The sequence below is a fragment of the Dysgonomonas sp. ZJ279 genome (assembly GCF_011039205.1).
Taxonomy (GTDB): Bacteria; Bacteroidota; Bacteroidia; order Bacteroidales; family Dysgonomonadaceae; genus Dysgonomonas.
Genome location: NZ_JAAKEL010000003.1, coordinates 288,358 through 346,028 on the forward strand (window position 1 = coordinate 288,358; position 57,671 = coordinate 346,028).

Genomic DNA, 57,671 nt, shown 5'->3' on the forward strand with positions numbered 1-57,671 from the left:
TGTATCAAAATAGAATTTCATACCTATGATCATTACCAAATTAATAGCATCAGCTCTGGATATAAAAGAAACTCAGATTAATAAAACAATAGAGTTGTTAGTATCTGGTGCTACGATTCCTTTTATCAGCCGTTACAGAAAAGAAGTAACCGGAGGATTAGACGAGGTTCAGATTGGAGCAATCAAAGAGCAGTACGATAAATTGAATGAATTACAGAAGCGTAAGGAAACAATTTTAAAGACAATTGAGGAACAAGAAAAGCTAACTCCCGAATTACAATCTCGGATACAGGATTGCTGGAATACTTCCGAATTGGAGGATATATATTTACCATATAAGCCGAAACGTCAAACTCGGGCGGAAATTGCACGTAAAAAAGGACTTGAAGGATTAGCGAAGCAAATAATGGCACAGCAAAATATAGATGTTGAGTCTAAAGCATTAAGCTATGTGAAAGGGGATGTGCAAAACCCTGAAGAAGCTATTACCGGAGGTTGTGATATTATAGCCGAGTGGATAAATGAAGATGAATATGCGCGTAATGCAATTCGTAATCTATTTCAGCGAGAAGCGGTAATTACCGCTAAACTCGTAAAAGGGAAAGAGAACGAAGGTGATAAATACCGCGATTATTTCGATTTTTCAGAACGTTTGAGCAAATGCTCTTCTCATAGGCTTTTGGCTATACGTAGAGGTGAGTCGGAAGGTTTCTTACGTGTAAATATAGGTCCTGAAGAAGATGTTGCTGTCGAGCGTTTGGAAAAACGTTTTATAAAGGGAGATAATGAAGCAGCCGATTATGTCGCAGTAGCAGTGAAAGATGCTTATAAACGTTTGCTGAAACCATCTATTGAGACAGAATTTGGCGCTCTGTCTAAAGACAAGGCTGATGAAGAAGCTATCCGTGTTTTTATAGAAAATCTGCGTCAATTATTACTTGCAGCACCATTAGGGCAGAAGCGGGTATTGGGTATAGATCCCGGTTATCGTACAGGTTGTAAACTGGTATGTCTCGATGCAGAGGGCAATTTATTGCATAACGAAACTATTTATCCGCATCCACCTCAAAACGAATCTTTCAAAGCAGGAAATAAAATTGTCAAGATGGTGACGACATACAATATTGATGCAATAGCCATTGGTAATGGGACAGCTAGCCGCGAAACAGAACGATTTATTACGAATCTACGTTATGAGAAAGCAGTGCAGGTATTTGTTGTGAGCGAAAATGGGGCATCGATATATTCAGCTTCGAAAATAGCACGGGATGAATTTCCTAATTATGATGTTACTGTCAGAGGTGCTGTTTCTATCGGTCGTCGTTTGATGGATCCTTTGGCGGAACTGGTGAAGATTGATCCCAAATCGATAGGGGTAGGCCAATATCAGCATGATGTGGATCAAACAAAATTGAAGAAATCGTTAGATTTGACAGTTGAGAGTTGTGTAAATCTTGTTGGTGTGAATGTTAATACTGCAAGTAAACATTTGCTTACTTATGTTTCGGGATTAGGACCAACTTTGGCTCAGAATATTGTTGATTACCGAGCTGAAAACGGAGCCTTCGCTTCCCGTAAAGAACTATTGAAAGTTCCTCGCATGGGAGAGAAAGCATTCGAGCAATGTGCCGGTTTTTTGCGTATCTCCGATAGTGTAAATCCATTAGATAATTCGGCTGTGCATCCCGAAAGTTATCATGTGGTGGAAACAATGGCAAAAGATTTGAAATGTAGTGTGAAAGAATTAATTGATAAAAAGGAATTAAAGAAGTCACTGCAATTAGAAAAATATATATCTGATATAATTGGCTTACCTACTCTCAATGATATAATTGAGGAACTTGATAAACCGGGTAGAGATCCACGTCAGGCAATAAAGGTTTTCGAGTTCGACCCTAATATAAGAACTATTGCTGATCTAAGAGAAGGCATGACGCTTCCGGGAATAGTTACCAATGTCACTAATTTCGGATGTTTCGTAGATGTTGGTATAAAAGAAAATGGATTAGTTCATATATCAGAATTGGCAGATAAGTTTGTATCCGATCCGGCAGAAATAGTATCATTGCATCAGCATGTCGAAGTACGTGTCTTATCTGTAGATCTGGAACGGAAAAGAGTACAGTTGACAATGAAGAAATAATAAAGAGAGCCAAATTCAAAAATGAATTTGGCTCTCACGCTATTAGAGTAGTTCAGGTCAGTTTCTCAATTGGAAGGTAATAGGTAAAGTGAAATAAACTTGTACCGGGTTCCCGTTTTGTTTGCCGGCGATCCATCGAGGCATACTCTTCACTACACGAACAGCTTCTTTATCGCACGAAGGGTCAAATCCTCTCAATACTGTAACATCGCTGATTTCGCCATTCTTGCCAACTACAAAGCGAATGATAACTTTCCCTTGGGTGTTGGTTTCTTGTGCTATAACCGGATATTTAAGCGTTTGATTAATATATTTGTACATCTCGTTTGCTCCTCCGGGAAATTGTGGCATAATCTCAGCGAAATCAATAGGCCCACCGGTATTAACCTCCGGCTTTTCCGTAATAGCTCTGCGCGAAGCTTCTTCCAGTTTGGCAACAGCATTTCTATCTACAAGATCGCCTTCGTTATCAAATGCAGCGATAACCCCTTTTGATTTAGTGATTTCTTCCATAGACTTCAATGAATTTTCATCAGTTACCAAGTTATCTTCTACAATAACAGGAGGAGTTACTTTCATTGTCGCTAATTCTTTAGGAGGTTCCGGTATTGCCATATCCGGAATAACCGGGTCGACAGGCGCTTTTGTATCAACTTCTATTAATGTATATGTGTCTTTTACTCCTTCGCCGGGAGTAGCTGTTGCAGCCTTAACACTGCTTATCAGTGACGGTAAAAATGCCACAAAAGCCACAATAAGTAAGGTGATACCAAATGCTATTATATGTCTTTTAGTTGAGGTTTGACGCATTGCGTAGGCTCCATATGATTTATTCTTTCCTTCGAAAACGATATCACACCATTCAGATGAGTTAAGATTGATAGAATTTTTCATGACTGTAAGTTTTATTTGTTAAACAATTTGTATCTTTTACTTACTAGATACATCTGGATGTTTAATTCCATAAATCGAGCTACGTTTTTTTTAGTAATAATTGGAGAAGCTATATATTAGGCCATAATTGTCTTCATTTTAAGAAGAAATTTGAACTGTATTTTGCAATGAAAGATATTCTAAAGTGTCTGATAATAGGATTCTATGAAATTTGTGAAGTTTGATCGTTATTAAATGCGAAAATAAGTCAGTTCCTCTTTTACTTTTCATTTTTTAGGCATTATTTTTTATTTTTCAGCGTATAATATGCTACATTTGAGCAAAAATATAAAGATGTCAGATTCGCTAGTTATTATACCTACATACAACGAGAAGGAAAATATAGAAGCTATTATTAATGCAGTTTTTAAGTTGCCCCGTGTGTTTGATATCTTAATTATCGATGATGGCTCACCCGATGGTACGGCTGCAATAGTAAAACAACTTCAGTCTGATTATTCTGATAAACTCTTTCTTATAGAACGTTCCGGAAAATTGGGCTTGGGTACAGCCTATATTACCGGATTCAAATGGGCATTAGATCATAATTATGATTATGTATTCGAAATGGATGCCGATTTTTCGCATAACCCTGATGATTTACCCCGGCTTTATGATACATGTGCAATAGATGGAGCTGATATGGCAATCGGTTCGAGATATAGTACAGGCGTTAATGTTGTAAACTGGCCTATGGGACGTGTTTTGATGTCATATTTTGCTTCAAAGTATGTTTGGGTCATTACAGGAATGAAAATTTGTGATGCTACAGCCGGATTTGTATGCTACAAGAGGAATGTACTCGAAACAATTGATTTAGATAATATTCGCTTTAAAGGTTATGCCTTTCAGGTCGAAATGAAATATACGGCTTATTGCTTAGACTTCAATGTGAAAGAAGTTTCTATCGTATTTGTTAACAGGGTTTTCGGTGTTTCGAAAATGAATTCAGGAATATTCAGAGAGGGTGTTTTTGGTGTAATAGGTATGAGGTTTAGACAATTGTTCGGTGGTATAAAGAAAAAGAAATAAAATTTGTATCTTTGTGATTATTTTTGTTAATAGACTACTATAAATAGAAGTTAAGCATGAAGATTATCTGTGTCGGATTAAACTATCAATCACATAATAAAGAAATGAATAGGGCATTATCGAGCAAAGACGATGATCCCGTACTTTTCATGAAACCCGATACAGCTTTATTATCAAACGATAAGAATCAATTTTTCATTCCGGATTTCTCTTCCGATGTTCATTACGAAACCGAATTAGTAGTGAAAATAAATAAATTGGGGAAGAATATTTCTGAACGTTTTGCTCATCGATATTACAATGAAATTACACTTGGTATTGATTTCACGGCACGTGATATACAGGCTGAGTTGAAGAAGAGAAGCTTGCCATGGGAGATATCGAAAGGATTTGATAACTCTGCTGTGGTAGGAGTATTTGTTGCTAAAGATAAATTTGAAAAAGAAATAGACAATCTCAATTTTCAGCTTATAAAAAATGATCTGGTTGTACAGTCGGCTAATACATCGGAAATGATCCATTCTGTAGACAAAATAATCGCTTATGCCAGCCGTTTTTTTACACTAAAGACAGGAGATCTTATATTCACAGGTACCCCTGCCGGTGTAGGGAAAGTTAATATAGGAGATCGATTGCAAGGTTGTTTGGAAGATTGCGAACTATTTGACTTGCAAATTTGTTAGTATATTATACTAATGTTAAATATTTGTTAGGAAATAATAAATACTCTAAAAATGAGTTATTGATATAATGTGTTTATTGTTCGAAGATTTAAGATATTATATTTACAAAACTCAATTGATTTAAAAAAATAACATAGATGAAAAGTATTTTCAAGAAAGTCTTATTTGCAAATATGTTTGCATTGGCTTCATTCAGCGTATATGCACAAGATATAAACCCTATCATTACGGCAGTACCTTCACTGTCAATTGCTCCCGATGCTAGAGCCGGTGGTATGGGGGACGCAGGGGTTGCAACGGCTCCTGATGTTTATTCGCAACATTGGAATCCTGCAAAGTATGCGTTCGCTCAGAGTAAAGCAGGTTTCGGATTATCATATACTCCATGGTTGAGAAAAATAGTAAACGATATTGCCTTGCTGTATGCAGTCGGTTATTACAAATTAGGAAATGAAGATAATCAGGCATTGAGTGCTTCGGTTCGCTATTTTACTATTGGCGATGTAAATATTACAGATGCACATGGTATTTTAGGTAATACTATAGCTCCATACGAAATGGCTTTCGATTTAGGTTACTCCCGTAAATTATCAGAAACATTCTCAGGATCGGTGACTGTACGTTATATACGTGCCGACTATTCGGGTGCTGATGAAGAAGGAGCTCCCGGTAGTACATTTGCTGCGGATATAGCCGGATACAACGAGTCTTATATAAATATAGGGCAATCGGAAAGCTTACTTAGTTTCGGTTTTAATATTTCTAATATCGGAGGTAAAATTTCGAGTAATGAAGGAATAACAAACAATTTTATTCCTACCAATCTGCGAATAGGTACATCGTTGATGTATCCTATGAATGAGGTTAGTACCTTGTCTCTAAGTCTTGATTTGAATAAACTACTGGTGCCTACACCTCCGGTTAAAGGAGATATGACTACGGAAGAATTTGAAGCGGCACGTCGGGAATACTTTGATAGAAGTCCTATTTCCGGTATTTTCAGATCGTTTGGAGACGCTCCCGGTGGATTTTCCGAAGAACTTAAAGAAATAATGTGGTCGATAGGTGCTGAATATGACTATGATAGTAAGTTTAGAGTACGTACAGGGTACTTCCACGAAAACGAAATGAAAGGTAATCGTAGATATATGACTTTTGGGGTGGGATTCAAAATGAGTGCCTTCCAACTAGATGCTGCTTATCTTGCATCAACAGCAAAAGCAAGTCCATTGGATCAAACACTTCGTTTCTCTCTTGCATTTGATATCGATGCAATGCAAGGCTTATTTAAATAATTAATCTGAATAATGAAAATACGTGTTGGGTTTGGCTATGATGTACATCGCCTTGCAGATAATCGTGATTTATGGTTAGGTGGTATTAAGATTGATCACCCACAAGGTCTGATAGGGCATTCTGATGCCGATGTGCTTATTCATGCAATATGCGATGCATTGTTAGGTGCAGCCAACTTGAGAGATATAGGCTTTCACTTTCCTGATAATGCAGGGGAGTACAAAGATATCGATAGCAAGATATTACTGAAAAGAACATTAGAGGTTATCACCGAGAAAGGATACAAAATAGGTAATATTGATGCTACAATTTGTGCCGAAAGACCTAAGATTAATCCTCATATTCCCGATATGCAAAAAGTAATGGCTGATATACTCCAAATATCGGTCGACGATCTTTCAATAAAAGCAACCACATCCGAAAAAATGGGATTTGTTGGGCGTGAAGAAGGATTTTCGGCTTATGCCGTGGCTTTAATTGAGTCGAAATAATATAACAAATATAAATAAAATGAGTGTGAAACGCCAGATAGAGCTTACAGCCGATGGTTCTCACACTCTTTTTGTACCAGAACTCGACGAACACTATCATTCTGTAAATGGTGCGATACAAGAGTCTAAGCATGTCTTTATAGATACAGGTTTACATCATTGTCAAAAGAATGATGTTCATGTTTTCGAAGTAGGATTTGGCACAGGGCTGAATGCATTTCTTACACTGTTAGATAGTCAGAAGTCTGGGAAGACAATTCATTATACTGCGATAGAAGCTTATCCATTATCTCTTTCTATCATCAATCAATTAAATTATGCACAATCTCATTCTTTATCCGATCGGATGAGTTATGAAAAGATGCATTCCATCGATTGGGGGCTAGAAGCACAAATAGTACCAAATTATTATCTGAAGAAGATAGAGGCTGATTTCACTCAATTTGATTTCACCCAGATAAATAAAATTGATCTGATATATTTCGATGCATTTGCACCCGACAAGCAAGCCGATATGTGGACGCAGCATTTATTCGATAAACTTTATGGAATCTTGAACAATGACGGTATTTTAGTGACTTACTGTGCTAAAGGAATTGTCAGACGGATGATGCAACAAGCCGGATTTACGACCGAGCGCTTACCCGGACCACCCGGAAAGAGAGAGATGTTGCGTGCTACCAAACATCTGTAAATTGACGAAGATTGTCTATCTTTGTATCTCTTTTTTAGAAACAAACTCTCAATGAAAATAGGTAATATAGAATTTTGCGATAATCCCGTATTTCTGGCACCGATGGAAGATGTCACCGATTTGGGATTTCGACTTATGTGTAAACAATTTGGGGTAGACATGGTCTATACTGAATTTGTATCGAGCGATGCTCTTATACGTCGTGTAAACAAAACAGAAGCAAAGCTTGCTATCAGCGACAAAGAACGACCTGTGGCTATTCAGATATATGGTCGGGAAGTAGATGCTATGGTCGAAGCAGCAAAGATTTGCGAAGAATATAACCCCAATATACTAGATATAAACTTTGGCTGCCCTGTGAAGAAGGTGGCAGGTAAAGGCGCAGGTTCGGGAATGATGAAAACTCCTGATTTGATGGTCGATATAGTTCGGGAAGTAGTTAAGGCTGTAAACTTGCCTGTTACTGTAAAAACCCGCTTGGGTTGGGATAACGATTCCAGAATAATTGTTGATCTGGCAGAAGAACTGCAAGATGTAGGTATTCAAGCGTTGACTATTCACGGTCGTACACGTGCACAGATGTATACAGGTCAGGCTGACTGGACGCTTATAGGGGCAGTAAAGAATAATCCACGTATGCATATTCCTATAATAGGTAATGGTGATGTAACCACACCCGAAATCTGTAAGCAGCGTTTCGATGAAACAGGAGTTGATGCAGTAATGATAGGGCGTGGGAGTATTGGTAGTCCATGGATTTTTGAAGAAGTAAAGCACTTTCTAAAGACCGGTGAACATCTGCCTAAAAAAACTTTTACAGCCTATGTAGAAGTTTTGAAACAACTTATTCGTGAAAACGTAGCTCATTCGGGCGAGCGAGGTGGTATATTGCATAGTCGTCGTCATTTAGCCATCAGTTCTATATTCAGAGGAATACCCGATTTCAAAAAAATACGTGTTGCTATGCTCAGAGCAGATAGTGTAGAAGAAATATTTTCGATAATGGATGATATTCCTAACCAGTTCGACGTATAATTTTCTTATTTTTGTATTCTTATAATAACGACTTTTAAAACATGGATCAGAAGCTAGCTATCTACAACACATTAACTCGTCAAAAAGAAGTTTTCGAACCACTTCATGCTCCTCACGTGGGGATGTATGTTTGTGGGCCTACTGTATATAGTGATTCACATCTTGGGCACGCTCGTCATGGGGTGACTTTCGATTTGTTATTCAGATATTTGAAGCATATCGGCTATAAAGTGAGATATGTAAGAAATATAACAGATGTTGGTCATTTGGAAAATGAAGCTGGTAGCGGAGAAGATAAGATAGCCAAGAAAGCCCGTTTGGAGCAGTTAGAGCCAATGGAAGTCGTACAATATTATAGTAACAGGTATCACAAAGTGATGGCTGCATTGAATACATTGTCTCCTTCTATCGAACCTCATGCTTCGGGACATATAATAGAACAGATAGCAACTATTAACCGAATATTGGAAAATGGTTATGCTTATGAAAGCAATGGTTCTGTTTATTTTGATGTAGAAAAATATAATAAAGATTATAATTATGGTATTTTGTCGCATCGCAATATAGAGGAGATGCTGAATACCACGCGCGAATTGGACGGACAGGATGAGAAGCGCAGCAAAGTAGATTTTGCACTTTGGAAAAAAGCTGCACCCGAACATATCATGCGTTGGCCATCACCGTGGAGCGAAGGATTTCCGGGCTGGCATCTCGAATGCTCTACTATGAGTATAAAATATCTGGGTAAAGAGTTCGATATACATGGTGGTGGTTTAGACCTTATGTTTCCGCATCATGAATGTGAGATTGCTCAAAATACGGCATCAGAAAAGCATCAGGTAGTGAAGTACTGGATGCATAACAATATGATTACGATAAAAGGTCAGAAAATGGCTCGTTCGTTAGGGAATTTTATAACCTTGGAACAGCTTTTTGCGGGTGACCATGAATTGCTGGAAAAGGCTTATTCGCCGATGGCGGTTCGTTTCTTTATATTGCAAGCACATTACCGCAGTACTGTCGATTTCAGTAATGAAGCATTGCAAGCTTCCGAAAAAGCATTAAGCAGATTGTTGGATGCTTATTCTAAGATAGATAAAATAGAAGCATCTGCTACTTCAACAGCAGAGGTGAATGGATTGCGTGATAAATGTTATCAGGCAATGAATGACGATTTAAATTCGGCAGTTGTAATTTCACACTTGTTCGAAGCAGCCACAATAATAAATTCAGCCTTTGATAGTAAAGTTTCTTTGACGCAAGACGATCTAAATGAATTGAAATCTATTTTCGATTTGTTCCTATTTGATATTCTGGGTATCATAGATGAAGCAAAATCGGGAGTGGGTGATAATTATGAATCTTTCTCTAAAGCTATCGATCTATTGCTTGATATTCGTGCTAAAGCTAAGGCGAATAAAGACTGGGCTACCTCAGATCAGATCAGAGACGAATTGGCTAAGATCGGTTTTGAGATTAAGGATGGTAAAGATGGAGCGGAGTGGAAGCTAAAATAATGATATAGCTAAAGAGATATTATTTATCCCCATCTTATTTTACGATCTATGACAGCGAAAGAAATACAAAAGCAACTCGAATCTTATTCCACACCCGAAAAGAGAGATTTCCTTCCTTACTTTTTCAAAACAGGAAAAGGGCAGTATGGCGAGGGGGATAAATTTATTGGTGTTGTAGTGCCCGATTCACGAAAAGTGGCTAAAGTAAATAGAGACATTTCTTTTGATGAGCTGACAAAGCTTTTGAATAATGAATATCACGAATGTCGTCTTTGCGCATTATTGATTCTTGTCGAACGATTTAAGAAAGCTAAAGAAGAAGAGCGTAAGGTGATTTTTGATTTTTACCTTTCTCATACGCACCGTATTAATAATTGGGATTTGGTTGATCTTAGTGCTCAATATATTGTAGGCGAATATTTAGTGGGTAAAGATCACTCGGTTTTATATAAACTGGCAGATAGTGATTTGCTTTGGGATCAGCGAATTGCCGTACTGTCTACATTTGCTTTTATCGGGCAAAACGATTTTGAAGATATTTTGGCTTTGTCCGAAAAACTTTTACAACATCCGCACGACCTTATGCATAAGGCAACAGGATGGTTGCTTCGTGAAGCAGGAAAGAGAGATAAGCAAGTACTTTGCTCTTTTTTAGATAAGCATCATAAAGTAATGCCACGCACAATGTTGCGTTACTCGATAGAGAAACTTACGCCCGAAGAAAGGGCACACTACATGAAAAAATGATAAATTACCATTCACATATATTATCTAATGGATTGCGGATTGTACATAAACCAATGGAAGGAAATGTTTCCTATTGCGGTTTTATTGTAAATGCCGGAACACGTGATGAAGAAAGCGACGAATACGGCATGGCTCACTTTGTTGAGCACATGCTGTTTAAAGGGACAAAGAAAAGGCGTTCGCATCACATTATCAATCGCATGGAGCATGTGGGTGGTGAACTAAACGCATATACCAACAAAGAAGAAACGGTAATCTATTCTATCTTTTTAGAAGAACATTTCGGACGTGCATCTGAATTGCTGTCTGACTTGGTTTTCCATTCTGAATTTCCTCAAAGTGAGATAGAAAAAGAAGTTGAGGTGATTATAGATGAGATTCACTCTTACGAAGACAGTCCTTCGGAACTGATCTTCGATGAGTTTGAAGACCTTGTGTTCAAAGATTCAGATATAGGTCATAACATACTCGGAGATCCAGACCAATTGATCGGTTTTGATACAACAAAAGCCAAATCGTTTGTAAATAAACACTATATTCCGTCGAATGTTGTTTTCTTCTCTATGGGAAAAACAGACTTTAAAAAGATTATTTATTGGGCAGAAAAATACTTGTCAGATCTTACCCCTAGTGAGTATGGTGGTCATCGTTTGACTCCGAAAATAATCTCACCCATAAATAAAGCTGATAATAAGGATACATCGCAAGTACATGCTCTTATCGGAGGACGTTCTTACCCTATTCTTGATCCTAAGCGCAGAACTTTGCATCTGTTGAATAATATTTTGGGTGGACCCGGTATGAATAGCCGATTAAACATAAGCCTTCGCGAAAAGAGAGGTTATGTTTATAATGTTGATTCATCTGCTACGGCCTATTCTGATACAGGTATACTTTCTATTTATTTTGGCTGCGATAAGAAAAATGCAAACAAATGTATCGATCTTATACATCGTGAACTGAAAAAACTGAGGGATACCAAACTGACGACATCGCAATTAGCAATAGCTAAAAAGCAATTAATCGGACAGATAGGAGTGTCAAGCGATAATCATGAAAATTTAGCATTAACTTTGGGTAAAAGTTTTTTGTACTATAATCATATTAATACACTAGAGGAAACTTTTTCCAGGATAGAAGCTATAACATCTTCTCAGCTACAAGAAGTTGCGAACGAAATATTCGATGAAAATCGCCTCTTTAGCTTGATATATAATTAATTATTCTAACTTTGCAATTACTATATTGGCCTTATGAAAATAAAATATAAGATACTCTTGTTTATGTGCATCTTATTCAGCTACACAAGCCTGAATGCCCAAGGAATAAAAACCCGAAAACTTCGGGGCGATTTTAGATTTGGATTAAATTTTGCTGAAATGGACATACAAGGTGGTAATATGTATAAACAGCCTAAGATTGGAGTTCAGTTTGGTGGAACTGTGAGCTATAAGGTTCTTGGCGATTTTCAGTTGCAAACAGGTTTTTTTATAACCAAAAAAGGATTGAAACAGCATGAAAACTCGTATAGTGTAGATCGGAATAGTGGCATAACAACATTAGTCGATCGAAGAACGTGGGTTGATGCCAATTATGTACAGGTACCCTTTAATGTCGGACTCGAGCATTACTTCACAAATAATTTTGCTTTGAATATTAATGGTGGTATATATGTTGCATATGGTTTTAAAGGTCTTAGTAATGTTACAGGAACGATAACAACTATAGCTGGAACACAAACGAATGTAAGTGATGTAAATTCCGGCGATCAGCAGACTTTCCATTTAACAAGTTTAGGTCAATTAAAAAGGTTCGATTATGGTGCAGGGCTTAGTGTCGGAGCTATATATGATATATATGGAATAACAATGGGCTATGAGTATGGTCTTCATAATATATCTGCTATAGCCGGAGATGTCCGTAGAAATCGTAACTTTTATATTGGGTTAGGTTTTAGATTCTGATATGTATACATTTAATATATTTTAAGCGGGGACTGTATTACAGTTCCCGTTTTATTTTGCAAATTTGTTTCGGGTTGTATATGTGTGCAATGTGAAATAATAGAATGGTATGGAAAATATTATAAATAAACTGCAAAATGAAGCAGGATTGACAAAAGATCAAGCTGTTAAAGCTATATCTGTCTTCAAAGATTATCTTGATGGAGAAGGTCTTGATGTTGCATGGAATAAACTATCAAAGGAGAAGCAGGAGAATGTAGTTCAACAAGTAAAAGGATTTTATAATAATGTCTCGGAGCAAACACAGAACTATACGGATAAAATAACTGATAAGGTTGATAGCTTTGCTGTTAAAGCGAAGAAAGGTGTGGAGAATTTGGGTAAAATGGCCACAGAACTATTTGAGGAAAAATAAAGAATTATCTGATTATACAAAAAGGGTCGGTTTGATATCAAACCGACCCTTTTTGTATAATAAAGTATTTTATTTCTTCAGAGCCTCAAGTATAATAGTATCGTACCCATACACATCGTCAGCATAGTAGAGATCATCTTCATTAGGCTGTGTGTATATAGTCTGGTAGTCGATAAATAAAGATATCTTCACTTTAGGATTAATTATATCTCCAATCTTTTTTAGCTTATCTTCTTTTTTTAATTTTTTGCCTTCTTTGCTCATCGGTTCTCTATCGATACTGAAAAGAAGCTGGTCTTTATACATCTCTGACGATGGCGATGTGCAGAAGAAAGCAAGGTCTACGGGGCGCTGTACTCTTACGCATCCATGGCTTATTGCTCTATTCCTTCTGCCGAAAGCCTTTTGGTTAGGAGTGTCGTGCAAATATACCGAGAAAGAATTGTTGAACATGAACTTAATACGGCCAAGTGAATTGCTATAGCCCGACCCTTGTTTTATAGTATATCCGAATTTGCTGGGATTCACTTTGTCCCAATCTATACTAGAAGCATCCACTTCTTTACCGTCCTTATATAACTTCATATTGTTACGCGAAAGATATGTACGGTCTTTTTTCTGAGCGACACTAATCTCTTTACGTGCAATACTTGTCGGTACGTTCCACACCGGATTGAGGTTCATGTATGCAATGTCGCTTTGAAGTGTGGGAGTTTTATTGCCAATGCTGCCAACACAAACTCTCATAATTAGTGGTACACTATCAGTCTGAACCGCTATTAACTTAAATGCTGCAATATTTACTTCTATATGCTTATCTTCATTCTTCTTTGCTCTTTTCCATCTATAGCGCTCCATGTTGGCCTGAATGGTGTTCTGGTAGTATTCGAAGGGTCTGTTTAGCGCCTCTATGGTTAAGCTGCCAATCTCATTATCTTCAGGATAAGAATGTTTTTTTCTGAATGTATTTATTGCGGCAAGAAGCTCGTTGTCCAGTACCTGATGTAAACTATCACTGCTTGTCGAATCTGCACTATATTCTCCTGTTATCAGCAAACGTTGTGCTATTGCTGATATGTTTTTACTCCGATCCCCAATCCTATAACCTATGTTATCGCCCTTATTCTCAATTTTATCAAACTTTATATCCTTTTTATTTTCGTAGTCTTTATAAGCAGCTTGCATTTTAAGGTATATTTCATCTGTTGGCTGCGACTTTTCCATTGTGGCAATCGGATCTTTAATGATATCGGTATATAATTGAGTATTAAAAGTAGAATCAGCTTGAAGTATTGTTATGCTATAATCATCTTTTCCAAAAAGTTTCTTAGGGTTAAGAAATCCGTATGTCATACCTCTGGTATATTTTACAGCAGCTTTAGTAGTCATTTCTTCCAATTCAGCCATTTTTACATATAGTAAATCCAGATTGTCAGAAAATACTCCGGAATCAATAGAGTCGGTTATTGAAAGAATACTATTTGTTGGGAATAAGTTTTCAGGAATCCCATGTTCATCGATATTGCTTAGTATCGCTATGATACTCTGTACCTTTGTCGTGTTCAAAGTGTCATTTATCCAAAGCGGCTTGTAATCATTATTGGAGTATAGCAATGATAATATTGAATCTGATTGCACATGCTCTTGAAACATCTCATGAAATTCCTGAGGGTTGAAATCCGGATAATTTCTTGCGAACTTTGATCTGACAACTTCCTTTTTGCCGGACTCACTAATTTTGACATTTTCATTGTTTTTGCAAGCCGATATTTCGAAGAATAAGAAAAGTAAAAGTATAAGATGTGTTATTTGTCTCATATGTGTATCAAAGCTACTTTGCTTTATGTAGAATTGTTTGTATTTTTTTCGCTGACAAAAGTAGTAAAACTTTGCCAATAGACAACACACCATGATAGCTAACAGTTATATTTGTAAGATTGGTCATTCAATTCTATAACATTGTTTGGTATAAATAGTTCTGTTACTTTATTTTTATGATCAATCTGCGGGTATAGTTTTCTATTTGCAACGAAAACTTTTGTACTTTTGTTGTCAATTAATTATAATGGAATGCATAAATCAGGATTTGTAAATATAGTAGGTAACCCTAATGTCGGTAAGTCGACATTAATGAATATATTGGTCGGAGAGAAGATTTCTATCATTACTTCCAAGGCTCAGACTACACGACACCGTATATTGGGTATCGTTAATACTGACGAATATCAGATTGTATATTCTGACACTCCGGGAGTACTTCGTCCTAATTATAAGTTACAGGAGTCGATGCTCAATTTCTCAGAATCGGCTTTAAGTGATGCGGATGTATTGCTTTATATGACAGATGTGATAGAAAAGACTGATAAAAATGAAGCTTTTCTTCAAAAAGTTCAGCGTACTGATGTACCTGTTTTACTGTTAATAAACAAAATAGATAAGAGTAACCAACAGGAATTGGAAACTTTGGTTGCCGCATGGAAAGAATTGTTGCCCAAAGCTGAGATATACCCTATATCTGCAATAAGTAAGTTTAATGTAGATGTAGTGAAGAATAGAATATTACAGTTAATACCCGAGTCTCCTCCTTATTTCGAAAAAGATGCTTTAACCGATCGTCCGGCTCGCTTTTTTGTGACTGAGATTATCCGCGAAAAGATACTTTTGTATTATCAAAAAGAGGTTCCTTATGCTGTCGAGGTTGTAGTAGAAGAATTTAAAGACGAACGCGAAATTATAAATATTCGAGCACTGATCATTGTGGAACGTGATACCCAAAAAGGTATTATTATTGGTCACAAGGGTGCAGCCTTGAAGAAAGTTGGTACTATGGCTCGTAAAGATATGGAGCGATTCTTCGATAAGAAAATATTCTTGGAAATGTATGTCAAAGTAGAGAAGGATTGGCGAAGCCGCGATAATATACTCCGATCTTTTGGTTATCGTATGGACTAAATATATTATATAAAATAAAAAACGCATGGGTGTTAAAGCCGATGCGTTTTTTTATTTTGTTTCAAAGTATTACAATTAACTATATTACTTTGAAAATCATAAGAAGTTAAATGGTTTTACATACCGATTTGACTCTTGATAAAATCACGGGCTTCATCTTTTGTTTTAAAATACATAATCCCTTTAATTTTAGCAGGAAGTCTATCCAAATTAAGTTCTAATTTGCTAGAGGTACATTCCATTGAGAAATTCTCATACGTTGTGGTGGTATCTTCTACATTAATCTGGCTAATATTGAATGAGCTGATAGATAATCTTTCAGGATCTACCTTGTAGACGATGCTTCCACTCTTTTTTAAAGTGTCATCTGTTTTCATAATAAATAACTTTAATTAGGGTTGGACATCTTACCTCTTTTAAGATAAGGAATAAAACTCAAAAAAGTTTTACCTAAACGTTAAATTAACTAATTATTAACATGTATTTAACTTAATTATGGGCAGATATGTTTGTTTTCAACTGCTTTGCAGAATATTTATTTTTTGAGTCGTTATTTAATTTTATTGAAAAGTATGTGGTTTATAGTGAATCTCCGTATTATAAGATTGTTGCACAGTTCTTCGAAAAGTGTGCAATAGTATGTGTTTTTTTTATTGTATAAATTTCGTTGTCTTATAATTTAGTAGTACTTTTGTCAAAACTAAATAATAACATTTTATTTTTAATAAATCATGGATATTTCACACATCGAGCATTTAGGTATTGCCGTAAAAAGTATCGAAGAACAACTACCTTATTACGAAGGAGTGTTAGGTTTGAAATGCTATAGCATTGAGGTTGTTGAAGACCAAAAAGTAAAAACCGCATTCTTCAAAGTAGGACAAACTAAAATTGAATTATTAGAGCCAACAAGTCCTGAAAGTACAATCGCCAAATTTATCGAAAAAAGAGGTGAAGGTATACATCACATCGCATGGTGCGTTCAGGATGGAGTTGCTAACGCTCTTGCTGAAGTGGAAGCAAAAGGTGTTCAGTTAATTGATAAAGCACCACGTCGCGGAGCAGAAGGTTTGGATATAGCTTTCCTTCATCCAAAATCGACAGGTAGCGTGTTGACCGAGCTTTGTGAAACACCAAAGAAATAAGAAATTAATAAATGGCTTTACACATAGACTATCTGTTGTAAAGTCATTTTCTATTAGAATAAAATCATATTGAATTATAAAATATAAAAACATGAGCCAACTTGAAAAAGTAAAAGAGCTAATTGAACTTCGAGCAAAAGCTCGTCTTGGCGGTGGTGAGAAAAGAATAGAAGCTCAACACGCAAAAGGTAAATACACAGCACGCGAACGCGTAGCGATTCTACTCGACGAAGGAAGCTTCGAAGAGTTTGATATGTTTGTAGAGCACCGTTGTACAAACTTTGGAATGGAGAAAACTAAGTTCCTAGGTGATGGTGTTGTAACCGGTTGTGGAACTATCGAAGGTCGTCTGGTTTACGTCTTTGCTCAGGATTTCACTGTAATTGCAGGATCTTTATCTGAAACTCTAGCTATGAAAATCTGTAAAGTGATGGATATGGCTATGAAAGTAGGTGCTCCTGTTATTGGCATTAACGATTCGGGTGGCGCACGTATTCAAGAAGGTATTAATGCTCTTGCTGGTTATGCTGAAATTTTCCAACGTAACATTTTAGCTTCGGGTGTTATCCCTCAGATTTCCGGTATCTTCGGTCCATGTGCCGGTGGTGCTGTTTATTCTCCGGCTCTTACCGACTTTACTTTAATGACAGAGGGCATGTCTTACATGTTCCTTACAGGACCTAAAGTAGTGAAAACCGTAACAGGTGAAGATGTAACTCAAGAGGAATTAGGTGGTGCAAGTGTACATACAACTAAATCGGGTGTTGCTCATTTTTCTGTTGGCAACGAAGATGATGGTTTAGCACTAATCCGTCAACTATTTGGATTCCTTCCTTCTAACAACATGGAAGAAGCTCCAAGACGCGAATGCAAAGATCCTATCGCAAGAATGGATGATTTGTTGAACGAAATTATCCCTGAAAATCCGAACAAACCATACGATATGTATGAAGTGATCGGTGCTGTTGTTGATAACGGCGAATTCTTGGAAGTTCATTCGGCATATGCTAAAAATATTATTGTAGGTTTCGCTCGCTTCAACGGACAATCTGTTGGTATCGTAGCTAACCAACCTAAATATATGGCTGGTGTACTAGATATTAATGCTTCACGTAAAGCGGCTCGTTTTGTGCGTTTCTGTGATGCGTTCAATATTCCAATAGTAACATTGGTTGACGTTCCCGGATTCCTTCCAGGTACAGGTCAGGAGTACGGTGGTGTTATTACTCATGGTGCAAAATTACTTTATGCTTACGGTGAGGCTACTGTGCCTAAGGTTACTGTAACACTTCGTAAATCGTACGGTGGTTCTCATATCGTAATGAGTTGTAAACAACTTCGCGGAGATATCAACTATGCATGGCCGACTGCCGAAATTGCAGTTATGGGTGCTGACGGTGCTGTTGAAGTACTATATGCTAAGGAAATCAAAGCAGAGACTGATCCTGTTAAACAAGCAGAAGTTGCTGCGGCTAAGAAAGACGAATACAACAAACTGTTCTGTAATCCTTACAACGCTGCCCGCTATGGTTATATCGATGATATTATTGAACCACGTAACACACGTTTCCGTGTAATCCGTGCATTAGAACAATTGAGAACTAAAAAGCAAACTAATCCTGCTAAAAAGCATGATAACTTGCCTCTATAATCTCTAAAAGAATATAATTATGAGTGAAAATAATATACCGGCAGACGTATTAGCAGCTATTGCGATGGCAATATATGAAATGCAAGATCAGGTACATGATGTAGAAAGCAATGTGCTTACGTTCAAAAGACCTGCACAGGATTTCTTGCCATGGAGCGCTAAAGAAAATGGTATGTTGGTAATGCCAAGTAGAAAATAAAACTTGAATAATTAGTTGTATGAAAACATTTAAATATAAAATCAACGGTAAAGAATACGCAGTTGCCGTTAATAAAATGGAAGATACTCTAGCCGAAGTGGAAGTAAACGGTACTTCTTACAAAGTAGAGTTAGAGAAAAAAGAAGAAGAGGTGGCTGCACCTAGAATTCAGCGACCAGTTGTAGCTTCTTCCCCAGCAGCAGGCAAGCCTGCAGGTACGGGTGCTGGTGCGATTAAGTCTCCACTTCCGGGAATCGTTATTGATATAATGGTAAATGTAGGTGACCAAGTTAAAAAAGGTCAGACAGTTGCTATGCTTGAAGCCATGAAAATGGAAAATGCGATCAACTCGCCTTTGGATGGAAAAGTAGCTTCAATCTCAGTAAGTACAGGTGATTCTGTACTCGAAGGAGTCGTTATTCTTACTATCGAATAATAAAAAATCCGATCAATATAGAGGCTGTATGAATCATTTCATACAGCCTTTTTTGTTTTAAATTAATATAAAAAATAAAGACTGGTTTTAGCCTTTAGCTTTCTATACTTACCTTTGTGGAATTGGAGAAAAACAATTTCACACATCAAATGTTAATCTATAGGATGTATTCCTGTAAATTTCAATATATATGAAGAATATTAAAACAAACCTCTCATTACTCTCTGTCTGTATTTTTATTTTCTTATTCAGTGCTTGTAAAAAGACAACAGTAGAACCTCCTGTTGTAGAAGTAGAACCGGCTACAGTAGATAATATTGAAATTTATGGCGATTATGTCGGGCTTATCCGTGCTTCGCGCAATGTAGAGATCCGTGCACGTGTGGAAGGCTTTTTAGAAAAAATGACTTTCAATGAAGGTAAAAAAGTAGAGGTGAACGAGCCTCTGTTTTATATTAATAACGCACCTTATAAAGCCCGTGTAGAAAAGGCAAAGGCTCAACTAAAAAAGGATGAAGCTCAACAAGCAAAAGCACAGCGTGATGCAGAGCGTTTGCGTCCTCTCTACCAACAAAATGCGGCCAGTCAGTTAGATTTAGATAATGCGGAAGCAGCATTGGATATGACGAAGGCAAACGTGTCGATGAGTAAAGCCGATCTGGAACAAGCCGAATTAGAACTTAGTTATACTGTTGTGAGATCACCCTTATCGGGTTATATAAGTGAACGATATGTCGACATAGGGACTTTGGTAGGCAATAATGCTAAATCATTATTAGCTACGGTTGTTAAGCGTGATACTGTACTAGTCGATTTCAAATTGACGTCTCTCGATTATCTGAGGAGCCAGCGCAGAAATGTGCATTTAGGTGAATTAGATACAACACGCTCATGGCAACCGACAGTAACTGTTACATTAGCCGACAATTCGGTATATGGAGCAAAAGGTATCGTCGATTTTGCATCTCCGTTGGTAGATCCCAAAACGGGAACTTTTGGGGTACGTGCTGAGTTGCCTAATCCGAACCAAGTGCTACTCCCCGGACAGTTTACACGTGTAAAATTACTTCTCGATGTATTGGAGAATGTAGTGGTTGTTCCGCGAAAAGCTATTATCATAGAAAAGGGTGGTGCATTTATATTTGTTATACGCCCCGATAGTATTGCTGAAAAAAGATATATAGAAACAGGTCCTGAACAGAATAATAAAATTGTTGTTACTCGCGGGCTATCTGCTAATGAAAACATTGTAGTAGAAGGATATCAGAAATTGACACATGGGCAATTGGTTATACCGCGTACTCGTAACGAAGAAGAGGCAATAGAAGCTACGGTCAGAGAGCAACAAGCTAAGAAGGAGGGAAAAGAATGAAACCTGGATTTTTTATCGACCGCCCCATTTTATCTACAGTCCTGTCATTACTGATAGTTATTACGGGTATTATAGGTTTGGCTCTTCTTCCTATTGAACAATATCCCCAAATAACGCCTCCTATGGTTAAGATCAGTGCATCTTATCCCGGAGCAAGTGCAACCACTGTTTCGCAGGCAGTAGCAACACCCATCGAGCAAGAATTGAACGGTACTCCCGGCATGATATATATGGAATCCAGTAGTTCCAATTCGGGAGGATTATCTATAACTGTTACTTTCGATGTCAGCACAAATGTAGACCTAGCTGCTGTGGAAGTACAGAATAGAGTAAAACTAGCGGAGTCCCGTTTGCCGGCCGAAGTTTTGCAGAACGGTATTTCTGTAGAGAAACAAGCAGCCAGCCAATTATTGACAATAGCCTTAGTATCTGAGGATCCTAAGTTTGATGAAATATACTTAAGCAACTACGCAACTATTAATATTCTCGATGTAATCAGACGTATACCCGGTGTTGGTCGTGTATCGAATGTCGGTAGTCGCTATTATGGTATGCAGATATGGGTATATCCCGATCGTTTAGCCAGTTTTGGGTTGACAGTAAAAGATTTACAGGATGCGCTCAAAGATCAGAATCGTGAATCGGCAGCAGGAGAGTTAGGTAAGCAACCTATTATTAATGTTGATGTTGCAATGCCGATCACTGCGCAAGGTCGATTGTCGACAGTCAGCGAATTTGAAGACATTGTAGTAAGAGCAGGTAGCGACGGATCATTTATTCGTATGCGCGATGTTGCCCGTGTGTCGCTGGAGGCTTCATCATACAGTACCGAAAGTGGATTGAATGGGAAATATGCAACAATGCTAAGTATTTATATGCTTCCTGGGGCTAATGCAATGGAGGTTGCTAATGAGGTGAAAATGGCGATGACGCAGATCCAGAAGGATTTTCCCGAAGGTCTCGATTATTTGATCCCTTTCGATATGACAGAATATATTTCGGAGTCAATTCACGAAGTATATAAAACACTATTCGAAGCGCTGTTTCTTGTAATTGTTGTTGTGTTCTTATCATTACAGAACTGGAGAGCATCATTAATCCCTATTGTAGCAGTACCAATTTCGTTAATAGGAACTTTTGGGTTTATGCTTTTGATGGGATTCTCTTTAAACATGCTGACTCTTTTAGGTTTAGTTCTCGCCATAGGTATAGTTGTTGATGATGCTATTGTCGTTGTCGAAAATGTCGAGCGCATAATGGAGGAAAAGGGGCTTAATGCTCGTGAGGCAACTCATCAGGCAATGAAAGAGTTGGCAGGAGCACTTATTGCTACCTCATTGGTATTAGCTGCCGTATTTGTGCCAGTAAGCTTTCTGGATGGAATTACCGGTTCGCTATACAGACAGTTCTCTGTAACAATTGTAGTATCTGTTTTGATATCGGCAGTAGTAGCTTTAACGCTCAGTCCGGCTATGTGTGCCCTCATATTGCGACCATCGCAAAAGAAGAAGAACTTTGTTTTCCGCAAGATAAATATATGGCTGAATCAAGGAAATAAAAAATACGCAAGTATCTTGCTAAAGGTTATCAATAATCCTCGCCGCATTATGGCAGGTTTTGGGATGATAATGGTTTTTATATTCGTACTCAATAAAATAGTTCCTACAAGTTTTATACCGCAGGAAGATCAGGGATATTTTACTGTTGAATTGGAAATGCCTGAAGGTGCGACGTTAGAACGTACAAGAGTTGTTACGGACAGAGCCGTGGCATATCTTGACCATCACGAAGCAGTAGACCATGTGCAGAATGTGACAGGATCTAGTCCTCGTGTGGGAACAAATCAAGGTCGTGCAACGTTGACAGTTATCCTTAAATCGTGGAAGGAACGAAGTGTAGGAGTCGATGATGTTATACGCGATGCTCAAAAAGAATTTTATAATTATCCCGAGATTAGAGCCTTTGTGAGCAGACCGGCAGCTATACCCGGATTGGGTTCAGCCGGTGGAGTGGAAATGAAATTACAGGCTCGTTCTGATGCAACATGGGATGATTTGGTGGCAGCGACTGATACATTTATGCATTATGCAGGGCAATCTAAAGAACTAGCTAATATCTCATCTTCGTTGCAATCTGAGATACCTCAGTTGTATTTTGATGTAGATAGGGATCAGGCTAAATTATTAGGTGTTCCTATATCTGATATTTTTTCTACGATGAAGGCTTATCTGGGTTCGGTTTATGTGAACGATTTTAATATGTTCAACCGCATATATAAAGTGTATATTCAGGCTGATCAATCGTATAGAGCAACTCCCGATGACATAAATCTTTTCTTTGTAAAAGCAGCGAATGGATCTATGATACCTCTTACCGCATTAGGTACAACAAGTTATACAACAGGTCCGGGTAATATCAGCCGCTTTAATATGTATACATCGGCTTCGATGCAGGTTACCCCAGCGAAAGGATATAGTTCGGGACAGGCTATGAATGTAATACAGGATATAGCTGACGAGCATTTGCCCGAAAATATTGGTGTTGCATGGAGTGGACTATCCTTTCAGGAGCAAAAAGCTAGTGGACAGACCGGGATAGTAATGGCGTTGGTCTTCTTATTTGTTTTCTTGTTTTTAGCTGCCTTGTATGAAAGCTGGACAGTGCCGATAGCTGTTTTATTATCTTTGCCCGTGGCAGCATTAGGCGCATTTCTTGGTATTTGGGCGGTAGGATTAGATAATGATATATATTTTCAGATAGGATTAGTAACACTGATTGGTCTTGCGACGAAAAATGCAATATTGATAGTCGAATTTGCAAAGATACAGGTCGATAAAGGAATGCAACCAATCTATGCAGCAATGCAAGCAGCTAAATTACGGTTTCGTCCTATTCTAATGACTTCGTTAGCTTTTGTATTGGGTATGTTGCCGATGGTGTTAGCATCGGGTCCGGGATCGGCTAGTCGCCACTCGATAGGTACAGGAGTTTTCTTCGGTATGATTGTTGCGATTACATTTGGTATTATACTGGTGCCTTTCTTCTTCGTGATGGTTTATAAGGCTAAAAATAAATTTAAGATACCTGAATTGAAGTTTCCTAGATTTATGAAAAGAAATAAACAGAATAAGTATGAGTAAAATCAAATATATAATAACCACTTTAATTTGTATTACTGCTATTTTCTCATGTAAAATAGGGCAAAAATATGAACCTGTCGAAATGGTTGATATGCCTGACACTTTTGATACAAGAGGAATGGGAGAGGGTAGTACAGCCGATATTGGTTGGAGTACGCTTTATTCAGATACTATTTTGTTGGAATTGATATCTAAAACTCTCGAACATAACCAAGATGTTCTTATTGCTACTGCGAGAATTAACGAAATGGCGGCGAATAATCGTATTAGTTTTGCTAACCTGTTTCCACATCTGGGTGGTGAAGTTGCAGGGCAAAAAGAATATTTAAATTATGGGGGAGATAGTAGAAAATATTCGCCCGAACTACGAGCCAATTTAAATGTGTCGTGGGAAGTCGATATCTGGGGGAAACTCCGTTGGGCGAATGATGCTGCTATTGCCGCTTATATGCAATCGGTGGATGCCCGACAAGCATTGCAATTGACATTAATATCGCAAGTTGCACAAAATTATTTTGAACTAAAAGCCTTGGATCGTGAATTCGAAATCGTGAAACAAACGGTGGAAGCTCGCCGCGAAGGCGTTCGTTTTGCAAAGCTTCGTTACGAGGGTGGACTTACATCGGAGATACCTTATCGTCAGAGTTTAGTGGAGTTGGCACGTACCGAAACACTTATTCCTCGCTTGGAGAATGAACTGAAATTAAAGGAGAATGATTTGTTCGTTCTAGCAGGCGAATTTCCTTCCGGTACTATAAAGAGGGGAGAGGGATTCGATCCGAAGAAGTTGCCTTTGGGTTTACCTATCGATCTGCCATCATCTTTATTGAAGCGCCGTCCCGATATGTTACAGGCAGAGCAGAAATTAATTCAGGCTAATGCAAATGTCGGTATTGCTTATACAGATATGTTTCCTTCGTTGAATCTTATTGGTCGTTTAGGTGGAGAGAATACCGAACTGGCAAACTTCTTGAGTAGTCCGACATGGTTTGTATCCGGTATATTAACCGGGCCTATATTTAATATGGGTAAAAATAAAGCTAAACATAATGCGGCGAAAGCTGCTTATGAACAAGAGGTATATAGCTACGAAAAAGCTGTTCTAGGGGTATTTAAAGAAGTAAATAATGCCATAATAACTTTTCAGAAAATGCGTGAAGTACGCCAGACAAACGAAGCTCTTTACACATCGGCAAGATCTTACCACGAACTGGCTAAATTGCAATATATAAATGGTCTGGTTAGTTATTTGGATGTGCTCGATGCAGAGCGTCAATTATTTGATGCTGAAATAGCTCTTAATAAAGCAAACTTGGAGGACCTTACGTCGCTTGTTACTTTATATAAGGCACTGGGTGGTGGAATTATTAAGTAATATGTAAAAACAGAATAGCCTTGATGTAATTCAAGGCTATTCTGTTTCTATATGATAAGATGAAAATCAGCGTAACTTATTTATGATAGTAAATGCTTCTTTGCACATATCTGTGATTTTAGACCATTCTTTAGCAGCTATCACTTCCTTAGGAAACAGGTTAGACCCCATACCAACGCACGCAACTCCAGCCTCGAACCATTTTGTCAGATTTTCCTCAGTAGGCTCTACACCACCTGTTACCATTAGGTTAGACCATGGCATAGGAGCTTTTACATTCTTCACGAAAGATGGTCCGCCAACATTGCTTGCGGGAAATACTTTGATAATCTCAGCACCTAATTCTTGAGCATAACCTATTTCACTCACAGAACCACATCCCGGTACATATGCCACCTGACGGCGATTACATACTTTAAAAATATCAGGATTGAGTAGCGGTCCTACAACAAAGTTTGCTCCCAATTGTAAGAATAGTGATGCAGTGCCGGCATCTATAATGGAGCCAATGCCTAGTATCATATCAGGACATTCTTTAGCTGCCCATTTATTTAGTTCTCCAAATATTTCATGTGCATAGTCACCTCTGTTCGTAAATTCAAAAGCTCTGACCCCTCCCAGGTAGCAGGCTTTTAGAACCTGCTTGCTGACTTCTAAATCCGAATGATAAAATACAGGAATCATTCCTGTTTGTTGTATGGTCTGACATACTTGTATTCGTGCGAATCGTGCCATTATATTGTTGTTTTTTCGTTTTTATCTGGATACCCTTCCTGAACCGTCGCCTTTCATCAGATTCTCTACTTCGGCAACAGCAACAAGATTGAAATCGCCATAGATTGTATGTTTCAGACAGGAAGTTGCCACTGCAAATTCCAATGCTTTCTGATCGTCACTTGGATAGGTTATCAATCCATATATGAGTCCGCCCATAAAAGAATCACCACCGCCAACACGATCTACAATATGAGTAATATCATAACGTTTCGATTCGTATAATTTGTCAGAATAAAGGCAACCGCCCCATGTATTGTGATTGGCATTAATAGAACCTCTCAATGTGATTATAACTTTCTTTGCTCGGGGAAATCGTTTCTGTAATTGGGTACATACCGATTCAAATTCAGCAGCATTCACTTCTCCTCCTGTATGTGCTACATCGAAACCTTCGGGCTTGATTCCAAATACTTTTTCGGCATCCTCTTCATTTCCTAAAATTACATCGCAGCCTTCCACAAGAGTAGGCATAACTTCATTAGCTGTTTTCCCATATTTCCAAAGATTCTTGCGATAGTTCAGATCAGTCGAAACAGTAATGCCCATTTCATTGGCTACTTTAATTGCTTCGAGGCAAGCATCTGCTGCTCCTTGCGAAAGGGCAGGGGTAATTCCCGTCCAGTGAAACCATTGTGCATCTTTAAATACTTCTTTCCAGTCTATCATGCCCGGTTTTATATCGGCAATAGCAGAATTGGCTCTGTCGTACACAACCTTCGATGCACGGGCTACTGCTCCGGTTTCTAAGAAGTAGATGCCTACACGATCACCACCTCTGAGTATATTGTTAACACCTACACTATATTTCCTCAAATCAGAAATGCACCATTCGGCTATATCATTTTGAGGCAGGCGTGTTATAAATTCAGTTGGAATACCATAATTAGCCAGCGATACGGCTACATTGGCTTCTCCTCCGCCAAAGGTAGCATTCAAATTATTGGATTGTATAAACCGCTGATATCCGGGTGTCGCCAGACGCAGCATAATTTCTCCAAAAGTAACTACTTTTTTCATTATCTGTTTTCTATGTATTAATCTCTTTTATAGAGCGTTTCTCATGAATCTGATCCAGTTACCACTTGCAATATTTTCTATATCGGTATCGCTGTAACCTCTGTTTTTCAAAATTACAGGAATTTTTTGAATATCAGCTATTGTTTCAAGATCATAAGGGCATTGTTCTGTCCCGAAAGCACCATCTAAGTCGCTGCCGATAGCAGCATGCTTGGTGTTACCTGCCAATTGACATACGTGATCAATATTGTTAGCCATGATCTCTAAACTACAATTCATACCTTTAGGTGTGGAAACACCTCTTACCCAATTAGGAACCATCATCCATGCATCTAGTGCTATACCGATAACAGCATCACGTGCAATCAAAGCCTTAATCATATCGTCGCTGAATTGGCGATTATGATCTACGAACTTCCGACAGTTATTGTGACTTGCCCACATGTTTCCTTTATATAATTTCATCGCATCCCAAAATGCATCGTCGCATAGATGTGTAACATCAAGAATCATATTCAAACGATCCATTTCGCTAAGTAATTCTATACCCATCTGATTGAGATGTCCTGTCGAATCTGTGCCGTTAGCATATCTTCCCGGTCCGTAATGTGCAGGACCTACAGCTCTAAGACCATAGTTATATGCTCTTTCAAGATGTTTTACTGTTATGAACGAATCAGCTCCTTCGAGGCTTAAAACGTAACCGATTGGTTTATTGTTGTTTGGTTCGCCGTTATTCCATAGTGCCAGATGAGCATCTAATTCGGCTTTGTTTGTTATCATAGCCATTTGCCCTTCTTCTTCCATGGCTTTGTACCATGCTAGCTGACCTTGGGTTTGTGCCCAAGCCTGTTCGGGCGAGGCCCATCCGGGAAGAGGATTATCTGGTGCAACATAACGACCGATTTGTGTAGCGACTACCAGTCCGATGTTTCCTTTTCGTAATTCGGGAAGAGTAGTAGTGGCTTTTGCTCTATCGGGTTTGTCGGTCATACCGATCTCCCTTCTGTTAATTTCTTGAACTGATACGCGCAGATCTCTGTTCCATTCCAAAGCATTCATACTTAAGTCAAGATGTGCATCTACAATAAATGGTTTAGACATATTTTAAAGGTTTTAATATTGTATATAGCGGTTTCTGGCAACTACATTCCATTGTGTAGTCATTTCATGATTTTTGATAATAAATGCTTTTTCGTATAGAGCTACAGTCGGGCAGATGTGTACAGGTACACCATATAATACATCACCTGTTTTGAATAAACCACTATCTGCAACTTCCAATACCAGATGTTCTTCACTTTGCCCGATTGGCTTAGCATCAGGAGCATTAAGAAAATGTACGCGCGGTAACGGATTTTCTGCTGCTACCGATTTATGCCCCAAATCTATGCATATATGATGTTTGTCTATTAATGAGATTACACGGCTAATGACAAGTGCAGCATATTGATAAGGAAGATCGGCAAGCATATTTTTATATCCCCAATCCCAGAATATAAATGTTCCCGGGCTGCATTCGATATTATGACGATTGGCATGCATAGGGAATGTAGGTGTTCCTCCCATGACCAGAGCCAATGGGTATGAAAACAATGGCTCTGTTTCTTGAAATATATTATTTGCCAAAGCAAATGATATATCGCTCGCTTTTTGCCGTTGTTCCACATTCTCATCATGGATATGCCCATCATAGGCATGGATACCTACAATCCGTATATTTTCAAGGGGTATAATTTGTTTTACTAAATGCAGTGCTTTTTCGGGAGAAATTCCTGTCCTATTCATGCCCACATTCAGATCTATAAATATGTTTAAAACAATGTTTCCTCTCTTGCAAAGCTCCGAAATAAATGTTGCATTCTCCATGTTATCAACAAGACATGAAAATCTGGTATTGGGGTATGCTTTTATCAGATTTAATAATCGTGAGACTTTAGGACCCACAGGTTGATAAGCCAACAATACATCGGGAGCATTTACGGTACCAAGCATTTCAGCTTCTGCAATAGTTGCACACTTAAATTTCTTAATTCCCGATTGTAGCATCATAGTACATACTTCCGCCATTTTGTTTGTTTTAACATGAGGGCGAAGCTTGTCAATATCTCCAGCTATTTGTTTTGTTAGCTCAATATTATGAGCCACATTTTTGGGATATACGACTAAAGCAGGCGAGTCTATTTGATCGATATTATCAATTTTATACCATTCGTGCATAAATAGTCTTGTTTAATTGGATCGGAATATTTTAATACAGTTCGAATAATGCTTCTATTTCCACAGGGATATTATCAGGTAAAGAACCGAACCCGACAGCGCTTCTCGTTCCGACACCATTATCGGGCCCCCAAACTGCTGCAAATAATTCGCTGCAACCATTAATTATATAGGGGTGACGTTCAAATTCGGATGTGCAGTTTACCATTCCCAGAACTTTGATTACTCGTTTTACTTTGTTCAGACTGCCCAGATTTGTTTTGATAGTGGATAACATTGTAAGTCCGACTTGTTGTGCAGCAAGTTTACCTTCTTCCTGGGTAATATCTCTACCTATGCGCCCTATGATAAGTGATTTATCGTTCTGAACAGGACCGTGTCCCGATAAGTACAGATATTTGCCATCTATCAGATAGGGTTTGTAAACACCTACGGGAGCAGGTGCAGGAGGTAATATTAATCCTAATTTTTCAAATTGTTCGTCAGCGTTATACATATTCATATTATTTTGATTAGTAATTTAATTATTTCGATATAGTGTTGTAAAAGGATAACCTAGATAACCAGACTTAATAATAAAACCCCAATGAGTCCTATTATTGAGACCAGCGCTTCCATTACAGACCACGATCGGAGTGTATCTTTCATAGTCAGTCCGAAGTATTCTTTGAACATCCAGAATCCGGCATCGTTGACATGTGAAAACATGAGGCTACCTGCCCCAAGAGATAGTACCATCAGATTCGGATTCACACCCGATTGTATCATCAAGGGCATTATGACGCTTGCTGCAGTGAGTGCAGCTACTGTAGCCGAACCGACACATCCTCTGATAATAGCGGCTATTAGCCAACCGAGAATAAGTGGGTGTATACTTAGCTTCTGTAAGCCGAATGCAAGTTCTTCGCTAACGCCACTGTCTTCCATTACTTGCTTGAATATTCCCGAACCGGCAATAATAAGTAATATCATTGCTATGTCTTTTACAGCATCGCCATAGATACCCATTACATTTTTTATACTTCTGCCCTGTTTTATTCCTAATGTATAGGTCGCAAATACAAGGGCTATAAGCATTACAATAGAAGGGGCTCCGACAAATGAGAGTACACTCGATGCATTCTCGCCCATATCGGGTAAGCAATAAGGTATTACGGTAACTAAGATAAGTAAAAAAACAGGAAGCATTGCTGTTGTGAAGCTCAAAAAGCTTCCGGGTACACAATATTGATTACTGTCTTCTTTTTGTTCGAATAATTTGACTGGTCCGGTTTTTATATTTTTAAGTGTACTACAAAATACAGGCCCTGCAAGAATAATGGCAGGTATTGCAACAGCTAATCCATATATAAGAGTCATGCCCAAATCGGCATTAAACTGTGCGACCAGTGCAACAGGCGAAGGATGAGGAGGAAGAAAGCCGTGAGTTACCGACAAGGCTGCCAGCATTGGTAAGCCTATATATACGGCAGGCAATTTATATTTATATACAACGGAGAATATCAAAGGAACAAGCAATACGAAGCCAATACCGTAGAATAGAGGTATGCCGACAATAAATCCTGTTATCATCAATCCCCATTGAATATGCTTAGTGCCGAATATATTGACCATAACAGAGGCTATCCTTTGGGCAGCACCGCTTTCGGCAACAAGTTTTCCGAGCATTGCTCCCAATACGATAATCAGTGTGAGACTGCCCATTATGCTTCCTATCCCATTGTTAATAGAGGTTGGTAGCTTTTCTAATGGTATACCAAGCGATATTCCCGCCACAATAGATACTATCAGAAATGATAGAAAAGCATCTACTTTGAAATAGGAGATAAGCACTATAAGTAGTGCCAAACAGAGAATGATAATAATAAAGGTCATTTTTATTTGGTATTAAAACGTGTGATTCCAGGTATTTCGTTTCTCTAAAATCAAAATTATTAAAATATTTTAATAATCAATTCTTTAAAGTGTTAAAAATAGAAGATAGACTGATTTAAATAACCTTTCATCTATCAGAAAGATGAATATTTAGACAATAGTAGTCTATATATTTATTTGGTAATACATGTTTTAATTGTTTTGCTTGAACCTTTCAAATTCGTCGATAGAACGATTTACACAATCTTCTAAAGAAAGGCCGTAAAAGTAATTACCTAAAATATAAATATTGCTATTTTCTTTTTCTCTGATTTGATCGTCGAGATGCAGATGGCTTTTATTTAGGGAAGGTAGTGCATGAGATGTCTTCTTTGACTCTATAATATCATCTTTTGAGATACCTAATAAATTACAGATAACATCTGTTTGCTGATTTTCATTCATCTCATTTTTCTCAAAATGGAATGTGAAGCTGCGCAAGTCAGGATGCTCTAATAAATCGCGGGAAACAACAGATAAGAATTGACCATCCTGCGGAATTATACCCGCCACTTTGTCAATTGTTGTTTTATCCTTTTTTATAGTAATGTTTATTGATTCCGAATGAAACAAGGGAATTGAATTTAACAGGTCTCGGAGAGATTCTTGCATATTGTTCAATATCTTTGCAGAAGATTTAGGCTCAACAGCTAAAGCTATATTCTTAGCATAGTAAACTTTACCTTGTATGGTTTCCACTTTAATCTTGGAGCCTTGCACATCTGCGCTTGTTACTTCAACAGACTTTTTGATATTGAGCTGATCTTTTTCAACAATCAGGTCGAGGAACGAAAGAAGTCCTTTCTTAAAGGTGAATTTTCGGGGTATATCCTTTCTTCGTTCTTTTCTTTTTTTGAGAAACAATTCAGCGGGATAGTTATCTGCATTTTGACAAATAACAGCTTTGAACAGTTTTGAGAATAGCTTGTCATAATTAGATTTGCCGACAATCGGTCGGAAATATTCTTTTACTGTTTTATTCTCTTTCGATGCAAAAAAGACTTTTGGTCCATTGAGGAAGAGTTGAAAAAAAGACATTGGAGAGCATATACCTTTAATTTTTCCGGAAGTATACACCTTATAGCCATATTTTCCTAACACTTGAATTTCCCTTTCACCGTTTATTTCATCTAATATGGATAACAGGTTTGTATAGGAGTTATAGCATGTGTGAGCTCCAAGTTCTCTCCAATAATTATCGGATGAGTATGTTTGTATCTGTCCTCCTATTTTATCTTCTCTCTCAAGTATTAATACAGATTTGCCAATACGATGGAGGTAATGAGCGAAAGATATGCCACTGATTCCTGCGCCTATAACGATGCAGTCGTAAATTGGATTTGAATCTGTTGTTTTTTCTTCCATCTTCTTCTATTGGTTATTGTATCAACAACAAAGATACAACGAATCTTTTCTAAAAAAGCACTCGCATTAATTAGATTTTATCACTAGAAGTAGTGATTGTGCAGTTATTTATATTTAACTATTTTTGTACGAAACTAGAAAAACTTAAACTAAGTAATATGAAATACAGTCGCTATCTTCTCTTGATAATGGCATATTCCTTTTTTATCGGTAATACAAGAGCAGACGATGTGTTGGTTGAGAAAGATACGATTGTGATGACTTATACGGCAAAAGAAATCGTTATAGAGTCTTTTAAGCAAAATGATAACTTGTCTACATTGCCTATTTCAGCAACGCTTTTATCTAATCAAACAATTAAAGATCGTAATATCATTTCTATAAATGAGGTCTCGGCATTCGTACCCAATCTTTTTATTCCCGATTATGGATCTAAAATGATAACTCCTGCATATATAAGAGGAATAGGGTCGCGGATAAATGCCCCATCTGTGGGTTTATATGTAGATGGAGTTCCTTATTTCGACCGTTCGTCTTTCGATATCGATCTGAATGATGTGGAAAGGATCGAAGTATTACGTGGTCCTCAGGGGACTATATATGGGCGGAATACAATGGGCGGAATAATTAACATATATACAAAATCTCCCCTTAAGTATAAAGAGACAAATGTAAATCTGGGTGCAGCAAATTATAATACATATCAAGGCGGTATTTCTAATTATGGAAAGCTAAGTAAGAATTTAGGTTACTCCGTTTCGGGTAATTATTTTCATACAGGAGGTTTTTTCGATAATAAATATACAGGGAAAAAAGCAGATGCTATGGATGCGATTTCTACCCGTATTCGTCTTAGTTGGCGGATAAAACCAAGATTGAACGTGCAATTTATTTCCGCGTATGAATATTCCGATCAGGATGGTTATCCATACAGGGTGTATAATAGTGAGACAAGCGAAATGATGCCTGTTAATTATAATGCCCCGAGCTATTATCGCCGTAATATGTCGTCGAATGGGGTGAATGTGGAATATACAGCCGATCATTTTAAGATAGGTTCGCAAAGTTCATTTCAGTATTTTGATGGTAAACAGGGACTTGATCAGGACTTCTCGCCCGAAGATATTTACTATGTCGATTTTACTCAACGTCAGCACATGTATTCGCAAGAGTTTAATATCAAATCGATTGGCAACGATAAATACGTTTGGCAATTCGGTGCATTTGGATTCTATCAAAACTATAAAACAACTAACGATGTGGATTATCGCATGCAAAAGAGACAGACATTGCAAAATGCGAGGAATCCGATTACAGGAGTAGCTTTGTATCATCAGTCTACTATAAACGATCTGTTGACAAAAGGTCTGTCGTTGGGTATGGGCTTGCGTTACGATTGGGAAGAAACCAAGACTACTGTAAATAATAAAGCTATTACGCAAGGTGCTGATCCGACCTTCTCTCCTGAAGTAAATGAAAGTTCGGTATTTTCGCAAGTAACACCTAAGGCATCGTTGCAATATGCTTTTGCAAGTGATAATCTGATCTATTTTTCTGTGGCTAAGGGATATAAAACAGGTGGATTTAATGCCACTATAGAACGTGATGAGGATCGTACATTTAAGCCCGAACATAGTTGGAGTTACGAATTAGGAACTAAAGCAAATTGCTTTAATAAATTAATATATACGGATATTAGCTTATTCTATATTATTTGGAATGATCAGCAGATATCGCAGACTCAACCCAGTGGAAAAGGTTATTTATTGAGAAATGCAGGTAAATCGGTTAGTAAAGGTGTTGAAGTAACTACACATATTAATCCTGTCGAAAATCTGAGCATACAATTAAGTTACGGTTATACACATGCTCAATTCAAGAGATATGAGGTGAATGAAACACTTAATTATAATGGTAATTATCTACCCATGGTACCTCAAAACACATTATCTATATCTGTAGATTATACAGTGAAATTGAAGGATACATTTTTAGATAAGATAATAATCAGTAGACAATATGCCGGTGTAGGAAAAATATACTGGAATGAAGATAACAAAGTAGAGCAACATTTTTATGGTATATTGAATGAAAAGATTTCCTTTGTAAAAGATAAATTTTCGCTTGATGTATGGGCTAAAAATATTGCAGGAAAAGAATATATAGCTTATTATTTCAAGACTGGGACAAGTGAATATGTACAAGCGGGTAAGCCATTCACTTTTGGTGTAAACTTACATTTAAATTTCTAAGCCGATGATTGTGAGACCGTATGTAGAAAAAGGAGGGAAATTATTTACGTTTTTTTGTCTGTATATCGCACAGTCGATTCCGATGAGTTTTTTCTCAACTGTATTGCCGGTTATCATGCGTCAACGGCAGTTTTCGCTGGAGACGATCGCCATGCTTCAATTTCTGAAATTGCCGTGGATATTAAAATTTCTTTGGTCGCCAGCTATCGATCGCACCAGCCATACATTAGGGCATTATAAACGTTGGATATTTTCGGCAGAATTGATATATGCCGTTATTATCTTCGCTATATCATTCCTTAGCTTTCAGGTTACTCCATATCTTATTATAGGGCTTATCGTTATGTCTTTTGTGGCTTCTGCTACGCAAGATATTGCAACAGATGCTTTAGCCGTTGTATCCTTTAGTAAAAAGGATAAGGGGTTGGTAAACAGTATGCAATCGATGGGTAGCTTTGCCGGAGCAATGGTTGGCGGTGGAGTTCTTTTGTTACTCTATAATAAAATAGGGTGGGAGAGTCTGCTTCCGTTTTTAGCTATTTTTGTTATTATAGCACTTATTCCTTTGGTCTTTTTCAGAAATAATCAGATGAAGATTGCCCCTAAAACATTGGCAAAACCTCATCCGAACGACTTACTGGGTTTTTTCAAACAGAAAGGAATCTGGAAGCAAGTTATATTCCTGTTTATGTTTTATGCCGGCATAATCGGTATTTTGTCAGTACTGAAACCTATGTTGGTCGACTATGGTTATAATATGAAAGAGATTGGCGTTATGTCGGGTATCGTCGGTACATCTGTCGGTTTTTTTTCATCGTTGGCTGGTGGTTTTATTGTGAGGCTGGTCGGTCGATATGCAGCACGTATTATATTTGCCGTACTGATTGTTGTTACAGCTATATATTTCTATCTGTTAGTAACGATGTTCCCTGTCAATACTGCTACATTACATTGCGGTATATCTTTGTTGTGGGGGACTTATGGTCTGGCTACGATCATTGTTTATACAACGGCTATGGACTGCGTACGCAAAGGATTCGAAGGAACTGACTTTACGATACAGACTGTTATAACCCATCTTAGCGGTATGATTATGGCAGTGGGAGCGGGTAAAGTAGCAACATTATTCGGGTATAGCGGTTTGTTTAAACTCGAAATTTGTATTGCCGCTTTGTCGTTGATCTATATATTAGTAATTTTCAGAAATAAAAATGAAGAGAAAAATGAAAGACGAATTACTGAACAAATATAGTGTTGCTGTACCGCGATATACAAGTTATCCTCCGGCAAACTTCTTTAACGAGTCTTTTACTGCAGAAACATATCGGCAGGTAGTTATAGAATCGAATAGGGAGCAACCTCAACATATATCTGTTTATATCCATATTCCATTTTGTAAGAAAATGTGTTTTTATTGTGGATGCAATTCGATACCCCGACGAAACAAGGATATTGTAGATAAATATATTGCCGCTCTTAAAAAAGAAATCGGAACAGTATTATCGCTTCTGGATAAGAATCGCAAAATATCTCAGATACATTATGGAGGAGGTACGCCGACATCGCAACCTGTATCGGTGCTAAAAGAACTGAACACTCTTATTTTATCTGAATTTGATTGTATAGATAACCCTGAAATAGCTATCGAATGCCATCCGGGATATTTGGACGAGCAATATTATATAGATCTGGTAGATGCCGGATTCAACAGAATCAGTTTAGGTATTCAGGATTTTAATGAAGAAGTATTAAAAGCTTCAAATCGGAATCCGTCTTCTTTGCCTGTTGAAAATATCGTCAAAATATTAAGAGATCGTGGGATATCTGTAAATATGGATTTTATCTATGGTCTTCCATTACAAACACCCCAATCTTTTGCAGATACTATAGCTAAAGCTATTGCTGTGAAGCCCGATCGGATTGTTACTTTTTCGTATGCCCATGTGCCGTGGGTGAATAAGTTACAGCAAAATCTGGAGAAGATTGGTTTGCCGTCTACTTCGGTAAAGAATGAGATATATGAAACAGCAAAGGAACTGCTGATAGACGCAGGTTATAAAACTATCGGCTTGGATCACTTTGTTTTACCTACCGATGAACTTTATGTAGCTCAACAAAGCAAGACATTGCACCGTAATTTTCAAGGCTATTGTACACAACGGACTACAGGACAGGTTTATGCCTTTGGCACTACGGGTATTAGTCAGTTGGCAAACGCTTATAGCCAGAATACTAAAGATTTGGATACTTATATCACGCAAGTAGAGCGGGGAGAGTTACCAATATTGAAAGGTTATGTTCTGAATAGAGAAGAACAGATAACAAGAGCCGTTATCTCAACTTTGATGTGTAACTATACTGTCCGATGGGAAGAAATAGCCGGGCAATTGAATTTATCTGTTGAAGCTGTCAAAGCGGCATTAAACTATAATGAATCGGTTCTTTCCGATTTTGCAAAGGACAGGATTATAGACTTCGATAATGATCATATAACTATCTTACCCGATGCTACCCCTTTCGTACGTAATGTTGCAGCATCGTTAGATAAGTTGCTGATAAATACGGATAAACGGTTTTCTAAATCGGTCTGAAAAAATAGGCTCTTGTTTCAAAAACAAGAGCCTTACAATTTACTTATCAGAGTACAATCCTAACCGATTACCTTCGCTATCGATAAATAGAGCAAAATAGCCTCTGCCTTCAGCCTCAATCTTCGTTTTAGGAGTATGTATTTTACCACCATTTTTTTCGATGAGAGACAATGTAGAATTTATATCCTCGCAGTTTAGGTGAATAAGAACACCATCTTTGGACGGGTTGAAATCTTCACTCCACGAGATTGAACCCGAACATTCTCCATCTATTTCGGGAAAAAATGCCATCTTTTCGCTACCCCAATCGTGTGCCGGAATTTCGATACCCAGAATTGTTTCGTAGAATTTGACTGCTCTGTTAAAATCGACAGAGGGAATTTCAAAAAATGATACTAACTTTTTCATAAAATGTAAATTTGTTGGTTGATTACTTTATTCGAATTGACTTTGAGTTCATCTTGACTTTTAACCACGGAGTCGCACAGAGTAACACGGAGTAAATAATTACAGTATAATAAACTGTTTTGTCATCAAAATATGATTCATTTCGGTATGAAAAACTTTAAAAACTCCGTGAAACTCCTTTTACTCTGTGGTTAAAGTAAAAGTCGAGACGAATTCTTTACAAAAGTAGAGCAGTTTATTCCTCGAAACTTGTAAAAAAAGGACATTATAATGTGTTGGAGAAATAATCGGAATATGGGTCGCAAATGGCTATATACTCGCTTGGAGTATATCCCGAAAACGTTTTGAATTCTTTTATCAGATGAGGTTGATCGTAATAACCCGCTTCGAAAGCCAATTGAGTCAGATTTATCTGTGGTTTGGTTTGTAGAATATGTAAAGCTCTCTGAAAGCGTATGATGCGGGAAAACTCTTTCGGATTAGTTCCTATATGTTCCGTAAATATACGGTTGAATTGCTTGTAACTAAGGCAGGCTATTTCGGCTAATGAAGATATGCTGACATGGCTCTTGTTATCTATCGCTTGAATGGATGCAACTATTCGCTTGTAATTATAGTCTTTGAAAGAGTGTAGGCGATCGATAAGGTAACTTTCGATAAGCTTGATACACGTTCTATTATCAGTTTCGTTCAATAGCTGATCTTCCAATTCTTGCAGTTCTTTATCTCCTATGTCGTCAATGGATATAGTCTTATTTTGAAACTCACTCATCGGGATATCAAAGAAAACCTTTGCCCCAAAAGGTTGAAATACAGTAACTATCATACTGACTTTGCCTGTGATTGAAGTCAGATCAGAAAACTCTGTACTCAATCCACATAGAAACGATTGGGGTTGCAATTTGTTGTCAGCCAAGGAAAACATACTGTCACGTTTGTGGAAAACTAAATCTATACATCCTGTAGGAGTAACCCGCTCCGATATGGGAGACGTACTCTCGGCATCCAATATCCAGTAATACCGAATATAGGGAGCAAGAATGGGTGACGGATATATAATTTCGAAAACGTTCATAACCTGTAAAAATATATATTATAGAAATAGGCTCAAAGTTAAAACCTTACTCATTTTTATACTTGTAAAAAAAGGACATTAATCTGTAATATTCAGTTAACTTTAGGCGATTATATTAAGACCAAGTAAATTTAAAATAGCATTTTTATGCATGCTTTGCATAATGCAAAACTGAATAAAAAATATAGAATAGATCAAACTTGATTTATCTATATTGATATAAAACAGTTAGATTAAAGATTGTGCGTAAAAAGCTACAGAAAAAGTAACAATCAAAAAAAGATGAAAAAGTGTTACTTTTGTTACCTTTTTCGAGTCACAAAATCGCAAATATATTATAATGAAAAGAGCAAAAATTCTAATATTCCTTCCTGTTCTCCTCGCATTCTTTGCCATGGGGTTTGTCGATTCTGTCGGGATTGCGACAAACTATGTTAAGGAAGATTTTCAGTTGACAGATACAGTGGCTAATCTCTTGCCATCTATGGTTTTCTTATGGTTTCTTATTTTTTCGATACCCGTTAGCATGTTGATGAATAAAATAGGGCGGAGAAAGACTGTTATTTTAAGTCTGTTTGTTACTTTCATAGCCATGTTACCCCCCTTTGTCGAATATAATTTAACTATAATCCTTATCTCTTTTGCTTTGCTCGGGATAGGAAACACATTGATGCAAGTATCTTTGAATCCGCTGCTTACTGATATTGTTAGTTCCCGTAAATTAGCGGGTAGTATGACTTTCGGGGTGTTTTTCAAAACCATTGCTGCCTTTCTTGCTCCTATTATTGCTGCTTGGACAGTGCTGATGTTTGGAGATTGGAAAATGTTGTTTGCCATTTTTGCCGTAGTGTCTTTAATCCCTCTAATCTGGCTTATTTTTACGCCAATTAAAGAAACACTTATCGAAAGTAAGACATTTACATTTATAGAGTGTTTTAAATTACTTCGCGATAAAGCTGTACTGCTTTTGTTTATAGGGATTTTAATTCATGTCGGTATCGATATAGGTATAAATCTTACTGCTCCTAAAATATTGATGGAGAGGTTAGATATGGAACTTACTGATGCCGGATATGCAACAAGCCTCTATTTTTTATTTAGGATTGCCGGTTCTTTTCTGGGAGCCTTTCTTCTGACAAAGGTATCTTTAAAACGAATGTTTATACTAAGTATCAGCTTAATGGCTTTAGGAGCTTTATCCCTATTTATTTTTAATACCTTAATTCCACTTTATGTGGGTATTGCTTTATTCGGATTGGGCAATGCAAATATCTTTGCGATAATTTTCTTTAATGCTATGCAGCTTTACCCCACCCGTAAGAATGAGGTGTCGGGCTTGATGGTAATGGGTATTTCGGGAGCAGCAATATTCCCTGTGTTGATGGGGCTGGTTTCAGATGCTCTGGGTAGTCAGGTGGGCGCTGTAATAATAATTGCCGGATGTATCGGTTATCTGGCCTTCCTTTCTTTGAAGATTAGATGATTTAGTTAATAGGATAAAAAAAGAATAGGAGCCATATCGACTCCTATCTTTCATTGTTGTTGAATATCAAGATCTATTAGAACGTATAAGACTAATAGATATATGATCAATTTTATTCATACGAAACAGGGAGCGAAGTTATACGTAAACGAGCCGTACCCATCGGCACCAGTGTTATATCGTCTATCTGTTCCGATTTCTTAGCATCCTCTTCTGGTAAGACTGCACATAATCCGAACTTGTCTATAACCCACGAAGGCACTAAGCGCCCTTTGGCTTTCACAATCAGAGGTGAACTTCCTTGAGTGAAAGGGAAATTATCCGCCGGCCATTCTCTTCTTTCTATTTCTAGATTTTTGAAAGGGGCTTTAGGATCAAGTACTAATGAATAGTTCCACGCACTTTTCGGATAAATTTCGTAAGTCGGCCACTTAGTCGGATCGGCTGTCTCTTGCCACTTCGAATCACCTATTGCACTTGCTTTGCTGTCTACTTTCTTATATTCTTCTTCTATGTTCAAAGATAAAGTTAGCGGACCATAGTCGATACTTGCGCTATTCTTATTCACTTGCCATGTAGTCATAGAGAAATCCATCGGAAAGGTAACTGTAACTACATCTCCATCTTTCCATTCGCGATTGATGCAAACGAACTTGCCTTCTGTCAGATAGGTATTCGTTTTTTTACCGTTTATTTCCAGTTTGGCATTCTTTGTCCACGAAGGGATACGTAAGTAGAAAGGGAATTTCACATTCTCGGATGTATTGACCGTAAATTTGATTTGATCTTCGAAAGGATAATTGGTTTCTTCTTTGATGCTTACCTCTTTACCATCGGCAACCACTACCTTTGCGTGACAAGCTCCATAAATAGCAGCTCCTACGCCATTGTCGGCAGAGGCTAAGATAAGGTTCTCTATATAGTAAGGCCAGCCTTGTGCATGGTTGTGTTGGCAACAGCGACTGCTGAAAGGGTTCATCGATAAGAAAGGTCCACTATTATCAATTCCCGGTCTATGATTTTCCGAGTCACTCATCACATGATTAGGGCAAGTAATATAGCGTAGTGCTTTGAAGTCGGGCATAACAGCTGCAGGATACGAGTTGAAAGCTATGTTTTCGCAATGTTCTGCCCAAAGTGGGTCTCCTGTATAGCGTAGCAACATTTCGTCCGAAGCCATTTGCTCTACAAATCCGCATGTTTCGGTTCCTTGTCTGGGGTCTATATATCCCATACGTGCATTCTCGTCAGCACCGAACATTCCACCCGATACCTGACCAAAGGTGCGGCGTATCAAGTTGTGATCGTTGTATGTCGCTTTCAGATGTGCCGAGTCTTTTGTCAGCATGTAATATTGTGCAGGTTCTCTGAATCCTTGTGCAATGTTTACGTTATGCCAGTTGGGTAGGGTAGAGTCTTGCATCCAATCGGCAGTATTGCGATGTATCTTATGTACAAGGTCTAGTAAAAAATCATCACCCGTAATATTATATAGCCAATATACGCTGTAAATATTATCACCTCCCCGTGAATTTTCCCAATAGTCTTTCAGAAATTTTTCATCCGGCACAGTCATTTGCCATTTGAAGTAGTTTGTCATTAACTCTATTACACGTACATCATTCGAGTGTTCGTAATACGATTGCAGGCACCATAGCATAATCATATTTGCCCACAGTTCTCTTTTTCCGTCACGTTCGTTAACAGGTCCGAAATATCCATCGGGTTGCTGACTTTTCAAGACTGCATCTATCCAGAGTTGAGTTTCTTTCAGCATGGCAGGGTCTTCTAAAATATATGCAATATTGCCATAGCCTTTGAGCCAATAAGGAACTTCTTCCCATCCATGATGACCGCCTGTGTTCAACCATGCGTTTTGCGACTTTTCGAGCCATGCACTAATTTCACCTAGCTGCCCTGTAAGGCCGTCTCGTTGTAGTTCGAGATATTTCTTTAACCAGCCATCGGGTTTAACTTTCCCTACGGGTAGTTTAATAAAATGATCCGGCAGTAGAGGCTGCTTATTACTAGAGTAATGCAGATTTGCCGATGATACATCTGGTCTGTCTACAATGGTAATTTCGGAATCTTTATCCTGCTTTGCACTGCTACAACCGAAGGAAAGTAGAGTGATGAAAACAAAACAAGTATTTCTAATTTTCATATACAAATCATTTATATTTCTGTTTTACACTATATTGAAAGTCTATTTATCTGATATCTTTAAAAAAGTTAGATCAGGCGGATTGCTCTAACCTGATCTAACATTCACAAACTAACTCAATTTAAATACATCAGAGAAATCATTTCTTAAGTTTATTTTCAAGCATTTTCATGTAGTATCCACCCACAACGGAGCGGGCTTTGAATCCAACATGAGTTTTACTGTCGGTATTATACCAGTCGCTCATAGGCACTCTGTCGGTCGTCTCATTCATAAATTTATACAATGGGCTGATAAACTTCTTGAATGTTTCCTGATCGTCGGCCAACGTAGCTGTCCAGATAATCCAGTCAGATTTTGTATAATTCTTACGGCTATCTAGTGGCAAACCATATTCATTCTGTTTGGTCAGATAGAAAGCGATTTCTTTTTGAGCCACACTATCAGGGAAAATATTCAAATCCATTATCTTGTTCCAGATTATATTATATTTTTGACTCCAGGTTCCCGGTTGATCGAATGTCAAACGGTAATGATCTCCATCGTCAGCCATTTTCATCCACTGTTCAGCCATTTCTTTAGCCTTGTTGGTATACTTCTCTGCCACATCTTTTTTACCCAACTTGTCAGCCAGATATCCATAAGATGCGATACCCATAATTGCTTTTGCCGAAAGGTTCACGTTGTGAGCGAAATGTCCTGCAAAATCATCGGTACAAAGTTGGTTTTCAGGATCAAGACCTTTCTCTACCAGATAGTCTGTCCAGATAGTCAACACTTCCCAATGTTTCTCTGCATATTTAGCATTGCCTTCTACGGCTGCAATGGCAGCGGTTAAAGTAAGCATATTTCCGCCTTCTTCCACAGGCATATCACCACCGTAAGTCTGTCCGTTGCCTAACGGATATGTACCTATGTCGTGAGCAGGAAACGGTTTAGCCCATTTGCCACTTTCGCTGTAGTAGAAAATATGATTTAGCAAAGCTTTAGCCAATTCGGGATTGTAATATAAAAACAGGGGAGCAGAAGGATAGGTTACATCCACTGTGCCGATAGAACCGTTGCTATTATTCTCTTTCGACAAGAATAGCAAATCGCCATTAGGTGCTTCTACTACTTTATGAGCAGCAATTGCCTGACGGTATGCAAGGGCGCATAATTCGGCATATTCTTTACCGCCAACGGCAGCAGCTTCAGTCATTAGTTGATAATCGAATGTGCTACATGCTTCGCTAAGTTTGGCAAATTCGTTATTTGCTTCTACGAAAGCTTGTTCTATTGTTTTATCACCTTTTTTGTTCCAATACGGTTTTAGGTTTTCGCCAAAATACTGTATAGAATAGATATCATCGTACCCGATTAATACTTTTCCTGATGCAGATTTGGTTTTTCCTAACGATTGAGCTAAAGCCAGATTCGCATTGTCTTTAGAACTGATATCACCCGATAGTGTTCCGTTCTTTACAAACTCCGCACGCATCTTATAGGCATCTCCTACACTCGAAGTTGTATTACCTTTCTCGCCGCATAAGTAGAAATATCCCCAGTCGATGCGAATATCATCACCGCTTTTGCCTAGTATATTTTGCTCTACACTTCCGCTTTTGAGGAATATAAGATTATCTTTTTCATATCCTTCACCTTTGTTTGCCTGTACAGGGAAATCTAATGCCCAATTTGGCGCAGCCTCAAAATACATTTCCACATCATGCGCTTTCCCGTCGAGCGAGGTCACATCGTAAGAAATATAATTTACAGGACGGGATACAAGGTTCAAATCATCCATCAACAATGGGGCAAGGAACGAAAGGTTTAGTTCTACACTGCCACAATCGAATACATAACGGGTGTGAGTCGCTTGCACATCCGCCGACTTTTGTGCAGCGGTAGCTGTTAAGAATGTTTCTATCTCGTCTTCGGCATATAGCCCGAAATCGACAAGAGCACCACCTGTCTGATTATGTCCGTGCGCTGCAATCACAGTTATTCCTTGTGTAATTGTTTTCGCAACTTCTTCGGGGATAGGTATAACTACATTCTTGTTCCATGCGTATCCTGTATTTACTACCTCTATACCATTGATATATAGTTCGAAATTATCATCATGAGAATATTCAAGATATAGTTTTTTACCTGAAAGGTCTTCATTGATCTCAATCGTTCTGCGTACCCATATATCTTTGGTTTCCCACGGTGTATTCACATTCACTTCGTCTTTCGTACCAAAAGCAGCAGGGCCTTCTTTCCATTGAGTATCAGTGAATGAAGGTTTTTCCCAGTCTGTTGCCGGTTTGTTGAATGTGTATTTTCCATTCCATGCTTTTGCCATAGACATTCCGGCTATAGTTCGCATTGGTGGTTTTTCAACACCCATAAAACGATACACTTTGCCATCTACACGGATTACTCCTATAAGTGGGAATTCTTTTCCTGTCCAGTGTTTTACCTGATCGTCATACAAATTGTTGGTCATAGACCATGCCGACGTGTATGGGTCGATAGTCACCAATGGATAAGCGGGAGCGCGAAGATCATTTTTTATAATCTCAGTTTGCTTGATTTTACTTTCGCTGCAACTAAATAAGCCAACAGCACAAAGTAAATAAAGTAATTTTTTCATTTTTCTATTGTTTGAATAGTCTATTACTCAGCTAAAGTATTTATTACTTTTTGGTTGATTGCTTTTACACGACCTTCTTCTATCTTAATTTCTTTGCGGTCGTATGTCATAAGCCCGTTTACTTCACCTTCTACATCGGTTGTCTGAGTGTATACGGCAGCAGAGTAACCCATTTTCACAAGTCTTGCCAATTCTTCTCCGTATTTAACATACTCGTCTGTAACTTCTTTCGCATTTTTGAACTGAACATAGCCCCAGTTTTTATCAGATTGCCATAAGTGACCTTGAAGCGGCAGACCAATTCCGCCATATTCGCCTAATACTGTCGCTCTGTCAGAATCGTTTTCATACAATGTTAGTTTCGGACCCGGATAGTGATGTATATCTAGCATATCACCTGTGCGATAATGATTACCACCACTGGCTGGATTAACTAAACGTGAAGGATCGTAAGTTTTAGTCCATTCTGCTATTTCTACGGTTTTGAATTGTCCCCATGCTTCATTGAAAGGTACCCATACAGCAATTGACGGATAAGAATACAGATAATCCATTATCTCTTTCCACTCTTTGCGGTAGTCAGCTTCCGATACAGCCGAGCGAAGCATTTCTTTACCGTCGAAGAATTTTCTCATTTGCCATTGCGGAGATTGATGTCCGTTGCCATTAGGCATATCTTGCCATACAAGTATTCCTAAACGATCGCAATGAGTATACCAGCGTGCAGGTTCTACCTTTACATGTTTACGGATCATGTTATATCCGAAATCTTTCGTTTTTTTGATGTCATATACTAATGCTTCATCTGTTGGAGCAGTGTATAGTCCGTCAGGCCACCAGCCTTGATCGAGTGGTCCGAAATGAAAATAATCTTTATTATTTAATTGAAGACGTACAATACCATCTTTGTCTTTCTTGGTAGACACTTTGCGCATTGCTGCATAGCTCTTTATCTTATCTTGTAGTCTGCCATTATCGTATAGATTAATTTCAAGATCGTATAAGAAAGGAGATTCGGGAGACCATAACTTAGCATTAGGAATTGCAATCTCTATATTTTGTCCTGCTGCAAATTTATTTTTAGAAACGGTAGTTGCACCGTCTTTAACAATAACTTCGATGACATCTGCTGCAGAGGTGTTCTCTGTGGCTACATCTACAGTTAGTCTGTTAGTGTCGATATTTGGTGTGTTTCTTACATTAGCGATGTGCTTTTTGCTAACAGGTTCTAACCAAACTGTTTGCCAGATACCCGATACAGGAGTGTACCAAATGCCTTCCGGCTTATTGATTTGTTTGCCTCTTGCCTGATAACCATCGTCAGTCGGATCCCATACTCTCACTACCAGTTTTTGGTTACCCGAAGTTAGATAAGGAGTTACATCGAAAGAAAAAGGAGTATAGCCACCTGTATGTGAGCCTACTTTTATATCGTTTACATATACTTCTGTTTTCCAATCTACTGCACCAAAATGCAGCAATATATTTTTTTCTTTCCAGTTAGATGGAACTGTAAATGTTCGCTTATACCATAGTTCGTTATCTTTTCCTAGCGATTTTTGAACGCCTGATAGGCTTGATTCTACAGCAAAAGGTACAAGTATTTTACCATCGAAACTTTGAGGTTCTTGTTGGCCTACCGGTAGGATAGCATAGTCCCATAAGCCATTTAGATTCGACCAGTCCGAACGTTCTATGATTGGACGTGGGTATTCGGGTAAAACATTGTTAACATCAATAGTTTCTGCCCATTTCGTTTTCATTTTATCACCAGCTGGTTTCCATTGGGCGAATGAGGTAGCACTCGATACGATTAAAGCTACAATTAAAAGTTTTCTTTTCATTAAATAAATGTTTATTGGTATTATAAATAAATGTTTTTTTGCTGTTTCAATGATTAATAATTCGGTAAATAAATGCTGAATGGCTTGTCCCTATCTAAAACTATTAATTCACCGTTTACGATATCCAACTCAGCAACCTGAATAGATGAGCGTCGCATTTCATACGGAATGTTTCCATTCTCGTTAAGTGATTCATTTCCGTACCTTCTTCCCGGATGGGTGAAGTAGAAAATATATGCTTTGTCGTTGGCAACTACAACATCCCCATGATTTCCTCTTGGATAATCGTCTTTTCGTTGACTTTCTTTACTTAATATTCTATCTTTCTGTTTTGTCCAATTTAACAAATCAGGTGATTTATAGACACCCATTCCTTTCCACTCATCGGTAATAAGCCAGTATGAGCCTTTGAAATTAAATGCTTTAGCCCCTTCATGGGGTTCGTCAGTTACAGCCGGTTTGGCATCACCTGTCCACGTAAATAGATCTTTACTATCTGCAAATAACGATTTACTATCCCATTTGTACCACATGCGCCAGTCTCCGTTCGGAAGTTGGATGAGCGTCGCATCTATAACATCATCTTTAGGTAATTTGGCAAGGCCTTCGTATTTCCAATCCCAAAGGTTGGTACTGGTATAATGAGCCATGCGAGCAGTGCCGCTCCAATGATTGGCTACACCTCTGATATAAGATACAAACATGTGATAGATTCCATTGTGAAGCACAACGTCGGGAGCCCAAAACGTATTTTTACCTCTCTCGAATTCTAAATTGAGCGAACCTCTGTATCTCCAGCTTTTCCCGTTATCTTCCGAATAAGCAATACCTATCTCATTGCCATAGCAATATGCCACATCTGCCGTTTCTGAATTGGCTCGTCGTTGGGTATAAAGTATCCACCAAGATTTTTCCATGGGGTTGTAAATAACACACGGATCGGCAGCTCCATCGGTGATTGGGTCTCTGAATAAAGGGGCATCGGGTTGTTCTTGAGCCAGAACACCGACAAATGTAAACAGAATTAAGGAGCAAAATATTAAAATTTTGTTTCTCATGATCAGTTAAAAGGTTACTACGCAGCCTCTAAATTAATACTTCTGTGGAGAAGTTGCGAATAAGATTTGTTTAAATTTTATAATAAAATAAATTAAAATATCTACCTGTAGTAAAGTATCTTTAAAACAGGCAGATATCTCGGCTTGATATTAAAATTATTTACTTAACTTTCGCCGAACCAACAGTATAAAGCATCTGGTCTACCCCCGATATTCTGATTCCTATTCGGGCATACAGTACAGGATGGTTTATCGAACTTATATCCATACTTATTGTATTCGATCCGATTACAGGTGTTTCGGCATTCTGGGTTTTATCTTTGAAGCTATCGTCGACAAATACAGTCTTACCCACATAGAGAGTGATTCTCTCAATATTACGGTCGGCTACAGCGGTAAATTGACTAACATCGAAAGTTGCAGTCAGAATGTTATCGGTTACTTTAAATACCTCATTACTCAAGGTAAAGTAAGGTTTGACAATATACTCGACAGAAGTAGATCCTTTCACTGTTACCAGCAAAGTATCTCTATCATTTACCCACGGTCCATTATTGTCTCTGGTTACTAATTTGTACTGGCCATCGAATACTTTCGCAGCAAATGTTCCATCCTGGTTTATATAGACCTCAATAGATTCGTAGTTATCATAGCCATCTTGCCAGAGTTGCATCTGCAAAGCATTTTCTGTACCTCTGACTCCTAAAGTCTCACCTGTATTGGTAACGACTCTGCCTTTTAAATCGCTTTTTGGTTCATCGTAATTATCTTTTTCACAAGATGAAAATACGAATGCAAATAGAATTAATATGCTAAAATATTTCTTTTTCATTCTTCTTAATTTTTAAGTTATTACACAAGATGATATCCGTATTATTGGAATGGGTTCTTAACAAGCTTCGGATTTCGGTTCAACCAATCCTGATCGAAGAAATTGTAATAGTTCCTCATTTCGAAATAGCGTGGATATCTGGTGGTATATGTTTTAACTTTTTCGAACACCCATTTGCCATTTTGTGCGTTTCCCGGTTCATTTACTTTGTATGGGAAAAGAGAATAGAACATAGATGTATCACTTTCACTATCATTATTCCAAAGCAGATGTGCTCTTCTCCAGCGTTTCAAATCCCAATACCTGTGATTCTCATATGCAAACTCTACGCGGTTTTCTTTTATAATATCGTCAATTGTTACATTGCTTAAATTTTGTATACCGGCTCTGCTTCTTACCTGATTTATATATCCACATACTTCTATTTGGGGTTTTCCCAGTTCTAAAGAAGCTTCGGCGGCTATCAATAATATTTCTGCAAAACGGAATCGTGTAAACCAGATATCACTTCCTCTACCTCTTGTGGCGGCATCTTTGTTTTCTTCTACAAATTTGCGAATATTGAATCCTGTTTTTGAAACATACAGCTGATCTCCACTAGTAGGTCCGTTTTGGTCTGTAAGTAATCCGTAGGTCGGGTTCACAGCACCGGGTTCACCCACTCTGCTTTTCCATTCCCCATTTTCGAGGTATTTTTGACCTGCCTGATATGAGATATAAACACTACGGAAAAGAGATCCCGGAGTTATAATGGTACCATATAATCTGGCATCTTTATTAACAAATAAATCTTCAAGATTTTCATAGAATATAAAGTCACCCCCGGCATCTTTAATTTTCAATTTCCCATCTCTGTTATTTTTGTATTCAAACGCCTCTACAATGTTTAGAATCGGAGTTATTTTGTTTGCGTCAACATCACCCTTTATAGAGTATGCCACATTGTTGTTCGTAAAACCATGTGTTTTACCGGGAGCAACATAATCGAGTGCCCATATAACTTCAGGGTTTGACTCCTTGTTAATAAACAAATCATAAAAGTTTCGCCCTAAATCAATTTCGTTCTTTAAGTATAAGCTATATTTGCCACCTTTTATTATTTCGGTAGTAGCATCGTAGGCTATCTGATAATATGTACTTGCCTCCGAAGTTGGGATACCAACTTCACCATTAGGTAATCTCAGTTCGGGGGTAGTTGTATATTTAGCAATAGAGCCTGCATAAATAGCTGCTCTGGCTTTTAATGCAAGGGCGACCCATTTGTTAGCTCTTGCTGCATGTATATTATCGGAAGGTGAGTTTGTTTTAGCATTCTCTAGTAGTTGAGAGATAGCTTCACATTCAGCGATAATATAATCGTAGGTTGCAGCTTCAGTAGAACGAGCAACTTGTAGATCTAAAACATTAGTTCCCGATTCGTAGCCGTATATTTCGTCGTAAACTATAGGAACTCCACCTAAACCTTTTGCCATATTGAAATAAGCCCATGCACGTAAAAAACGTGCTTCACCTTCATATTGTTTTTTTATGTCGGCATTCAAGTCAATATTATTGTTTGCCGTTTCAGAGGATAGACCTCTCAGAAATATATTAATGTCACGTACAAAGTTGTATTCGTATAATCGCCACCAATTATTATCGTACGTCCTATAATCTCTGATTCCTCCGCTCGAAAATGCAGCTTCATCTGTATAAGCATGACCGTCGATATCTTCTACACTCGGACCCCAGTTTATTCTTCCATAATAATTGGCTAATACAGAGTTAATCATATTAAGATCGGTGAATATTTGTTCGTCTGTAAATATTTTCTCAGGTTCTTCTTCAAGAAAATCGGAACATCCAAACATGGCAGTGCAAAATACGAAGGCACTTATTATATATAATTTTGCTTTTTTCATAATTATATTATTCTGTTAAAAGGTTAGATTACAACCAATACTGATTATTCTGTTGGTCGGATATTGTATACCTGACCCTTTGTCAATTTCAGGATCCATATCTATATCACCTAGATTGTCTATTGAGAAGAGATTTTGCATAGACGTAAAGAATCTGGCTTTAGTCATTCCCAGACGTCCACTGATGTGGGATGGGAGAGTATACCCAAATTCCAGATTCTTTAATTTCAAGTAACTAATATTTTTTAGCCAGAAATCATTTTTCCAATAGTTGCTATGATTTCCGTTTCCTTCAATGATTGTAGGATACCTTCCTGCCACAAGTGCACTATTTGCATCGTGAATGTCGGATAAATGCCATTGGTCTGATAGATAATATTGAGGGTTGTTACCTCCATCATGTAATGGTGTTTTCATTTCAGATTCCATGTAAAAAGAAGAAAAAGTCGATCCGGCAAACATTAGTCCTAAATCGAAGCCTTTATACTCGAAATCAAAGACAAAGTTGAAGTTCAAATATGGAACATCGCCTTCTCTGTATCCGATTGGTCTGTCGTCCATACCGTTAACAATGCCATCGCCATTCACGTCTTTATATATCAAATCGCCGGGGCGGATCGTTGTATTCCCTTTCCCATCTACATTTACTGGATGGTTTGCTATTTGTTCCCATGACTGGAATTGACCTATAACTTGTTTCCCCCAATTGATATTGCTATATCTCTCATCAATAGAATTGCGATAGACTTGCCATGAGTTTCCATGACGAGGCTTATACTGATGCCAATCGTATTTGCGAGAAAAAGTAAAGTTACCACCTAACGAATAGTTCAAATCTTTTACTTTATCTCTCCATGTAATGCTACCATCAAATCCTCTCAGCATTTCTGATTTTAAATTTTCACGAGGAAGTTCAAAACCAGATTCGCTAGGTATCAACACATCATTTTTACGTTCGGGTATACCATCTAATTTTCTTGTGAAAAAGTTGAAATCACCTGTTAATTTATTGTCGAAAAATCCAAAATCGAACCCTACATTAAACATTTTGGCTTCCAGCCATGATAAAGTTCTTACCGGTACACCCCTTGGTTTGGTACCTGTTACCCATTCTCCGTCTACAACGGCTCCACCTTGATTGTAATCATATCCATCAAGATAATCAAATGCGCTATAATCGGGTGTTTCATCAAGGCCGACTACACCATAAGAGGCCCTTAGTTTTAAATCAGATACGGTATTCTTGATACCTTTCCAGAATGATTCTTCCGAAATTCTCCAACCTGCAGATACAGAAGGGAAAAATCCCCATCTATCTTTTTTAGGAAATTTCCACGCACCATCATATCTGCCTATAAACTCTAAAAGATATCTATTGTCATAATTATAATTGATCCTGCTGATGAATCCTGCTCTGGATTGAGGTTCATTCAGCCTATCCTGAATACCTACCATAGACGTAAGGTAAACCTGATCTATTGCATTAGCAGCTGGTCTGTCTTGCAACCAGAATCTAGGGGATTTTCTTCTTATAGCCTCGCCGCCAACAGTAAAAGATAGAGAATGCACATCAATTTTTTTATCGTAGTCTAATATAAATTGTCCTGAAGTTTCTTCTACTTTTTCATAAGTACGTTCCATATATGGATTATCCATAGAACTTATAACTTTGTAAGTATCCGATTCCTCTACATATTCATATAGCTTATAAGTGTATTCATGATTTCGCTGGAATTTATCAGCGTAATAGTATCCCCCCAAGAGGCTTAGTTTTAACCCATCTATTATTTTATATTCGGCCGATATATTCAATTGGATTACACGCCAGGTTTCTTCTAATGTTCCGGAACGTTCATAATTGAGCATCCCAAAATTTGTATTATTCTCTGATGATGTTAATGCCGGATAGTTCGGATTATCATTAGCAAAAGGTCTTCTGGTTGGTAAGTTTCGATAGATTGCAAATAGGGCTTGCCAATAATCATCTTGGCCGGGAACTCCCGGATTTTTTCTTGTTTCTATACGACCATTCATGTTTCCGCCTATCTTTAGTCTTTTGTTAATGTTGGCGTCTACACTCATTTGTATATTTGTACGATTGAATCCGCCATAGTTCACGATAATGGCATCTTGGTTCAGATGGCTGAGTGATAAATAATAATTTATATCTTCGGATCCTCCTGAAACATTACCACCGATATAAGACATTGGTGATGTATTTATAACGTAGTCGTACCAGTCAAAACCACGATAGTCCTTCTCTGTTCCCTGTTGCCATTTGGCTAAATCTTCTGCCGAATATTTCATATTGTAGTTCGGATCAGTAGCCTTTTTTATAATATCAGATTGATATTTTGTCTCTACGTAAGTTTGTGTATTTGCAGGTTTGGGAAATCTGAAGAAGTTCTGCCATCCATAAGTTGCAGTCAAATTAACTGTGTTTTTTGTTTCTCTTATACCTGATTTGGTTTTGACCACTACCACTCCGTTTGCTGCACGGACACCGTATATGGCAGCAGAAGCATCCTTAAGTATAGATATAGATTCTATATCATTGGGATCGATATTGTTAAATTGACCTTCATCCTTCTGAACACCGTCTATTACATAAAGAGGTGTGCCCATTCCCCTTATTCGGATTGTTGTACCCGAACCTGGGCGTCCGTCCGGTTGACGAGAGTTGATACCTGAAATTCGACCAGCTAAAGCGGTGGAGGTTGTTGCGGCATTCGTTGTAACTAGCTGATCACCACTTATGGCCGAAATTGCTCCGGTGATAGACTCTTTCTTTTGTGTCCCGAAGCCGACTATTACAACATCTCCCAGCACTTTTACATCTTCTTTTAACACAATATTAAATTCTTTTCTACCGCCTACTTTTAGTTCTTGTGGTAAGAATCCGATGTATGTTACTACAAGTGTTTCTCCTTCTGTGGCATCAATTTTAAATATTCCGTTTGTATCAGTCATTGTACCTTTTATTGTACCTTTTACCGAAACACTGACTCCTATCAGAGGCTCGCCTGCAGCATCAGTAATTTTTCCTCCAACAGGATTGGTACTCTGGGTCGTTTCTGTCAATTGAAAATCTTTTGCTTTGTTTTTCTGAGATAGAACAATTTGTCTATCAAAAACTTCGTAAGCAACGTCTTCATTCTGGAATAGTTTATCTAAAACAGCGAATACATTCTCGTTGGTTGAGGCGATTGCTACTTTGCGATTTACATCTATGAACTTTTTATTGTATATAAACCGAAATTCAGTTTGTTCTTCTATTTTATTTAATACCTCTTCTACCGAAGAATTTTTCAGGTTGAGGTTTAAGTGTGTCGACTGAGAATAAGATGGCATGCTAAAAGCACTTGTTAAACAACAGAATAGCAATATAAATATTATCTTTAGTGCAAGATGGCTCTGAGATGACAGTATGTGCCACTTCATTTTTCGTTTAGAAATTAGATTCATATATTTACATATTAATTATTAGAGAATAAGGTTGAGAAGCTTTTATTTTTATGATTAAAATCAAACGGGGAAGTCTTACTCACTTCTCCGTTTCTTATTATTTATCGTCTTTTCATAATAAGCTTGGTCGGATGGTTGGTTCTATATTTTATGCATGGTGTATTGGAATTTAAGGGTTAACATTCAAAACATTCATATACTTTTTCGCTAAAAAGTTTAAAAGAGGAGGTTCTATTTCATACAAAAACATTTATGGCACGCACTATGAAAATATGCCTGCTTTATTTTTATTTCAAGATAATTTCTGCACGTACATAATAAAGACGTCTGTGGAATGAAATACCACAGACGTCTTTATTATATTTTCAAGAAAAATTTTAAAATGAGGGTCTACTTTGTGTTAGTATGTTTATTTAGAGCGGCGTACTTCGATCCTTTGTTTATTCTGATAATTGTTATCTTTAGCCTCATTTACTTTCTTCTCGAAATAAATTGGTGCACTTGACTGTAACAAGTTAAGTATTTGATCTAAAGATTCGTTCTGGAATGTAGCTCTATACACATATTCGCTTATTTCTTTGTCTTTTACGACAAACTCCACATTATATATTTGTCCTAATCGTTTGAAAACAAATTCGAGTGAATCATCCCTGAAGGCGTGTATGCCGTCTTTCCACGAGCACCATTTATAGGTGTCGGTATTGCGAATTTCGTACGTTTCATTGTTTTTGTCATAATCTATTCTTTGGCCCGGATTAAGCAATTTATCGGTATTGTCGAACAACAGATTAACTTTACCGTTTACCAATGTAACTGCTGTATTCTGATCATTGGTATAAGCCTCTACATTAAATGCTGTTCCTGTTGCTTTTATTGCCATCTTATCGGTATATACGATAAAAGGGTGTTCTTTATCGGACTCTACTTCAAAAAAAGCTTCTCCTTGTAAGTGAACACTACGTTCGTCACCTTTAAAAACCGTTGGGAATTTGAGTGTACTGCCTGCATTCAGCCATACTTTCGAACTATCGGGGAGATGGATCAATGATTTGCTGCCATATGCGGTGAATACTTCCTGATATATGATTGATTCTTTATTATTATAGTTCTCGTAAGATAGGTATCCCACTAGCATCATTAATGGTATGGCAATTACGGCTGCTATTTTTTTCCAGTAGTAAATAATAGATGTTGAGGTTTTTATAGGAGTACTAAATTTCAAATTTATATTTCTATATGCTTGATCTACATTTATGGTGTCAGGATCGAAAGCCGGATTAGCAACCTCCCATATATTTTTTAAATGTTTAAATTCGGTTAAGTGTTCTTTGTCTTTTTCAATCCAATCAGCAAGTATATCTATCTCTTCTTGTGTTGCTTGATTGGATAGATATTTTGAGATGATTATACTTATTTGTTCCTTTTCCATTTTTTATTCTTCTTGGCTGTCGATAATTCTATATGCTTAAGACGTTCGGATATAAAGTGACCTCATTAATTTATAGATAAAATAACATAAATTAAAAGTATAATGAGAAAATCTTTAAGTTCGATCCTTAAACTTGCCAAAGCTTTGCTAATGCGATCCTCAACTGTTCGTTGCGATACATTTAGTTGCTTTGCTATATCTTTATATTTTACATCTTGTATTCTGTTCAAGAGAAATGCTTCACGTTGTTTCTCGGGTAACATATCTATTGCCCTCTGAAGGTGCTGATAGAGATCGGAATACAATATATAGTCAAAAGTATCATTATATTGCAAATTATCATAAGGTTGTGTCTCATAGTTTCTTACTATTTTACGGTGTCGCAATTCATCGAGGCATTTATTGCGCACGGAGGTTAATAAGTAAGCACGTAAAGAGGTCTCAATTATGAGTGTATGTCTTTCGTTCCAGATTGTAAGTAATATATTTTGAACTACATCTTCACAAAATAATTGGTCACGAATTATGTTTCCGGCGTAGAGGACTAAATCTTTGTAGTATTTTTTAAAAATGACAGAAAAAGAGTCTTTACAATCTTCTCTCAATTTTGCTAGTAAGTTCCAATCAATTTGATTACTCTCGCGGTCCAACATATTTTATCAGTAAGGAAATGATTTATATATTTTCTGTGTGCAAGTTATAGAATAAAATGAAAAAGTAAACTGATTTCCTGAGTTAAAATTAATTTATCTTAAACTATTAGACGGATCGTTAGTGATTATATTTTCTTCTTGCAATACATAGTTAAAACAGCGAGAGAATGGCTTGGTGTATTAAAAATGCATGTTTGTATACTACTTTAGTTTAGGGTAAGTCTATTACTTATTTTAGTTTCAAATTATCAAGTTACAACTAAAAACTATGTCAATTGACATCACGCTTCCAATTTTATAGTTGCAAAAGAGGATATTGATGTTCTTGTTCCAAAGGCCAAAATTGCTAAGGGATACAACAGCGCGAATTTATCAGGTGGATTGCTTAAGGCATATGAAGAAATGGCATAATCTTCCTTTTAAGATTATTTATTATATTTGTCAGATTTAATTTATAGAACCTGCTGCAGAATTTAATTTTGCGTGAAAAAAATAACGAGAAACCGGACAATCAATACATAATTTTCATGTTAGAAAAACAAATTTCATCCGCTGCATTTGCAGATACAAAACCACACTATAATATTCTTAATGGATTGCGTGGAATAGCTGCTATTACAGTGGTTTGTTTTCATTTATTTGAAGCATTTGCAACAAGCCATTTGGATCAAAGTATAAACCATGGCTATCTGGCAGTGGATTTTTTCTTTATATTATCAGGATTTGTTATAGGGTATGCTTATGATGATCGTTGGAAAACCATGAAAACAAAAGATTTTGTCAAACGCAGAATTATACGTCTCCAACCGATGGTTATCATAGGAGCTATTATAGGTGCTTGTATGTTTTATTTTCAGGGATGCTCAGTATGGGATGTATCACTAGTTGCGGTACCTGCACTTTTGATAGCTACACTATTGAATTCCATGATGATACCAGTTTCGCCGGGTTCGGAAATTAGGGGTGTAGGAGAAATGTACCCATTGAATGGACCTACGTGGTCTTTATTTTTTGAATATATTGGGTATATCCTGTATGCACTATTTATTCGCAAATTTTCTACCATAGCATTGACAGTATTAGTTGTTGTAGCAGGTTGTGGATTGGCCACTTTTGCTATATTCGGGCCTTACGGAGATATTTGTGCCGGATTTCAATTGACAGGGACTGAATTTACAGGCGGCTTTCTCCGCTTGCTTTTCTCGTTTTCAGCAGGTTTACTCTTATCCCGTATCTTCAAGGCAATTAATATAAAGGGAGCTTTTTGGTTGTGTAGCTTGTCTATAATTCTTCTGTTGTCTGTTCCCCGTATAGGAGGAGCAGAGCATTTTTGGATGAATGGTTTGTATGACACGCTGTGTTTTGCCGTATTCTTTCCGCTTA

General features: G+C 37.7%; 46 protein-coding genes (1 of these 46 running past the window's edge). 25 read left to right on the forward strand and 21 right to left on the reverse strand.

The features are described from left to right. Positions 1-25 precede the first annotated feature (25 nt). Positions 26-2,143, forward strand: a complete 2,118-nt coding sequence (locus tag G7Y57_RS06545) for a Tex family protein (protein ID WP_165021403.1) — start codon at positions 26-28, stop codon at positions 2,141-2,143. Between the two features lie 57 nt (positions 2,144-2,200). On the opposite strand, the gene G7Y57_RS06550 is transcribed toward G7Y57_RS06545, so the two are convergent. Then, the gene (locus G7Y57_RS06550) at positions 2,201-3,037 is read right to left on the reverse strand and encodes an energy transducer TonB (protein WP_165021404.1); all 837 of its coding nucleotides are present in this window, start codon (positions 3,035-3,037) and stop codon (positions 2,201-2,203) included. A 327-nt stretch (positions 3,038-3,364) separates the two neighbouring features. Between G7Y57_RS06550 and G7Y57_RS06555 the strand changes: the two genes are divergently transcribed. From G7Y57_RS06555 to G7Y57_RS06605, 11 genes are all read left to right on the forward strand, one after another. Then, positions 3,365-4,108, forward strand: a complete 744-nt coding sequence (locus tag G7Y57_RS06555; protein ID WP_185153926.1) for a polyprenol monophosphomannose synthase — start codon at positions 3,365-3,367, stop codon at positions 4,106-4,108. Between the two features lie 56 nt (positions 4,109-4,164). Continuing rightward, complete coding sequence (locus tag G7Y57_RS06560) at positions 4,165-4,791, forward strand: fumarylacetoacetate hydrolase family protein (protein WP_165021406.1); 627 nt, start codon at positions 4,165-4,167, stop codon at positions 4,789-4,791. Positions 4,792-4,928: 137 nt separating this feature from the next. Next, positions 4,929-6,086, forward strand: coding sequence for a type IX secretion system outer membrane channel protein PorV (gene porV / locus G7Y57_RS06565; protein WP_165021407.1), 1,158 nt, complete (start codon positions 4,929-4,931; stop codon positions 6,084-6,086). Positions 6,087-6,098: 12 nt separating this feature from the next. Further along, positions 6,099-6,578, forward strand: a complete 480-nt coding sequence (gene ispF / locus G7Y57_RS06570) for a 2-C-methyl-D-erythritol 2,4-cyclodiphosphate synthase (protein ID WP_165021408.1) — start codon at positions 6,099-6,101, stop codon at positions 6,576-6,578. Between the two features lie 19 nt (positions 6,579-6,597). Then, complete coding sequence (mnmD, locus tag G7Y57_RS06575) at positions 6,598-7,272, forward strand: tRNA (5-methylaminomethyl-2-thiouridine)(34)-methyltransferase MnmD (protein WP_165021409.1); 675 nt, start codon at positions 6,598-6,600, stop codon at positions 7,270-7,272. 51 nt (positions 7,273-7,323) lie between these two features. Then, positions 7,324-8,307: a tRNA dihydrouridine synthase DusB gene (dusB, locus tag G7Y57_RS06580; protein ID WP_165021410.1), complete on the forward strand. Its 984-nt coding sequence runs from the start codon at positions 7,324-7,326 to the stop codon at positions 8,305-8,307. Between the two features lie 41 nt (positions 8,308-8,348). Further along, complete coding sequence (gene cysS / locus G7Y57_RS06585; protein ID WP_165021411.1) at positions 8,349-9,824, forward strand: cysteine--tRNA ligase; 1,476 nt, start codon at positions 8,349-8,351, stop codon at positions 9,822-9,824. 48 nt (positions 9,825-9,872) lie between these two features. Beyond that, the gene (locus G7Y57_RS06590) at positions 9,873-10,571 is read left to right on the forward strand and encodes a DNA alkylation repair protein (RefSeq protein ID WP_165021412.1); all 699 of its coding nucleotides are present in this window, start codon (positions 9,873-9,875) and stop codon (positions 10,569-10,571) included. Beyond that, positions 10,568-11,791, forward strand: a complete 1,224-nt coding sequence (locus G7Y57_RS06595; protein WP_165021413.1) for a M16 family metallopeptidase — start codon at positions 10,568-10,570, stop codon at positions 11,789-11,791. Before G7Y57_RS06590 ends, G7Y57_RS06595 begins: the two co-directional genes overlap by 4 nt. Before the next feature lie 33 nt (positions 11,792-11,824). Continuing rightward, the gene (locus G7Y57_RS06600) at positions 11,825-12,535 is read left to right on the forward strand and encodes an outer membrane beta-barrel protein (RefSeq protein ID WP_165021414.1); all 711 of its coding nucleotides are present in this window, start codon (positions 11,825-11,827) and stop codon (positions 12,533-12,535) included. Positions 12,536-12,644: 109 nt separating this feature from the next. Next, on the forward strand, positions 12,645-12,950 hold the full coding sequence (locus G7Y57_RS06605; protein WP_165021204.1) for a hypothetical protein: 306 nt from the start codon (positions 12,645-12,647) through the stop codon (positions 12,948-12,950). Positions 12,951-13,019: 69 nt separating this feature from the next. Here G7Y57_RS06605 and G7Y57_RS06610 read toward each other — a convergent pair whose 3' ends face one another. Further along, a complete protein-coding gene (locus tag G7Y57_RS06610; protein ID WP_165021415.1) occupies positions 13,020-14,768 on the reverse strand; it encodes a L,D-transpeptidase family protein in 1,749 nt (582 codons plus the stop codon). Between the two features lie 252 nt (positions 14,769-15,020). Here G7Y57_RS06610 and era point away from each other — a divergent pair, with 252 nt between their 5' ends. Further along, positions 15,021-15,902 (forward strand): GTPase Era, encoded by an 882-nt coding sequence (gene era, locus G7Y57_RS06615; protein WP_165021416.1) that lies wholly within the window; start codon positions 15,021-15,023, stop codon positions 15,900-15,902. 116 nt (positions 15,903-16,018) lie between these two features. Here era and G7Y57_RS06620 read toward each other — a convergent pair whose 3' ends face one another. Next, a complete protein-coding gene (locus G7Y57_RS06620) occupies positions 16,019-16,279 on the reverse strand; it encodes a hypothetical protein (RefSeq protein ID WP_165021417.1) in 261 nt (86 codons plus the stop codon). Between the two features lie 354 nt (positions 16,280-16,633). On the opposite strand from G7Y57_RS06620, the gene mce reads away from it, so the two are divergent. The 7 genes from mce (at position 16,634) to G7Y57_RS06655 (ending at position 25,220) form a co-directional block, all read left to right on the forward strand. Further along, complete coding sequence (mce, locus tag G7Y57_RS06625; protein WP_165021418.1) at positions 16,634-17,047, forward strand: methylmalonyl-CoA epimerase; 414 nt, start codon at positions 16,634-16,636, stop codon at positions 17,045-17,047. A gap of 91 nt (positions 17,048-17,138) precedes the next feature. Next, on the forward strand, positions 17,139-18,698 hold the full coding sequence (locus G7Y57_RS06630; protein WP_165021419.1) for an acyl-CoA carboxylase subunit beta: 1,560 nt from the start codon (positions 17,139-17,141) through the stop codon (positions 18,696-18,698). A 19-nt stretch (positions 18,699-18,717) separates the two neighbouring features. Further along, a complete protein-coding gene (locus G7Y57_RS06635; RefSeq protein ID WP_165021420.1) occupies positions 18,718-18,897 on the forward strand; it encodes a hypothetical protein in 180 nt (59 codons plus the stop codon). 19 nt (positions 18,898-18,916) lie between these two features. Continuing rightward, a complete protein-coding gene (locus G7Y57_RS06640) occupies positions 18,917-19,333 on the forward strand; it encodes a biotin/lipoyl-containing protein (protein WP_165021421.1) in 417 nt (138 codons plus the stop codon). 190 nt (positions 19,334-19,523) lie between these two features. Continuing rightward, positions 19,524-20,705 carry an efflux RND transporter periplasmic adaptor subunit gene (locus G7Y57_RS06645; RefSeq protein ID WP_165021422.1) on the forward strand — a complete coding sequence of 394 codons (1,182 nt, stop codon included), beginning with the start codon at positions 19,524-19,526 and terminating at the stop codon, positions 20,703-20,705. Then, positions 20,702-23,845, forward strand: a complete 3,144-nt coding sequence (locus G7Y57_RS06650) for an efflux RND transporter permease subunit (RefSeq protein ID WP_165021423.1) — start codon at positions 20,702-20,704, stop codon at positions 23,843-23,845. The genes G7Y57_RS06645 and G7Y57_RS06650 overlap by 4 nt, the downstream gene beginning before the upstream one ends. After that, positions 23,838-25,220 (forward strand): efflux transporter outer membrane subunit, encoded by a 1,383-nt coding sequence (locus tag G7Y57_RS06655; RefSeq protein ID WP_165021424.1) that lies wholly within the window; start codon positions 23,838-23,840, stop codon positions 25,218-25,220. The genes G7Y57_RS06650 and G7Y57_RS06655 overlap by 8 nt, the downstream gene beginning before the upstream one ends. 66 nt (positions 25,221-25,286) lie before the next feature. On the opposite strand, the gene G7Y57_RS06660 is transcribed toward G7Y57_RS06655, so the two are convergent. The 7 genes from G7Y57_RS06660 to G7Y57_RS06690 all read right to left on the reverse strand — a co-directional run bounded on the left by G7Y57_RS06660 (position 25,287) and on the right by G7Y57_RS06690 (position 32,513). Beyond that, entirely contained in the window at positions 25,287-25,955 is a 669-nt protein-coding gene (locus G7Y57_RS06660; RefSeq protein ID WP_165021425.1) for a bifunctional 4-hydroxy-2-oxoglutarate aldolase/2-dehydro-3-deoxy-phosphogluconate aldolase, read from the reverse strand. Between the two features lie 21 nt (positions 25,956-25,976). After that, positions 25,977-27,014: a sugar kinase gene (locus G7Y57_RS06665; protein WP_165021426.1), complete on the reverse strand. Its 1,038-nt coding sequence runs from the start codon at positions 27,012-27,014 to the stop codon at positions 25,977-25,979. A 27-nt stretch (positions 27,015-27,041) separates the two neighbouring features. After that, positions 27,042-28,118, reverse strand: a complete 1,077-nt coding sequence (locus G7Y57_RS06670) for a dipeptidase (protein ID WP_165021427.1) — start codon at positions 28,116-28,118, stop codon at positions 27,042-27,044. Positions 28,119-28,130: 12 nt separating this feature from the next. After that, positions 28,131-29,234 (reverse strand): D-TA family PLP-dependent enzyme, encoded by a 1,104-nt coding sequence (locus tag G7Y57_RS06675; RefSeq protein WP_165021428.1) that lies wholly within the window; start codon positions 29,232-29,234, stop codon positions 28,131-28,133. 31 nt (positions 29,235-29,265) lie between these two features. Further along, positions 29,266-29,736, reverse strand: a complete 471-nt coding sequence (locus tag G7Y57_RS06680) for a RidA family protein (protein WP_165021429.1) — start codon at positions 29,734-29,736, stop codon at positions 29,266-29,268. Between the two features lie 53 nt (positions 29,737-29,789). Beyond that, entirely contained in the window at positions 29,790-31,109 is a 1,320-nt protein-coding gene (locus G7Y57_RS06685) for a gluconate:H+ symporter (protein ID WP_165021430.1), read from the reverse strand. A 192-nt stretch (positions 31,110-31,301) separates the two neighbouring features. Then, complete coding sequence (locus tag G7Y57_RS06690; protein ID WP_165021431.1) at positions 31,302-32,513, reverse strand: protoporphyrinogen/coproporphyrinogen oxidase; 1,212 nt, start codon at positions 32,511-32,513, stop codon at positions 31,302-31,304. Positions 32,514-32,671: 158 nt separating this feature from the next. Here G7Y57_RS06690 and G7Y57_RS06695 point away from each other — a divergent pair, with 158 nt between their 5' ends. From G7Y57_RS06695 to hemN, 3 genes are read left to right on the forward strand one after another with little or no spacing between them, the layout of a single operon-like run. After that, the gene (locus tag G7Y57_RS06695; protein WP_165021432.1) at positions 32,672-34,765 is read left to right on the forward strand and encodes a TonB-dependent receptor; all 2,094 of its coding nucleotides are present in this window, start codon (positions 32,672-32,674) and stop codon (positions 34,763-34,765) included. A gap of 4 nt (positions 34,766-34,769) precedes the next feature. Beyond that, a complete protein-coding gene (locus G7Y57_RS06700) occupies positions 34,770-36,017 on the forward strand; it encodes an MFS transporter (RefSeq protein WP_165021433.1) in 1,248 nt (415 codons plus the stop codon). After that, positions 35,989-37,356, forward strand: a complete 1,368-nt coding sequence (hemN, locus tag G7Y57_RS06705; protein ID WP_165021434.1) for an oxygen-independent coproporphyrinogen III oxidase — start codon at positions 35,989-35,991, stop codon at positions 37,354-37,356. The genes G7Y57_RS06700 and hemN overlap by 29 nt, the downstream gene beginning before the upstream one ends. A gap of 39 nt (positions 37,357-37,395) precedes the next feature. Here the strand turns inward: hemN and G7Y57_RS06710 are convergent, their stop codons facing one another. Both G7Y57_RS06710 and G7Y57_RS06715 read right to left on the reverse strand, forming a co-directional pair. Beyond that, positions 37,396-37,764: a VOC family protein gene (locus tag G7Y57_RS06710; protein ID WP_165021435.1), complete on the reverse strand. Its 369-nt coding sequence runs from the start codon at positions 37,762-37,764 to the stop codon at positions 37,396-37,398. 265 nt (positions 37,765-38,029) lie between these two features. Continuing rightward, positions 38,030-38,839: a helix-turn-helix domain-containing protein gene (locus tag G7Y57_RS06715; RefSeq protein ID WP_165021436.1), complete on the reverse strand. Its 810-nt coding sequence runs from the start codon at positions 38,837-38,839 to the stop codon at positions 38,030-38,032. A gap of 340 nt (positions 38,840-39,179) precedes the next feature. Between G7Y57_RS06715 and G7Y57_RS06720 the strand changes: the two genes are divergently transcribed. Then, a complete protein-coding gene (locus G7Y57_RS06720; protein ID WP_165021437.1) occupies positions 39,180-40,322 on the forward strand; it encodes an MFS transporter in 1,143 nt (380 codons plus the stop codon). 112 nt (positions 40,323-40,434) lie between these two features. On the opposite strand, the gene G7Y57_RS06725 is transcribed toward G7Y57_RS06720, so the two are convergent. The 9 genes from G7Y57_RS06725 to G7Y57_RS06765 form a co-directional block, all read right to left on the reverse strand. Continuing rightward, positions 40,435-42,486, reverse strand: a complete 2,052-nt coding sequence (locus tag G7Y57_RS06725) for a beta-L-arabinofuranosidase domain-containing protein (protein ID WP_165021438.1) — start codon at positions 42,484-42,486, stop codon at positions 40,435-40,437. A gap of 139 nt (positions 42,487-42,625) precedes the next feature. Continuing rightward, positions 42,626-45,106 carry a glutaminase domain-containing protein gene (locus tag G7Y57_RS06730; RefSeq protein ID WP_165021439.1) on the reverse strand — a complete coding sequence of 827 codons (2,481 nt, stop codon included), beginning with the start codon at positions 45,104-45,106 and terminating at the stop codon, positions 42,626-42,628. A gap of 23 nt (positions 45,107-45,129) precedes the next feature. Beyond that, positions 45,130-46,950 (reverse strand): glycoside hydrolase family 2 protein, encoded by a 1,821-nt coding sequence (locus G7Y57_RS06735; protein WP_165021440.1) that lies wholly within the window; start codon positions 46,948-46,950, stop codon positions 45,130-45,132. A 53-nt stretch (positions 46,951-47,003) separates the two neighbouring features. After that, the gene (locus G7Y57_RS06740; protein ID WP_165021441.1) at positions 47,004-48,008 is read right to left on the reverse strand and encodes a glycosyl hydrolase; all 1,005 of its coding nucleotides are present in this window, start codon (positions 48,006-48,008) and stop codon (positions 47,004-47,006) included. Positions 48,009-48,168: 160 nt separating this feature from the next. Continuing rightward, positions 48,169-48,840: a DUF3823 domain-containing protein gene (locus G7Y57_RS06745; protein ID WP_165021442.1), complete on the reverse strand. Its 672-nt coding sequence runs from the start codon at positions 48,838-48,840 to the stop codon at positions 48,169-48,171. A 41-nt stretch (positions 48,841-48,881) separates the two neighbouring features. After that, positions 48,882-50,741 carry a RagB/SusD family nutrient uptake outer membrane protein gene (locus G7Y57_RS06750; RefSeq protein WP_165021443.1) on the reverse strand — a complete coding sequence of 620 codons (1,860 nt, stop codon included), beginning with the start codon at positions 50,739-50,741 and terminating at the stop codon, positions 48,882-48,884. 15 nt (positions 50,742-50,756) lie between these two features. Further along, positions 50,757-54,206 (reverse strand): TonB-dependent receptor, encoded by a 3,450-nt coding sequence (locus tag G7Y57_RS06755; RefSeq protein WP_255491358.1) that lies wholly within the window; start codon positions 54,204-54,206, stop codon positions 50,757-50,759. Positions 54,207-54,615: 409 nt separating this feature from the next. Continuing rightward, positions 54,616-55,635 (reverse strand): FecR domain-containing protein, encoded by a 1,020-nt coding sequence (locus G7Y57_RS06760; protein ID WP_165021444.1) that lies wholly within the window; start codon positions 55,633-55,635, stop codon positions 54,616-54,618. 65 nt (positions 55,636-55,700) lie between these two features. Then, complete coding sequence (locus G7Y57_RS06765; protein ID WP_165021445.1) at positions 55,701-56,288, reverse strand: RNA polymerase sigma-70 factor; 588 nt, start codon at positions 56,286-56,288, stop codon at positions 55,701-55,703. Between the two features lie 527 nt (positions 56,289-56,815). On the opposite strand from G7Y57_RS06765, the gene G7Y57_RS06770 reads away from it, so the two are divergent. Then, a protein-coding gene (locus G7Y57_RS06770; RefSeq protein ID WP_165021446.1) for an acyltransferase family protein crosses the window boundary here: on the forward strand, positions 56,816-57,671 show its 5' portion. Its footprint extends 281 nt past the window's final position; the window shows 856 of its 1,137 coding nt (coding positions 1-856); its start codon is at positions 56,816-56,818; its stop codon lies off the right edge, out of view.

Bases quoted from the DNA above. Each gene is read 5' to 3' on its own strand.
- G7Y57_RS06670 (WP_165021427.1), bottom strand. From the start codon at position 28,118: ATGTCTAAACCATTTATTGTAGATGCACATCTTGACTTAAGTATGAAT.
- G7Y57_RS06620 (WP_165021417.1), bottom strand. From the start codon at position 16,279: ATGAAAACAGATGACACTTTAAAAAAGAGTGGAAGCATCGTCTACAAG.
- G7Y57_RS06765 (WP_165021445.1), bottom strand. From the start codon at position 56,288: ATGTTGGACCGCGAGAGTAATCAAATTGATTGGAACTTACTAGCAAAA.
- G7Y57_RS06590 (WP_165021412.1), top strand. From the start codon at position 9,873: ATGACAGCGAAAGAAATACAAAAGCAACTCGAATCTTATTCCACACCC.
- G7Y57_RS06685 (WP_165021430.1), bottom strand. From the start codon at position 31,109: ATGACCTTTATTATTATCATTCTCTGTTTGGCACTACTTATAGTGCTT.
- G7Y57_RS06760 (WP_165021444.1), bottom strand. From the start codon at position 55,635: ATGGAAAAGGAACAAATAAGTATAATCATCTCAAAATATCTATCCAAT.
- dusB (WP_165021410.1), top strand. From the start codon at position 7,324: ATGAAAATAGGTAATATAGAATTTTGCGATAATCCCGTATTTCTGGCA.
- G7Y57_RS06730 (WP_165021439.1), bottom strand. From the start codon at position 45,106: ATGAAAAAATTACTTTATTTACTTTGTGCTGTTGGCTTATTTAGTTGC.
- G7Y57_RS06715 (WP_165021436.1), bottom strand. From the start codon at position 38,839: ATGAACGTTTTCGAAATTATATATCCGTCACCCATTCTTGCTCCCTAT.
- G7Y57_RS06560 (WP_165021406.1), top strand. From the start codon at position 4,165: ATGAAGATTATCTGTGTCGGATTAAACTATCAATCACATAATAAAGAA.
- cysS (WP_165021411.1), top strand. From the start codon at position 8,349: ATGGATCAGAAGCTAGCTATCTACAACACATTAACTCGTCAAAAAGAA.
- G7Y57_RS06550 (WP_165021404.1), bottom strand. From the start codon at position 3,037: ATGAAAAATTCTATCAATCTTAACTCATCTGAATGGTGTGATATCGTT.
- G7Y57_RS06635 (WP_165021420.1), top strand. From the start codon at position 18,718: ATGAGTGAAAATAATATACCGGCAGACGTATTAGCAGCTATTGCGATG.
- G7Y57_RS06745 (WP_165021442.1), bottom strand. From the start codon at position 48,840: ATGAAAAAGAAATATTTTAGCATATTAATTCTATTTGCATTCGTATTT.
- G7Y57_RS06595 (WP_165021413.1), top strand. From the start codon at position 10,568: ATGATAAATTACCATTCACATATATTATCTAATGGATTGCGGATTGTA.
- G7Y57_RS06725 (WP_165021438.1), bottom strand. From the start codon at position 42,486: ATGAAAATTAGAAATACTTGTTTTGTTTTCATCACTCTACTTTCCTTC.
- G7Y57_RS06710 (WP_165021435.1), bottom strand. From the start codon at position 37,764: ATGAAAAAGTTAGTATCATTTTTTGAAATTCCCTCTGTCGATTTTAAC.
- G7Y57_RS06600 (WP_165021414.1), top strand. From the start codon at position 11,825: ATGAAAATAAAATATAAGATACTCTTGTTTATGTGCATCTTATTCAGC.
- porV (WP_165021407.1), top strand. From the start codon at position 4,929: ATGAAAAGTATTTTCAAGAAAGTCTTATTTGCAAATATGTTTGCATTG.
- G7Y57_RS06695 (WP_165021432.1), top strand. From the start codon at position 32,672: ATGAAATACAGTCGCTATCTTCTCTTGATAATGGCATATTCCTTTTTT.
- ispF (WP_165021408.1), top strand. From the start codon at position 6,099: ATGAAAATACGTGTTGGGTTTGGCTATGATGTACATCGCCTTGCAGAT.
- G7Y57_RS06750 (WP_165021443.1), bottom strand. From the start codon at position 50,741: ATGAAAAAAGCAAAATTATATATAATAAGTGCCTTCGTATTTTGCACT.
- G7Y57_RS06610 (WP_165021415.1), bottom strand. From the start codon at position 14,768: ATGAGACAAATAACACATCTTATACTTTTACTTTTCTTATTCTTCGAA.
- G7Y57_RS06665 (WP_165021426.1), bottom strand. From the start codon at position 27,014: ATGAAAAAAGTAGTTACTTTTGGAGAAATTATGCTGCGTCTGGCGACA.
- mnmD (WP_165021409.1), top strand. From the start codon at position 6,598: ATGAGTGTGAAACGCCAGATAGAGCTTACAGCCGATGGTTCTCACACT.
- G7Y57_RS06675 (WP_165021428.1), bottom strand. From the start codon at position 29,234: ATGCACGAATGGTATAAAATTGATAATATCGATCAAATAGACTCGCCT.
- G7Y57_RS06690 (WP_165021431.1), bottom strand. From the start codon at position 32,513: ATGGAAGAAAAAACAACAGATTCAAATCCAATTTACGACTGCATCGTT.
- G7Y57_RS06755 (WP_255491358.1), bottom strand. From the start codon at position 54,206: ATGAATCTAATTTCTAAACGAAAAATGAAGTGGCACATACTGTCATCT.
- era (WP_165021416.1), top strand. From the start codon at position 15,021: ATGCATAAATCAGGATTTGTAAATATAGTAGGTAACCCTAATGTCGGT.
- G7Y57_RS06545 (WP_165021403.1), top strand. From the start codon at position 26: ATGATCATTACCAAATTAATAGCATCAGCTCTGGATATAAAAGAAACT.
- G7Y57_RS06660 (WP_165021425.1), bottom strand. From the start codon at position 25,955: ATGGCACGATTCGCACGAATACAAGTATGTCAGACCATACAACAAACA.
- mce (WP_165021418.1), top strand. From the start codon at position 16,634: ATGGATATTTCACACATCGAGCATTTAGGTATTGCCGTAAAAAGTATC.
- hemN (WP_165021434.1), top strand. From the start codon at position 35,989: ATGAAAGACGAATTACTGAACAAATATAGTGTTGCTGTACCGCGATAT.
- G7Y57_RS06645 (WP_165021422.1), top strand. From the start codon at position 19,524: ATGAAGAATATTAAAACAAACCTCTCATTACTCTCTGTCTGTATTTTT.
- G7Y57_RS06630 (WP_165021419.1), top strand. From the start codon at position 17,139: ATGAGCCAACTTGAAAAAGTAAAAGAGCTAATTGAACTTCGAGCAAAA.
- G7Y57_RS06650 (WP_165021423.1), top strand. From the start codon at position 20,702: ATGAAACCTGGATTTTTTATCGACCGCCCCATTTTATCTACAGTCCTG.
- G7Y57_RS06720 (WP_165021437.1), top strand. From the start codon at position 39,180: ATGAAAAGAGCAAAAATTCTAATATTCCTTCCTGTTCTCCTCGCATTC.
- G7Y57_RS06640 (WP_165021421.1), top strand. From the start codon at position 18,917: ATGAAAACATTTAAATATAAAATCAACGGTAAAGAATACGCAGTTGCC.
- G7Y57_RS06655 (WP_165021424.1), top strand. From the start codon at position 23,838: ATGAGTAAAATCAAATATATAATAACCACTTTAATTTGTATTACTGCT.
- G7Y57_RS06740 (WP_165021441.1), bottom strand. From the start codon at position 48,008: ATGAGAAACAAAATTTTAATATTTTGCTCCTTAATTCTGTTTACATTT.
- G7Y57_RS06735 (WP_165021440.1), bottom strand. From the start codon at position 46,950: ATGAAAAGAAAACTTTTAATTGTAGCTTTAATCGTATCGAGTGCTACC.
- G7Y57_RS06700 (WP_165021433.1), top strand. From the start codon at position 34,770: ATGATTGTGAGACCGTATGTAGAAAAAGGAGGGAAATTATTTACGTTT.
- G7Y57_RS06605 (WP_165021204.1), top strand. From the start codon at position 12,645: ATGGAAAATATTATAAATAAACTGCAAAATGAAGCAGGATTGACAAAA.
- G7Y57_RS06680 (WP_165021429.1), bottom strand. From the start codon at position 29,736: ATGAATATGTATAACGCTGACGAACAATTTGAAAAATTAGGATTAATA.